Raw genomic sequence first — 57,671 nt, 5'->3', positions numbered from 1 at the left:
GTTAAAGCACACCAATAGTTTTCGTTGCTGTAAGTTGTTGCATGTTCCAGATCAATATATTCCCGCCATTCTGAATGGGGGTTTTCAATGAGTGCTTTTACTGAAATGCCATCCATTTCTTCAGGAATTCTCGCACCGGCAAAATCAAGAAACGTGGGTAAAAAATCGCGCAATTCCACAACTTGTTTCAGGTATTCGCCACCCTTGAGCTGCCCTGGTAAAGATTCGGGCCATTTTAGTACAAAGGGAATATTTGACGAGCCCTCGTAGGCGTAAGTTTTGCGCCAGTGATTATGGTCGCCAAGCATATCGCCGTGGTCTGAGGTAAAACAAATAATGGCATCATCGTACATTCCTTTACTTTTTAAAGCCGCCACTATTTTTCCAACCATGTCATCAATAAAAGTAATGTTTGCATAGTAATGTTTTCGGCTGTTTATGGCATGCTCTTGCCCGAAATTGCCATATGCAGCATCTTTGCCGCCAGCTTCATTTTCAAACTTTTTGGCCCAACTACCATAGTACGGCGCACGAATTTTAACATTTTCATATTGATTGAGAAAGCGTTGCGGCGGGTCGTACGGGCTGTGTGGCCTGGCAAAAGAAACCTTCAGAAAAAGGGGTTTATCCAGGTTATAATTATTGATTAAGTCAACTGCCATTTGCCCCGTCCAGTAGGTTGGGTGCAGGTTTTCGTTAAGTTTGTACACTCCGGCACGATGCTCATTCCAGCCAATTCCTGTTTCGTCGGGATTTTTTCCGGGCGCCTGCAGTTTAAACCAATCGCGGTAATCACTCACATAGCCATCTTGTTCAACACGGCCACTCTCGTCGGTTAATGTTCCGTGAAAACCATGCAACGCTTTTTGCGGATACCAATGCATTTTACCAATACCAAAAGTATAGTAACCTGCCTGGCGAAGCATGCGTGGCATTTCGTATTTATACCTGCGCGCTACCCTGCCGTAACCCAGCATGCCGTGGTTCCAGGGAGCCATTCCGGTAAGCAAACCGGCACGGGCAGGCGTACAACTGGGCACCGACGAATAAGCATTTACAAAAGTTACTCCTGCAGCGGCAATATCATCAATATTTGGCGTAATTACTGCACTATTGCCCATACACCCCAAAGCATCAGCGCGCTGCTGATCGGTCATTATAAAAATAATGTGTGGTTGTTTGCCTTTTTCTGCCGCCAACAATAACATTGGCAATAGCAGCAGCAGGATGGTAAAGATATGTTTCATCAGATTAGATTTAAAAAACAAATCTAACGATAAATCATAAAAATATCGAAACAAACAGAATCCTTATTAATATTTTTAAAAAGATTCTATTTGTCGTAATTGAACCTTTTTAAGTGATGTCCCATTCGGTCGCGTTTGGTTTTCATGTAACGTTGATTGTATTCGTTTGGCGGTATTTCCATCGAAACAATTTCAGTCACCTCAAGACCGTAACCCTCTAAGCCAACCCGTTTTACCGGATTATTGGTTAGCAAGCGCATTTTGGTAACCCCCAGGTTACTCAGAATTTGTGCACCTACTCCATAATCGCGTTCATCGGCTTTAAAACCAAGGTGCAGATTGGCATCAACAGTATCCAGGCCCTGGTCCTGAAGTTTATAGGCAGCAATTTTATTTAATAAGCCAATTCCACGGCCTTCCTGCATCATGTAAACAATCACTCCTTTTCCGGCCTCCTCTATCATTTCCATCGATTTGTGCAACTGATCGCCGCACTCGCACCGCATCGATCCGAAAATATCTCCGGTCATGCACGATGAATGAACACGCGCCAGAATGGGTTCATTTGGTTCCCATTCTCCTTTTATCAGGGCAACATGCTCTGCTCCGTTTGATTTTTGCCGGAAAGGAACCACCCTGAAATCTCCGTAATGAGTAGGTAGTTCAACCTCTTCCCCCCGTTCAATCAGGCTTTCGCTCTGAAAAAGAAAAGAAATAAGGTCTTTTATGGTAACAATTTTAAGTTTATATTCCTGAGCAAATTCGTACAACTCTGGCAAGCGCGCCATTGTTCCGTCTTCGTTCATTATCTCCACCAAAACACCCGATGGCTTTAATCCTGCCAGGCGGGCTAAATCAACCGCTGCCTCCGTATGTCCGGTTCGACGCAAAACACCGCGTTCCATTGCTTTTAACGGGAAAATATGTCCCGGTCTGCCCAGCTGTTCCGGTCGTGTTTTTTCGTCAACCAACATTTTTATGGTAATGGCGCGGTCGCTGGCCGAAATTCCTGTAGACACCTCAGGATGGATGGCATCAACAGAAACAGTAAATGCAGTTTCGTTTGAAGATGTATTTTTTCCAACCATCAACTCAAGGTCCAGTTCAGCACAACGCTCTTCTGTTAATGCAACACAAATAAGGCCACGGGCCTTTAATGCCATAAAATTGACGATTTCGGTGGTAATCAACTCTGAGGCTATAATTAAATCACCTTCATTCTCACGATCCTCATCATCAACAACAATTACCATCTCGCCTTTCTGAATAGCAGCAATGGCTTCCGGAATTGTGTTAAGTTTAATCTCTGTCATATCTGCCTGTTTAAATCAGCCGCAAAATTACAAAGTTTTCTTAAACGCGTTTATGACTTTTGCTTATCCTTTGCATGAAATAACATTAACAACACTAATTGTTAACGACAAAAAACTTTTTGGAGCTAATATTTCCCTTATTATCGCTTACAAGAACCGTATGCCAGCCGGGTTCCGGTCTTATTTCAAGTTGGTGAATACTCCTTGTTGTTCCGCAAAATTTTTCATCAAGATACCAGAAAACTTCTGCATCTTTTGTGCGATGGGCTAATTCAATAATAAGCTTTCCGTTTGTGCCATCGAGCTCAACAGGAATAAAAACACGATTCCACTCGCGTGGATAAATAAACTCAAGCTGTTGCTGATTTTCTTCACAACCAGCCAGCAGTGGCGGCAGTGAGGAATACAACACATTTACCTGTTTGTAGTAGTATTCCATTGCCGGAGGTAAAACAAACCAGTTTTTATGGGTCATTTCAGAAACCGGATAACACGCCGAATTTACCCGATGCGTACCTGCACTGTTTAAATGTATTTTATGGTGCCAGCTGCACAGTCTGGCCTTATTTCCTGTAGGCACCTGAACCCATTTTGTATTTTCGCAAAATTCGCCGGGTAAGAAGCCACTTTCGCTGCACACTTCAAGGCTATCCATTTCATCGGCAGGTATGCCAAACCATTCCGAATCGGGCAATGTGGCAAAAACATCGAACATTACCGGTGCTGCGGCGGAAACACCGGTCAAGCCTGCCCTGCCTTCACCATCGGCATTACCCACCCAAACAGCAACAACATAATCGCTTGTTACACCAACCGCCCAGGCATCGCGAAAGCCAAAGCTGGTACCTGTTTTCCAGGCAATAAGTTTGCGGCGTGCAAAATGCTCCCAGCCGCTTTCCGATTCCGGACGCTGAACATTTAACAGAGCCTCAAATGTAGAATAAACCGAAGCTGCCCTAAGTTCTGCTTGCTCAAGCTCTCTTCTTTCTGCTGTTTCCGTTTCTTCGTTCCAACGTAAAGGAGAAAATGGATCAGACAGATATAGTCCATCGTTTTGGTTGTAGGTCTGCAACACTCCGGCCAGCGATGTATACATTCCCGCCAAATCCCAGAGTGTTATTTCTGCTCCGCCTAAAATCAGCGATAATCCATAATAATCGGGCTGATGCGAAAGTGTTGACATTCCTGTCTTTTTTAAAAATGAATAGAAGGCCGGAACGCCATAATCGCGCAACATATGAACTGCCGGAATATTTAATGACCTGGCCAAAGCCTCCTGTGCTGGCACCGCTCCATTGTAGCGGCGATCAAAATTCATGGGGGTAAAACCACCAAAACGAATAGGAATATCGGGAATGAGCATGGTTGGCAGCAGCAAGCCTTCATCCAGCATTTTTGCATATAAAAGAGGCTTAAGAATACTGCCTGTACTTCGTGGCGCCTGAATAACATCTACCTGTGCTGCATGGTTTTCTGCTTCGTTTTTTGGCACATTCCCCACATAGGCCTTTACTTTTTTTGATGACACTTCTGCCACCAAAACCGCCATGTTATTTATATGATTTTGTTTCAGTTTCTGCTGATGCCGCACCACTATAGCATTTGTATGTTTTTGCAGCTCAAAATCTATGGTCGATTTTAGTCGTTGCCCCACCTTTTCGTGCTTTGCCTTTTCGGTTAAATGAAAAGCAAAATTTGGCAAAGCATTAACCTTTTCAGGCAATGGCTCGGTAATAGCCAAATCAAAAGTTAAGCTATCAATAATCTCTGATTTTAACAGTTTTTGCAAAAGGTAATTTCGTTTGTTTTTTAACTGAATATCAGCGCGCCCCGGGTAAATCAGGGCGGGGGCATTAGGTAATACAGCCAGTGTTGCCGATTCGGCCCACGACAGCTGGTGGTTTTCTCTTCCGAAATACCGCCAAGAGGCCGCATCAATCCCAACAACATTTCCACCAAAAGGTGCATGCGAAGCATACATTGTCAATATTTCAGTTTTCGAATACCGCAACTCGGTATGCAAGGCCCAAAACATTTCTACCACTTTATTTTTTAGGTTTCGTTTTTTGTTGCCGCGGGCAAGTCGGCACAACTGCATGGTTATGGTACTTCCGCCGCTAACAATTTTGCCTGCTTTACTATTTTGCAGCATGGCCCGCACCAGAGCTATTGGATTTATACCGGGATGGCGGTAAAAGTAACGATCCTCGAATTGCAACAAACACGTTTTGTATTTTAATGAAACGCTGTCAACCGCAGGGAATCGCCATTGTTCGTCGGCTGCAATGCGGGCACCCAGCAAATTTCCGTTGTCGCTTTCTAAAACCGTTGAATAAGAAGCATTAAACAAGGGTCGTGGAACAAAAACTTCGCCGGCAATAAAAAAAAGGACTAAGCCTACTGCTGAAATAAGAAGAATACTTTTTATCCCTGATTTTCTGCTATTCGAATTCTTATTCATTACCAAAACACACAATTACTATTTTTTTGAACGCTCATTGACAATCGTCCTACTCACCCATTACCAAGTATCTACTTCACTTCAATTATTTGCCCGCCGAGTTTTGCGCGCACCGAATTATCGTACATGGCTTCGCAACTTACAGGTGCCTTGTAAAACTGCCCTTTGTAAGCCGCATTTAAATAAAACACGAAGGTCTTTTCTTCGTTGGCAGCCAAATCAAAATAGGTATAAATCCGATCGTCGCGAATGTCCTGGTAATCAAAACCGGCATTTTTATCAGACATGCCACCAAGGCGTTTATTTAGTATCTCCCAGCCTGATGGAATAAGCGTTGCAAGAACCATTTCTTTATAATCAACCCGCCTGCCCGGATGTTTAACCGTAAGCTCCATTTTAAAATCCGTTCCTTGCTTTATTGCTTGCGGCAGTATTGGCTTACCCGCAGTGTCGAGGTATTTAACGTTTAGCATTAAATTACTGGCGGAAGAAAGTGAATCTATTCCTGAAGGTATACCTTTTGACATCAACCGCACAAAGGTAGCGGCAGCACCTTCATTCGTAAACTGAAGTTCTGCCTCCCTTGAGTCTGAGTTCCCTACAGGAATTGTAACAACCGGAACTTTTGTTTGTATCCGGTGTTTTTCACCTGCTGCCACCAAATCGAATTTGGTATCGCTATCTGCCGTATAATATTTTTCGGCAAAGCGAGCTGCCGACATCAGGCACCACGCGGCAGTTTGGGTACTTAACCAGCTTTCGGCATTTATTTCTTCCGAAATATGTTTAAGCATTTCAAAAGCATTCTCTTTATCGTCAAGCAATAAAAGCGACTCCAAAAACATAGCCTTGTCGCGTAACGACGAGCCATAAGTTCCACTAAACTCCGAATAGTGTTTTACTTCTGTACCAATACCGTTAACCAACTGTTCCGCGGCTTCCTTTTTCCCGGCTAACACATAAGCTGAAGCCAGTCGCCAGCTCACCTCTACCGGTTTATTGTCTTTCTCGCGCAAGCGGTTCATTGCTCCAATATCGGGGTTACCGGCCAAAGCCAGTGTGTAAAGCCGGTAGGCTTGTGTTAAATCGTAATTACGTAACTGTTGATACCTGGCAAAATACTGATTCCCTTTCCAGTTGCGTGCTTCTGCACGTTGAAATCGCAACCAGCGGTCTTTCATGCCATGTGGTAGTTTATAGCCGGTTCTTTCTGCCATTAACAAAAAGTGCCCCACGTAAATGCCAACCCAATTATTCACGTATTCCGATCCCGGCCAGTAACTAAAACCACCGCTTGCCAACTGGTAGGCCTGAAGTTTCTCAAGAGCCAGGCGTACATTATTTTCCGTTTCTAATTTTTGGGCAGCGCTAAGTTCGGTTATGTCTGCCAAAAACAGCTGCGGAAACACAGTAGAAGTTACCTGCTCGGCACAACCATGCGGATACTGAATCAGGTAATCGAGGTGTTTGGCAAGATTAAGCGGGGGAAAACCCGATACCTCAACCCAGTTTTCGTTTGTGCCTGCGGTTCCCGGACACTGAATGCTCGTTTGCCAGGTTTCGCCACCGTTAATCAATTTTGACTGCTGAACAAGCACAGGCAGGTTGGGATTCCGAACGTCTATTTCAATTTCATAACGGGCCTCTTCTCCTCCTGATTTGGCTTCAACTACAATCTTCCCAATTCCAATATTGTCTTTTACTTTTAGTTTAAAAAAGCTCATTTTTTCACCCGGTTTCTGAAAATACAACTCATTCGTTCCGGCTCCAACCAGTTCAAATAAATTGTTTGTTGAAAGCGAAATGCTAACATTTTTCACCACATCTTTCATTGCAAAAACTTCTACCGGCAACTCAAACTCCTCGTTAGGCGCCAACTTCCGCGGAGCTGTAGCCAGCAACATCAGACCTTTTCGCACAGGCACCGATAATTCATTCGCACCGTATGCTCCCTTATTTCCGGCAACAACCATAATGCGAACTGCTCCCACATAATTTGGCATTGCAAACCGGTGTTTTTGTTTTTTGCCGGCGGCAAGAGTAAACGGGCCTGCAGTTTGCACCACCGGTTTAAACCGATTGGCTTCCTTTTTCTCAGTATCTACCATACTGTCATCGCCGCCAACGGCAAAAGCTTTTTCCAGCCGAGCACCGTAAGCACCTGCCACGTAATCGTAAATATCCCAGGTTTTTACGCCAAGTGCTTCGCGCTGATAAAAAGAGTAATGCGGATTTGGTGTTTTAAAGTTGGTAAGCCCCAGCAAACCCTCGTCAACAATGGCCAGCGTATAGGTCATTTGTTTTCCGTGTTCTTCTGTTATTTCAACTGTAAATTCCGTTTCCGGCTCAATTTCTGATGCCGTTTTTATTTGCGGACGAAGAATAGTTTCATCATCGTCGACACCAATCGGGATAATACCGTAAAGACGCAGTGGCGCATCGTTTTCGTTGTTACCGTAGGGCTGCAAAAGGCTTATATTCACATAAAAATTAGGCGCCATATTTTTATTGGCGGTAAGGGTAAAACGGGTTTGTTTATCAGTGGTTTCTACCCAAAACATATCCAATACTCCAGTGCCGTTTTCAAGGCTAACCAAGGCTTTTCCTGCTTTTGATGACGGAATACTGACTTCGATTTTTTCGCCAACCTTGTATCGGTCTTTATCGGTACTTATATTCAACATGGTAGCGCCCTGCTCCATTCCTTCCGAGCGCCATCCTCCCCATTCCGACATGTAGAAGGTAGTGCCGGCTGCATGTCCTGAGCTGGTATTTTTTACCCACAAAAAATACCGGCCATTGTCTTGCCAGTTATTGTATTTTACATTAAGCTTAATTTTTGATGCGTGCGCTGCATTATTAATATTCCAGCTTTTAACCGGCTGATAATAACTGCCCGACACATAATGCGCTAAATTTTCGGAACCTGATTCCCACCACCAACGCCAGTTAATTTTGTATAACCGAACCTCCAGATCGGCGCCCGAAACCGGGTTCCCTTTTCCATCAACGGTTACAATTTCAGGCAGATAATCGGTATCGGTTTTGTACCAGTTATCTTCCGATTCGTGCATGCGCACCCCAACATACGATTTAAAAGGTGAATATTTGGCGCTTGTAAGAGCAGTGCTAAAATCACCGCCATTTTCAAATACCCGCGAAGTAAACCAGGCGTTCAACATTCCGGGGGCGTCCTCCAGTCCCTCTAAATTAAAGGGGATGATAGCCTCACCACTTTCATCAAGTTTGCCGTCAAAAATAATTTGCTCTTGCTTCGAAAAACGTGTGGCGGGGTCGTTAAAACTATATTGTTTGAAATTTTCAAATTCCGTTTTTGTTTTCGCCAACACAACTTCCACTTTGGCTTTTAAAGCATTGGCCGGGCTACCGTGTAACCAGGTGGCAGCCATTGGCAACTTCGTATCTTTTACCTCCAGAGTTTTATCGTCGGGCAAATCCAGTTCAATTTTCAACCGGTTGGGTTTTATACTTTCAATTTTTATCCTTTTTGAGAATCTGCTGTTACCCACCTGCACTTCAGCACGCCAGTTTCCGGTTGGCGCATCGCTTGTGGTTGTAGTTGTTAAGCTATAAAAACCATTTTCATTACTGGTAACTACCCGCCTGTTAACCTGTTGGTCTTTTGGATTATAAAGACTAAATATTACCGGATGATTTTCGGATTGAACTGCTTTTGTCTCTAAAATAAAATTCAAAAACAAGGTGTCTCCGGGGCGCCAAACATCGCGCTCGCCATAAATAAAACCTTTCATTCCGCCGGTTATTACCTGCCCCGAAACGTTAAAGTTACTCACCGATAAAGCAGTACCGTCATCAAGCCGGAGGTAACCAAACTGCTCCCCTTTTTGAGCCACCAGTAAAAATGGTTTTTTACTCAAATCTACCTCAGCAAAACCACGCGCATCGGTTTTAATCGTTTCAATAATTTGCTGCTGAAAATTGAATAATTTTAATTCAACATCGCCAAGCGGTTCGGTGGACAATATGTTGGAGACTGCAAATTTCAGGTGTTGGTTTTTACCTTCTTTGGCCACTATACCTAATTGCGATACCATAATGTTTCTGCTCACAAAACGGCCGGAGTTGTAGTACGACACATGACATGGATTATCGCGTTCGCGCCAATCGTAGCCACTCGGATAATAATAACCGCCATACCAACCCGGCGAATCCCATTCTGTTTTGTAGGCCTCGTTTTCGTTCAAAGCAATTTCTGAAAGCGTTCCATCGGGATTTTCGTCGGAACAGCTGCAAAGCGAATATTCTTTTCTGAAACGCAGTTCTACGCGGTAAATGGCTCCCTGTTCAACAGTCAGCAACTTCGTGAGGTCAATTTTAAAGGTATTCCATTTGCTGTAGTTTATGGGTTCAGCAGAGTGAAGATCAACCTTTCCCTGGTAAACCATCCTGCCAACCTGTTTCAGGTTATTCTGTCCATCAATGCGGTTATTTTGAAAAAACTGGTGCACATTATTTTTATAGACCTGAATTACGCGAACATCAACCGCATTTAAACTGATGGCTTCAAACGGAAACACCATTGATTCGTTTCGTGGAACAATAACGCCTTTTCCCAGCAGGCGCACCTGTGGTTCGGCATTGGTAAATTGCAGCAAAAAATTAGTCGGCGTAGTTAATCGGGCGTAGTTACTGCTTTTTATACCGGCATGTACACTTAAGCTTAATTCTCCCGATGCCCTTTTACCGGTCCAGGCTTTTAACAGGTTTCCATCCAGCTCCAGTTTTATTTCCGGGTTATTTTCCAGTTCAATTAGTCCTTCCAAATCCTGGCCTTTTAACAAGGGATCTGAAAAACGAATTTCAACACATTGCTCCGGTTGTTGCACAACGGAAGCATCTAAAACCTTAAAGTCGCTCAATGCCGGAACTTCCAGTTTTTTTTGCCCGGAAAGGTCTACCCCAAGGGCTTTACCGTCCCAGTGCACCAAAAGTTCTGCCGGTTCATCAGCTTTCCGCACAATGCTATCGATAGTAAAAAAATGTTTACGTCCGTCGGCATCATGAATCCAGTTTATTGGTAACTCATCACCCTCGCAACTTGCGCTTACCAAAGCCTCAACGGGTGCTGCATCCGCAATATCGGCAGTTAAAACACAGGCTTTTAGCTGCATCAGGTTCGTGCCAACATCATCGTAATTTGACAATCCATCAACCGTAACAGAAAAACTCTGCTCAACCGTTGAAAAGCTAAAGGGCATAACCTGAAGTTGCTTGTCAAGTGTTAAAAGTTTTCCCAAGGCAAAAGTGACTTCATAAGTCATTCCCGGCAGCAAAGGCTCGTTGGGTCTGAACTCTATAATCCGGTCGCTAACCCGAACTGTCTTCCCCTGTACCTTCGGACTAAAACGAAACAAGTCTTCCGGAATACTAACCTCTTGAAGTGGTTGCGCAAGGTAAATACTTATGGTTGTTCGGGTTGATACTACTCCACTGGTAAAAGCCTGCACATAATGCGTAAAAGTCGCATCTGTACCACTGATCTTTTTTTCATTTTTTTTACAGGAAACTGTAAAAACAAGCAGAAAAAATATGGGGAAAATAAACTTTTTCACTGTCTGTGTTTTTATGATTTTATATATGACGTTAAAAGTAAGAAATTAGTACCCATGATCGTGCCATAATCAAATTATGTTTCATAATTTTATTCACCGGTTTGAACACTAAATAACAGAAGCAGATGAAAAAAATAATGATACTTTTTGCCCACCCCGCCTACCATAAATCGCGCATTAATAAAACACTGATTAATGCCATTAAAGATTTGGATGGGGTTACCATTAATAATTTGTACGAAAAGTATCCTGATTTTTTTATTGATATTCCTGTTGAACAAGAACTTTTGGCTGAACATGACATTATCATCTGGCAACATCCGTTTTACTGGTACAGTGCTCCGGCATTGGTTAAAGAATGGATGGATCTGGTACTTCAGCACGGTTTTGCCTACGGCACTCAGGGACGCGCATTGGAGGGCAAATGGGCCTTATCAAGTATTTCCACCGGTGGTAGAAAAGAGGTTTACTGCACTGAAGGCAAAAACCATTATACCATAAACGAGTTTTTAGCCCCTTTTCATCAATCGGTAAATTTATGTCGAATGCAGTATCTGCCGCCTTTTGTTGTGCACGGATCGCACACCCTGGCACAAGACCAACTGAAAACCTGTGCAGCCAACTATCGTTCGCTTATTCTTTTGTTACGCGATAGTAAAATAAATCCTGCTATTTTTGAAAATATTGAATACATCAACGAAATTATAAAGCAAGATGCATAATCATGAATTCTTTTTAAACGCCTTAATTTACCTAGGAGCAGCCGTTGTTTCTGTCCCCATTGCTAAAAAACTGGGGTTAGGTTCTGTTTTAGGCTACCTGCTTGCCGGTATCATTATTGGCCCTTTTGTGTTAAGACTGGTAGGAAACGAGGCCGACGAGGTAATGCACTTTGCTGAATTTGGAGTGGTATTGATGCTTTTCATCATCGGTCTTGAACTGGAGCCCAGGCTGTTATGGAAAATGCGACGATCGATATTCGGTCTCGGAGGCCTGCAGGTACTAATTACCGCCGGTTTAATTACCGCCATTGCCCTCCTGCTTAACTTTCAACTCAACCGGGCCATGGCCATTGGCCTTATTCTGGCCCTCTCGTCAACGGCAATTGTTTTACAAACCTTAAGCGAAAAAGGATTAATGCGTAATATCGCGGGCCGTTCAGCTTTCTCGGTGCTTCTTTTTCAGGATATGGCTGTTATTCCCATACTGGCCTTAATACCTATAATTGCTACCCTTGGTGCACCTGCCGATCTTTCTGATACGGCACTGAATAATATTGGAGAAGTGGCTCAGATGCCGGGGTGGTTGCAACTGCTCATTATAATTGGAGCTATAACCGCAATGGTAATTATCGGACGTTTTGCTGCCCGTCATATTTTTCGACTGGTGGCAGAAACCGGCCTGCACGAAGTTTTTGTTGCCCTTGCCCTGCTTATGGTTATTGGCATAGCACTGGGCATGGATGCCATTGGCCTGTCGCCGGCATTGGGTACTTTTATTGCCGGTGTGGTATTGGCCGACAGCGAATACCGCCACGAACTGGAAACAACCATCGACCCCTTTAAAGGTTTACTGCTTGGCTTGTTTTTTATCTCCGTTGGAGCAAGCATAAACTTCAATTTGCTCATTGAAGATCCTTGGATAATCGTTCTTTTTGTTTTACTGCTTATTTTTGTAAAGTTTGTGGTATTGCTGATTTTAGGCCGTATGTTCCGCCTGAAAAAAGGGTTCGAATTCCTTTTTGCTTTTCTGTTGGCCCAGGCCAGCGAATTTGCCTTTGTGCTCATCTCATTTTCGAAACAAAACAAACTTTTCGACGACGAAACCTCGGGAATGTTATTATTGGTAGTCACCCTGTCGATGGCCGTGTCGCCATTACTGCTTATTTTTAACGACAAAGCTGTAAGCCCTATTCTGGCGCGCTGGCACAACAAACTGGAATACGATGAAATTGAAGAAGAGGAAAACCCGGTTATACTGGCAGGTTTTGGCCGTTTCGGACTTACCGTAGGCCGAATTTTATTAGCCAACGGATTTAAGGTTACTATTCTCGACAATAACCCATCCAATGTTGAAACACTTCGCAAATATGGTTTCAAATTGTATTTTGGCGATATAACCCGCCCCACTATGCTCGAAAAAGCCGGCATTGAAAAAGCCCGTTTGCTAATATTAAGTATGGCCGAACACGAAAATGCATTAAAAGTAGCCGAAACCGTCAGAAAAAAATACCCGCATGTTAAAATACTGGCACGCGCAAGAGATATCTTTCATGTATTTGAATACCTGAATTTGAATATCAGCAAAGTGCAACGCGAAACATTTCATTCGGCTGCCGAACTCAGCAACACGGCACTGGTGGAATTGGGCTTTTCGAAATACGAAGCCTACCGGGCCACCCGAACATTTAAACACCACGAAGACCAGGTTACCGAAGAGCTGTATCGCCACTGGCTGGAAGACCAGGGCAAATTCATTCAGGAAACCCGCCGATTTGAAGAACAGGTAAAAGAAACCTTACAGGCTGAAAAAAACTATTCAATTCATGACTCTGATTGTGCATGGGATGTGGATTCGTTGAAAGATGAAGCTAAAAAGCAATCATAGCGAGACGATAATTCAGAATTTTATGGATTTAGAAAACATCAAGGTCCCTAATTTTTAATCCTAGCCTTTGCTGAACATTAGCCATGACATAAAATAAAAACGTTGTGCCTTCGCGTCTTCGTGTTAAAAAAAAATAGCCCTTTCGAACCAAAAATTGAAACGTTCGACAAACTAAATTAGACTATTTCTAAATTGACCACTTTTCACAAAAACTGATTTTTTGACACATACAGATTCAAATTAATATATAGATTTGCAATCTGCAAATAGCAAAAAGTTACAGTTACGGATTCTACAGTTCAACATACGGGTTTTGTTAAAGAGGTGAGGCCCACATCTTTGATTGTAAACATTGTGAGTCAATCAGCCTGCTCAACGTGCCATGCCAAAGGAGCATGCACTGTTTCTGATTACCAGGACAAAGAGATTGAGGTAACAGAATACAAGCTTAATTATAAGGTTGGCGACGAAGTAACCATTCTTTTTAAACAATCAAAAGGATTTACCGCATTGATATGGGGTTACGTCATCCCGTTTTTTGTTGTTCTGGGTACATTAATAGTAGCCCTTGAAATAACCGGGGATGAACTAAAAGCCGGAATCCTGTCATTAATCATACTGATTCCATACTATATAACATTATATTTTTTTCGTCATTTATTAAAAAAAGTACTGAAATTCGAACTCGAAGAAAACGCTTAATAAAATGAGTATCACCGTTGTATATACCATTGTCACATTAGCAGTAATTGGTGCTGCAGCTGCAGTAATCCTGTACTTTGTGGCACAGAAATTCAAAGTTCATGAAGATCCCCGGATTGACGAAGTAGATGAAGCGCTTCCGGGAGCCAATTGTGGCGGCTGCGGTTATGCCGGCTGCCGGGCCTTTGCCGAGGCCTGCGTAAAAGCCAGCGACCTGGGCGACCTGAACTGCCCGGTTGGCGGCAACGACACCATGAATGAAGTGGCTTCTATACTTGGTTTAGAAGCCGTAAAAAAAGACCCACGGGTGGCCTATATCCGTTGTAACGGCACCTGCAACAACCGGCCCAAAACCAGTAGCTTCGATGGGGCTACTACTTGTGCCATAGCCTCGTCGGTATACAGTGGCGAAACCAATTGCCAGTATGGTTGCCTGGGCTTTGGCGACTGTTTTGATGCCTGCGATTTTGATGCCATTGTGATGCATCCTGAAACCGGCATCCCGGAAATAATTGATGACAAATGTGTGGCCTGCGGAGCCTGCGTTGATGCCTGCCCCAAATCGCTGATTGAGTTACGCAAAAAAATGCCGAAAAACCGAAAAGTGGTGGTATCCTGCCGCAACCAGGACAAAGGCGGTGTGGCCCGAAAAGCTTGTAGCGTTGCCTGTATTGGTTGCAGCAAGTGTTTGAAAGAGTGCCCGTTTGATGCCATTACCATTGAAAACAACCTGGCCTATATAGACTCCGACAAATGTAAACTGTGTAGAAAATGCGTTGCAGTTTGTCCGACAGGAGCAATCATAGAGGAAAACTTTCCTCCACGGAAAGTGAAACCGGAAGTAAAAAAAGAAACTGAACCAGTAAAATAATCAGGGATGTTAAAAACGTTCAAAATTGGCGGGGTACATCCTCCCGAAAATAAATTATCGAGCGATAAAACGATTGAAGCACTGCCGCTTCCGAAAACCGTTTTTATACCTGTTGCCCAACACATTGGCGCACCTTCGGCACCTGTGGTAAAAAAAGGCGACACCGTTAAAGTAGGACAGGTAATTGCACAAAGCAGTAGTTTTGTTTCTACCAATATCCACTCATCAGTATCAGGAAAAGTAACCAAAGTTGATTTTTCAGCCGATAGTTCGGGCTATCCTAAACAGGGTATTTTTATTGCTGTTGATGGAGACGAATGGTTGGATGAAATTGACCGCTCGGAAGACCTGGTAAAAGAAATTTCGCTTGATGGGCCGGAAATCGTAAAAAAAATCCAGGAAGCCGGTATCGTTGGCCTTGGAGGAGCAACTTTCCCAACCCATGTAAAGCTGGTGCCACCAAAAGGCATGAAAGCTGAAGTGCTTTTAATTAATGGTGTGGAGTGCGAACCCTACCTTACTTCAGACCATCGCCTGATGCTTGAAAAAGCCGACGAAATTTTGGTGGGTATACAACTGCTGATGAAAGCTATGAATGTTGAAAAAGCAGTTATCGGTATTGAAAACAATAAACCCGATGCCATAAAATTACTGGGCGAAAAATGCAAAAACTATAAAGGCATTGGCATTCAGGCGCTAAAGGTACAATACCCTCAAGGTGGCGAAAAACAGCTGATTAATGCGGTTACCGGAAAAGAAGTTCCATCGGGTGGTCTACCTATTGCCGTTGGCGCTGTGGTAAGCAATGTGGGAACCGCTTTTGCCGTTTACGAAGCTATTCAGAAAAACAAACCGTTGTTTGAACGCGTGGTAACTGTTACGGGTAAAGGTGTTGAAAAACCATCGAATTTTATGGTTCGTATTGGCACAGCCACCTCAGAGCTGATCGAAGCAGCAGGCGGACTTCCGGAAAATACCGGAAAAATTATTAGTGGCGGACCAATGATGGGACGTGCCATTGCTTCGTTAGATGTTCCGGTAACAAAAGGAACCTCGGGCCTGCTTTTAATGCCTGCCGAAGAAAGTAAACGGGAAGAAATTCAGCCCTGCATACGCTGCTCGCGCTGTACTTCGGTTTGCCCAATGGGACTTGAACCCTACCTGCTGATGACATTGGGAGAGAAACAAATTTTCGATCGGGCCGAAAGCGAACGGATAATGGATTGTATCGAGTGTGGATCGTGCAGCTACACCTGCCCCTCGAACCGTCCGCTGCTCGACTATATTCGTTTTGGGAAAGGAAAAGTTGGCGCCATAATGCGCTCGCGTAAAAAATAAAACAAACAACCGATTGTCATCTTGCACCATATTGCGGATGACATCAATAGAAAAGAATAAAACAAACAACTGAATAATGAGTAAATTATTAACAGTTTCACCATCACCGCACGTTCACTCGAACGATTCAACCCAAAAAATTATGCTTCGGGTTGTTTATGCGATGATTCCGGCCATGGCCTGGGGTATTTATCTGTTTGGTTTTGATGCCATTCGTGTGGGATTAATTTCCACCATCTCCTGTGTGGGCATCGAATACCTCATTCAGAAATATGTGATGAAGGTAAAACCAAGTATTACAGATGGCTCGGCTTTAATAACCGGTATTCTGCTGGCTTTTAACGTTCCGGCAAACATTCCGTGGTGGATAATTGTGATTGGCGCCATTGCCGCAATGGGCATTGGTAAACTTTCTTTTGGAGGCCTGGGAGCCAACATTTTTAACCCCGCATTGGTAGGAAGGGTATTTTTGCTCATCTCTTTTCCGGTGCAAATGACCTCGTGGCCAAGCACCCGAATGATGGATGGTGTTGATGCCGTTTCGGCAGCTACCCCGCTAGGTTTAATAAAAGAGGGCATTAAAAACGGCATTCCTGTTGCTCAGCTCGAAGGATTACCAAAACTCTCGGAAATGGCCATCGGGTTTAACAGCGGTTCGCTTGGCGAAGTATCAGCCTTGCTGCTGGTAATTGGCGGTTTATATATGCTTTGGAAAAAGGTAATAACCTGGCAAACTCCCGTTTCCATTTTGCTTACGGTTGTACTTGTATCCGGAATTTTCTGGGTAATTGATCCGGAGCTCTATGTTAATCCGTTTATCCATTTATTTACCGGCGGTTTAATGCTTGGGGCTGTATTTATGGCTACCGATATGGTTAGCTCACCAATGACAGGTAAAGGACAGCTAATTTACGGCTTTGGTATCGGACTGATTACCATTGCCATTCGAATGTTTGGAGCCTACCCCGAAGGAATTTCATTTGCAATTCTGATAATGAATGCGTTTGTGCCATTAATTAATATGTATGTAAAACCTAAACGATTTGGAGGAAACTAAAATGGCAAAACGAGAATCGAGTTTTATAAATATGGTGACTACCCTGGTTTTGGTAACCGGAATAGCAGCAGCAGCATTAGGTTTTGTTTACGATTTTACAAAAGGCCCTATTGAAGCAGCCAAACTAAAAGCACAAACCGAAGCAATAAAGAATGTATTGCCCGAATTTGACGAGCTTGGAGAAACAAAAACAATTACACCGGCCGAAGGAGCCGATGCCCTGGAGTTTTTTCCAGCATATAAAAATGGCGAACTGGTAGGTACAGCAATAAAAACATATACAAAAAGCGGCTTCAGCGGATTTATTTCCATTATGGCCGGTATTGATAAGGATGGAAATTTCTCGGGCTACTCGGTATTGGAACACGCCGAAACTCCCGGACTTGGTTCTAAAATGGATGTTTGGTTTAACAATCCCGAAAAACCAAAACAATACGTAATTGGTAAAAACCCGGGGAGCACCAACTTTACCGTTTCAAAAGACGGTGGCGAAATTGATGCCATTACTGCATCAACCATAACATCTCGCGCATTTTTGGAAGCGCTAACGCTGGCGTATGATTCTTATAAAAACAACGAAAAGTAAGAGGCAATGAGTCAATTAAAAAATTTCTCGAAGGGATTTATAAAAGAGAACCCGGTTTTTGTTTTACTACTGGGAATGTGCCCCACACTTGGGGTAACCTCTTCAGCCATAAACGGATTGGGTATGGGACTGGCAACAACCTTTGTTTTGCTGATGTCGAACATGGTGGTTTCGATGGTAAAGAGTGCCATTCCCGACAAGGTTCGTATTCCGGCATTTATTGTAATTATCGCCACTTTTGTAACCATTGTTCAGCTAACCATGCAAGCCTACCTGCCTTCGCTGTTTAAAAGCCTTGGTTTGTTTATTCCGCTTATTGTGGTAAACTGCCTGGTTTTGGGCCGTGCCGAAGCATTTGCCTCAAAAAACAACCTGGTATCATCAGTAATCGATGGGCTGGGAATGGGACTTGGATTTACATTTGCGCTGGTAACGCTTGGCGGAATTCGCGAAATATTGGGAAGCGGTAAAATTTTCAATATTACCATTTACCCCGAAAACTACGTAACACTCGTATTTGTACTATCGCCCGGAGCATTTATTGTTTTGGGATACCTGATTGCAGCATTAAACAAGATTAAGAAAAATTAGGAGGACGTAAAATGAATTATCTGGTAATTGTAATAGGCGCCATACTTGTAAACAACATTGTTTTAATGCAGTTTTTGGGAATCTGCCCGTTTTTGGGGGTTTCCAAAAAAGTATCAACCGGGATTGGAATGACCGGTGCCGTAGCCTTTGTAATGATTTTGGCCACCATTGTAACCTATCTGATTCAGCATTATGTGCTCGAAAAATTCGGGTTGGGATTTTTACAAACCATCGCGTTTATCCTGATTATTGCATCGCTGGTGCAAATGGTTGAAATTATTCTGAAAAAAGTAAGTCCCCCGCTGTACCAGGCCCTGGGAATATTTTTGCCTCTTATTACTACTAACTGTGCCATTCTGGGTGTTGCTATCCTTACCGTACAAAACGAGTTTAACCTGCTTGAGGGAGTAATCTTTTCGACCTCGCATGCCATTGGTTTTGGCCTGGCGCTGATCCTGTTTGCAGGTATTCGCGAACACCTCGATTTACAGGATGTTCCGAAAGGTTTAAAAGGAACACCCATAGCTTTAATTGCAGCAGGAATATTGGCAATGGCATTTATGGGATTCTCTGGATTAGTGTAAGTTAGTAAAAGATTAACCCAACATTAATGATTTATCATTTTTGTTGAAGTGGTTAAAACAAACACATATAGCTTACATTTATTTGTTAAATTTGCTATGTGCAGATAGCAAAACAAACTATCTCAAAAATTTAAAACTGTAAACATTGGATTTTTTTCAACAGATACATAAATCTTTACTTCAGGGATCGGAAGAGACCATCCAACGAGAGCTGATGAACAGTATCGACTGGAATCAACGGCTAATTTGTATAAAAGGATTCAGAAGTGTTGGAAAAACGACTTTTTTGCTCGATTACATAAAAAAGCACCATCCCGAAAGCAACGAGGTTTTATACCTTAACTTAAATAATTTCTATTTCACAAAGCGTAAAATCAGCTCTTTTGCTGATGAGTTTGCCAAACGTGGAGGTAAAATTCTTATTCTCGATCAGATACAAAAATACCCTGACTGGTCGGCAGATTTACGCAAATGTATGGACGAGATTCCTGAGCTGAAAATCGTATTTACATCCTCGCCGGTTTTACGTGTTACCGAAGGCAACCCCGACCTGGAAGGAATTGCAAGCATTTACCACCTCGAAGGATTGTCATTTCGCGAATACCTGAATCATCAAACAGGAAAAAGATTCAGGACATATACTTTTGAAGAGCTTCTGAAAGACCACATAAAAATTGCCAAAGAAATTGTTGCAGAAATAAAGCCGCTGGCCTTTTTCGACGATTATTTAAAACACGGGTATTTCCCTTACTATATGGATGCCCCTAATTTTTACATCGACAAGCTTCTGAAAAACATTAACCTGGCACTTGAAATTGATGTACCTTATACCAACCAGATTGAATTTAAATACCTGCCCAAACTTCGAAAACTGTTGCACATAATTGCTTCTGAAACACCATTTACACCAAATGTAAGTAAACTGGCTACATCGGTTGAAACATCGCGTGCAACCATAATGAACTACCTAAAATACCTGAAAAACGCCAAACTTATTAACCTCCTGTACGAAAATGGAGGTAGCGACGATGACCAGATGAAAAAGCCGGATAAGGTATACATGCAAAATACCAACTTGCTTAACGCAATTGCCCCAAATAACAACGATAAAATAACCGTTAGGCAAACATTTTTTTACAACCAGGTTGGTTACGTTTGCAAACTGTCGAAATCGCCGGTAGCCGACTTTTGCATTAACGGGAAATACAAGTTTAATGTTGGTGGCCGAAAACTCGAACCTCAAAAAGGAATTTATGCGGCTTCAGATGTAATTGAAATTGGCGAAGGCAACAAAATCCCGTTATGGCTTTTTGGATTCCTGTATTAAAGAATCGGGAATAAAATATAAAAGAATTTGAAACAGTTACGAATATCAATTGTAAACTAAAATAAATTAAAGACGAATCAAGATGGCAAAACAAAAAAAAATGGTTACATGTGACGGTAACTACGCAGCAGCGTATATGAGTTACATGTTTAGCGAAGTCGCCTGTATTTATCCAATTACTCCGTCGTCAACAATGGCTGAGTATGTTGATGAATGGGCAGCTTTTGGAAAGAAGAATATGTTTGGACGCCCGGTACGCCTGGCCGAAATGCAAAGTGAAGCCGGTGCAGCAGGAGCTGTTCACGGAGCATTACAATCAGGAGCATTAACATCAACTTACACTGCATCGCAGGGCTTGTTGTTAATGATTCCGAATATGTACAAAATTGCTGGTGAGTTGCTACCAACAGTATTCCACGTAAGTGCACGTGCACTTGCAGGTCATGCATTATCAATTTTTGGCGACCACAGCGATGTTTATGCTGCACGCCAAACAGGTTTTGCAATGTTGGCAGCCGGATCGGTACAGGAAGAAATGGATTTAGCTGGTGTAGCCCATTTGGCAACCATTAAATCGCGTGTTCCTTTCCTTGCTTTCTTCGATGGATTCCGTACTTCGCACGAAGTGCAAAAAATTGAAGCTATTGAAATGGAAGATATTGTTCCGATGTTAGACCAGGAAGCTCTTCAGGAATTCCGTAACCGTGCGCTTAACCCTGAAAACCCGGTTACCCGCGGTACGGCACAAAACCCTGATATTTTCTTCCAGGCAAAAGAATCGGCTAATAAATTTTACGATGCAGTTCCTGATATCGTTGCCGATTACATGGATCAAATCAGCGAATTAACCGGTAGAAAATACCGCCCGTTTACATACTACGGTGCACAAGATGCTGAAAACGTAATCATTGCAATGGGTTCTGTTACTGAAACCATTAAAGAAACGATTGATTACTTAAACGCTCAGGGTAAAAAAGTTGGTTTAATTTCGGTACACCTGTTCCGTCCGTTCTCGGCAAAACACTTTGTTGAGGCATTACCCGAATCAGTAAAACGTATTGCTGTTCTCGACCGCGCTAAAGAACCTGGAGCTGCTGGTGAGCCATTATACCTTGATATCCGCTCGCACTTCTACGGACAAGAAAATGCCCCTCTTATTGTTGGTGGCCGTTTTGGTTTAGGTTCAAAAGATACTACTCCGGCTCAAATTGTTTCCGTTTACGAAAACCTGGAAATGAACGAGCCTAAAAACCAGTTTACTGTAGGTATTGTTGATGATGTAACTTTTACATCGCTACCGATGAAAGAAGAAATCGACATGACTCCAAAAGGAACATACCAGGCTAAATTTTATGGTTTGGGTTCTGACGGTACTGTTGGTGCAAATAAAAACTCAATTAAAATTATTGGTGACTCAACCGACAAATCATGTCAGGGTTATTTCCAGTACGACTCGAAAAAATCAGGCGGTTTCACTTGTTCGCACCTGCGTTTTGGCGATGCTCCTATTCGTTCGACTTACCTGGTAACAACTCCCGACTTTGTTGCTTGCCACGTACCTGCATACTTCAACCTTTACGATGTTCTTAAAGGATTGAAAAAAGGTGGTTCTTTCTTGCTGAACTCGATTTGGGACGAAGAAGAAACCAAAAAGCAATTGCCTGATGCCATGAAGAAGTATTTGGCTGATAACGAAATCAATTTCTACATCATTAACGGTACTAAACTGGGTGAAGAGATTGGTTTGGGAACACGTACCAACACCATCATGCAATCGGCATTCTTTAAAATTACCGAAGTAATTCCTTACGAGATGGCTGTTGAAAAGATGAAAGCAGCAATTGTTAAATCGTATGGTAACAAAGGTGAACACATTGTAAACATGAACTATGCAGCGGTTGATGCCGGTGGTAAAAACGTAGTAAAAGTTGAAGTGCCAGCAGAATGGACAAACATTGTGGTTGCTGAAGAAAACGACGAATCAAAACGTCCGGAATACATTGCTAAAGTTGTTGACGTAATTAACGCACAAAAAGGTGACGACCTACCTGTTTCAACTTTTGTTGGCTCGGAAGATGGTCAGTTCCCACTTGGAACAGCTGCTTTTGAAAAACGTGGTATTGCTGTAAATGTTCCTGAATGGCAAGCTGATAACTGTATTCAGTGTAACCAGTGTGCTTATGTTTGTCCTCATGCGGCTATTCGTCCGTTCCTGATGACAGAAGAGGAAGTTGAAGCTGCTCCGGAAGGAACAGAAACCAAAACAGCTACTCCTTCAAAAGTATTTGGTGGATTGAATTTCCGTATTCAGGTATCGCCTCTTGACTGTACCGGTTGTGGAAACTGTGCCGACGTTTGTCCTTCAAAAGTAAAATCGCTTGTAATGAAACCACTTGGATCGCAACAAGCTGAAGTTGAGCGTTGGAACTATATGGACGAGAAAGTTACCGTTAAAGAAACTGTTGTTGACAAAACAAAATCAGTTAAAAACTCACAATTCGCTCAACCATTATTCGAGTTCTCGGGAGCTTGTGCCGGTTGTGGTGAAACTCCATACGTAAAATTAATTACGCAGCTTTACGGCGAGCGTATGATGATTGCCAACGCAACAGGTTGTTCTTCAATCTACGGTGGTTCGGCTCCATCTACTCCTTACTGTAAACACAAAGAATCGGGTCACGGTCCGGCATGGGCAAACTCGTTATTTGAAGACAATGCCGAATATGGTTTTGGTTTTTCGGAAGGTGTAAGTGCACAGCGTAACCGCATTGCCGACATCATGACTGCTGCCCTTTCAAACGGTGCTTCTGATGCTGAAAAAGAAGTATTTGGCGAATGGCTGGAGAAAAAAGACAATGCTGATGGTTCGGTAGTAGCATCGAAAAAAGTACTTGACGTAATTGAAGGTAGCGACAGCGAATATGCCACTGAACTTAAAAAACTGAAGCAATACCTGATTAAAAAGTCAATTTGGGTATTTGGTGGAGACGGTTGGGCTTACGACATTGGTTACGGTGGTTTAGACCACGTAATGGCCAGCGGCGAAGATGTAAACGTATTGGTAATGGATACCGAAGTTTATTCAAACACTGGTGGACAATCGAGTAAAGCAACACCTGTTGGTGCAGTAGCTAAATTTGCTGCATCGGGTAAAAAGGTACGTAAAAAAGACCTTGGTGCCATGATGATGAGCTACGGTTATGTTTACGTTGCACAGGTTGCAATGGGCGCCAACCAATCGCAATATTTCAAAGCATTAAAAGAAGCAGAAGCCTACCCAGGTCCATCATTAATTATTGCTTACTCTCCATGTATTAACCACGGGTTACGTGCCAGCATGGGACGTACCCAGGAAGAGGAGAAAAAAGCAGTAGAAGCAGGATACTGGCAATTGTTCCGCTACAATCCGCTATTGGAAGACGAAGGTAAAAACCCATTCCAGTTGGATTCTAAAGCACCGGATTGGAGCAAATTCCAGGACTTCCTGAACGGCGAGGTTCGTTATACTTCACTGAAGAAATCGTTCCCTGCTGAAGCTGATGAATTATTCTCGGCTGCTGAAGATAACGCAAAATGGCGTTACGCATCATACACACGTATGGCAGCTATGGATTATTCAAAACCTGAAGGCGAAGAATAAGAACACGACTATTCTTAGATATTTTGAAAAGCTGCATCGTTGGATGCGGCTTTTCTTTTGCCCTTTTTTCTGCACAAAATCGGCTAGCCCGGCTTATCCAAAATCTTTATCACGTTTTGTTCTAACCGGAACCGGGTTGAATAATTATGAAAGGTTAAAGCACTAACTTCTTCCATTAGTTAGACTAAACCGCTATGCACTGGAAGTACGTAGGTTTAAGATTGAATGAAATTCAAAAGAAATATAATAAAGACATGAGTACAAAGTACGAGAGAAGAAAGCACCACATTTTGTATTCTTTCTCAATACTCGATACTTTCAGAAATAAAAAAAGCCACTCCGAAGAGCAGCTTTTACTATGGTAGTTTCAGGTAATTTACAATTTCTCGGCAGGAGGCATTTCCAGCAATTTATCTGCCATGGCATTAGCCAGTTTAATGAGCTCTTCCTGGGTTTGAATTTTCATATTGCCTTTTTCCTCAATAGGTTCGTACACCATTTCCCATTTAATTTTTTCGGCAAAAGTTTTCAGGTTTTTCACACCACCACCATTCCACGAGTAGTTACCAAAAATACCCAGGTAATGGTTTTTAGGTGCCATATGCTCAACCGTAGTCAGCAGGGTTTCAACATTCGGAAACATAGCATTGTTATACGCCGCGCTTCCTACAATAAATCCTTTGTATTTAAAGATATCGTTGATAATGTACGACGAGTGTGTTTTTGATGCATCGTAAACACGAATATTTTTAATTCCGCGAACAGCAATCTGACGAGCTATGGTCTCTGCCATTTTTTTGGTATTTCCATACATCGATCCGTAAACAATAACCACTCCCCGATCCAGATCGTAAGAGCTCCATTTGTTGTAACGTTTTAAAATCCAGTCTAAATCGCTTCGCCAAATCGGGCCATGTGTTGCGGCAATCATTTTAATATCAATTCCGGCCAGTTTTTTTATGGCACGTTGTGTATGCGGGCAGTATTTTCCAACAATATTGGTAAAGTAACGCATAACTTCCACTTCGTAGAAATCAAGGTTTATCTCATCATCAAAAATCCCGCCGTCCATTGTTCCGTAGCTGCCAAAAGCATCGCCCGCAAAAAGTATTTTGTTGGTTTCTTCGTAGGTAACCATTGTTTCAGGCCAATGCACCATTGGAATCATCTGAAATTGCAGTTTGTGTTTACCCAAATCCAGCACATGGTCGTCGTGCACAATAAGCACATTCTCCGGATTCATATAAAAAGCCTCCACAAACCCAAATGTTTTTTTATTTCCTACAAGTGTAATATTCGGATAACGATGTACAATAGCTTTTAAAGCGCCCGAATGATCGGGTTCCATGTGGTTTATAATCAGGTAATCCACTTCCCTGTCGCCAATAATTTCTTCAATGGCATCCAGGTAATCATCAATAAAAGCACGCTCAACTGTATCAACCAATGCAATCTTTTCATCAACAATCAGGTAGCTGTTATACGAAACTCCATGCGGTATTGGCCATATATTCTCGAAGAGATGCGTACGACGGTCGTTAAATCCTAAATAATAAATATCTTCTGCAAGATTTACTTGTAGCATAATTTTCAGTTTTAAATCAATTTTTCGAAACTCCCACAAAATTAGTGAATTTGTGGTCATTGCAGCCAAAATTAGTTCTCTGCTCCCTTATTTAGAACTTGGGTTAAGTGAATGTTAGGAGAATAGCCGTATTGGTGGTATTTCACGGTAAAGTTGCAGTGGGCCTTCCGCTTTTGTAATTAATAGTTTTTAACGGCACATTGGTTTTCAATAGCTTGTTTCGACTCATTCTTTTTTCACCTATTTGAAAGAATTTTATCTTTGAAGCCTAATTCGAAATTTAAGCTATGTCGATAGAACAGAAAAGCCGTGCTATGACCTTTCCGCGAATCGGGAAATATATTATTATATTTTTTGCCATTGCCTTTATTATTGTTGGGGCAAGAGGCTATCAGCTATACCGTTATGTTTTTAATGTGAATGTAAACAGCGATTATGTTTTGATGATTGACGAAGGAGACAACCTGAAAACGATAAGCGAAAAGCTACAGAACGACCAGGTGCTTTTAAACTTTAAAGCTTTTAAATGGGTGGCCAAAAAGAAAAAGTATGCCGATTATATTCGTCCGGGGCGTTATGAAATTGAAAAAGGGATGACCACTAACCAACTGGTAAACATGCTGCGCAGCGGGGCACAAGCGCCGGTAAACATTACCTTTAATAATGTGCGTTTTAAGGAAGAGCTGGCCGGAAAAGTTAGCAAATACATAAAAGCCGATTCGCTCTCCATACTTCAATTGTTTTCCGATGAACAACAAATTACCGATTGGGGCTTTACATCCGAAAATTTCAGGGCTATGTTTATTCCCAATACCTACGAAATGTACTGGACAACCTCGGCTACCGAATTTGCCGAACGGATGAAAATAGAATACGACCGTTTTTGGAACGACACCCGGTCAAAACAGGCAGCAAAAATGGAGCTTACTCCTCAGCAAGTGGTTACCCTGGCTTCCATTGTTCAGTCGGAAACCATAAAACCCGACGAATTAAAAACCGTTGCAGGGCTTTATGTTAACCGTTTGCGCAAAAACATTGCCTTGCAGGCCGATCCAACCGTAAAATATGCGCTGGGCGATTACTCGATAAAACGCGTGTTAAACAAACACCTCGAAATTGATTCGCCATACAACACCTACAAGTTTGCAGGTTTGCCTCCGGGGCCTATTTGTTTTCCTGAAATTACTTCAATTGACGCTGTGTTAAATTACGAAGAACACAACTACGTTTATATGTGCGCTAAAGAAGATTTTTCGGGCTATCATAATTTTGCACGCACCCTAAGCCAGCACAACCGAAATGCAAAAAAATACCGTGATGCGCTAAACGAAAGAAAGATCTTCAAATAGAAAAATTAATCAAACAGCTTCTTTTTAAAAAAAACTCCCCTACTTTTTACGAACCTCTCTCCCTTGCAATAGAGGTAATCATCTATCTTTGCTCGTCGTAACAGTAAGAAACTACACGCAAATAAACATGAATAAACTACTTACTATGCTGCTTGCGATGGCGGTTTTTGCCTCGCAGGCCCAAAACAAAGACTGGGAAGATCCAACGGTAATTGCCAAAAACAAAATGCCGGCGCGAGCCACTTCTTACTCTTTTTCAAGTTCCGATGATGCCTTAAACGGAGATCGCGAAAATTCACAAATGATTTCTTTAAACGGAACATGGAAATTTAATTTCTCGGAAAGTGAGCACGATCGCCCAAAAGAATTCTATAAAGAAGATGTTTCATCATGGGACGATATCGAGGTTCCTTCGTGCTGGGAAATGAAAGGTTACAATTATCCCATTTACAAAAATTCGGGCTTTAATTTTCAACCTGATCCTCCATTTGTGCCTCGCGACAACCAGGTGGGTTCGTATGTAAGAACCTTTTCCATTCCGGAGGATTGGAACGATCAGCGAATCATTCTACATTTTGGAGGGGTCGCTTCGGCCATGTACGTTTGGGTGAATGAAAAGATGGTAGGTTATAGCCAGGACAGTCGTTTGCCTGCAGAATTTGACATTACCGATTTTGTAACAACAGGTGAAAACAAGTTAGCAGTTGAAGTTTATCGTTGGTGCGACGGTTTTTATATGGAAGACCAGGACCACTGGCGTATGAGTGGTTTGCACCGCGAAGTTATGCTGCTGGCACAACCTAAAATAGCCATCGAAGACTTTTTTGTTCGCACACGTTTAGATGCCACTTATCAAAATGCCTTGTTGCAAATTAGGCCAAAAGTAACCCGCGCACCACAAAAAGATTTGGAAGGCTGGACCCTGGAGGCTGAACTTTTTTGTGCTGATAACAAACCGGTTTTAGCAGCCCCGCTAAAAAAAGAAGTAAGCAAAATTGTATACGAACATTACCCGCAACGCGACAACGTATATTTCGGGTTAATGGAAGAGAAAATAGTTAGCCCAAAACTTTGGTCGGCAGAAAAGCCAAACCTTTACACGCTTGTTTTGAATTTGAAAGATGCTGAAGGAAACCTGGTTGAAGCGCGTTCAACAAAAGTAGGTTTCCGCGAGGTGGAGATTAAAAACGGAGAATTACTGGTTAACGGCGAATCGATAAAATTGTATGGAGTAAATCGTCACGATCATCATCATACCGAAGGCAAAACGCTTAGCAGGGCAGATCTGGAACAAGATGTTTTGCTGATGAAACAATTTAACTTTAATGCAGTTCGTACCAGCCACTACCCCAACGATCCGTATTTTTACGACATGTGCGACAAGCATGGCTTGTATGTAATGGATGAAGCCAATATTGAAACGCATGGATTGAATGGTTATTTAAGTAATCAGCCCGAGTGGCACATGGCATTTCAAGACCGTGTTGTCCGGATGGTTGAACGCGATAAAAACCACCCTTCCATTATTTCGTGGTCATTGGGCAACGAATCGGGCTGCGGCCCTAACCATGCAGCCGCAGCAGGCTGGGTAAAAGATTACGACCCTACGCGTTTTGTACACTACGAAGGCGCACAGGGAAGCCCGGAGCACCCCGACTACCTGAAACTGGGAACACCGGAATACAACAAACAATGGAGAAGAGGCAACCCTACCGATCCGGCCTATGTGGATGTGATCAGCCGTATGTATGCGAACCTTGAAGACCTTGAAGCATTGGCCAAAAGCCCCTACATTAGCCGTCCAATTGTTGAATGCGAATATGCCCACGCCATGGGTAATTCGCTGGGTAATTTTCAGGAATACTGGGACCTGATGCACGCATACCCTAACCTGATTGGTGGGTACATTTGGGACTGGATTGACCAGGGACTACTGGTAAAAGATGAAAATGGCAACGAATATTATGCCTACGGCGGCGACCACAGCGACGAACCTAACGACAACAACTTCTGCATCAACGGTGTAATTGCATCAGACCGCACACCAAAACCGCAAACCTGGGAAGCCAAATACGTTATGCAGCCCATACAATTCTCAGCTGTCGATTTAGAGAATTTCAAAGTACGCCTTTTAAGTCGCTTCAACTTCACCAACCTCAATGAATACAATTTTCTGTGGACCTTAAGTGAAGATGCCACCCAAATACAATCGGGTTCGTTAAGCGGGTTCTCACTTAATCCGGGCGAGAGCAAGGTGTTTGAAATTCCGGTAAAAGAATTTGAAACCAAAACCAATGCTGAATACTGGTTACGATTGAGTGTTCAATTAAAAGAAAACCAAAGTTGGGCGCAAGCCGGACATGAGGTGGCTAAGCAGCAATTTAAATTACCGTTTGAAACTGCGGGTCGTCTTAAAAAGCAGACAAAACTTGCCCCTCCTGTTTTTAACACAAGCAACAATTCTATTGTAATCAGCGGAAAAGGTTTTGAGGTGGAAGTAAGCAAAACGAGTGGTTTAATTACCAGCTATAAAAAAGGAGAAGAAACCATAATCACCTCAGCATTAACTCCAAATTTTTGGCGTCCCTTAAGCGATAACGACGAACGTGGCTGGAAAGCGGAAAAACTGATTGGCATCTGGGAAAATCTTCCTTCAAAATTACAACTCAAAAATTTTGATGCCGATGCTACCAAGTCAGTTGTTCATTCCGAACTGGCTTATGATGGTTTACGCTTAAATATAACCTACACCTTTTCTCCGGAAGGAGAAGTTTTAGTTGATTTTGATTTAAAAATACCTGAGGAAATGCCCGAGCCTATTCGCGTGGGAATGAGCATGGGAGTTTCAACCGAGCTGCAACAAATGGCATTTTATGGCAAAGGACCTTTTGAAAACTACAGCGACAGAAACCGCGCTGCCGAAGTAAACATTTACGCCGGGAAGGTTGATGAGTTTTACTATAACTACGTTAAACCTCAGGAAAGCAGCAACCACACCTGCGTGCGCTGGCTGGCACTGGGCAATTCGGCCAAAAACGGGATGATGATTACAGGAGAGAGGCCGCTTCAAACATCGGTATGGCCATACACTGCTGAAAATATTCGTGAGGCGCAACACCCAACCGAATTAACAAAAGCAGATCGTTTAACCGTAAACATCAGTTATAAAATGGCTGGCGTGGGCGGCAACGACTCATGGTCCATAAATGCCCGCCCAATTAACAAATACCGTTTACTGGAAAAAGAATACAGTTTTGCATTTAAACTCATTCCGTTTACCAATGCACGAAATTTGAATGACATTTATCGTTACTCAAAATAATATTTAAACAAAAAAGCAAAGACCAAAAGAGCGTTTTACAAAACAAGCGCACTTTTGGTCTTTGTTGTAGCTAAAAGTAAACAACCTATAATATCAATTCCACAGCTGCACTGGCTTTATTGGCTTTTTCTCTGGCCTTTTGTGTTGAATTTGCACGTGCCAGACAAACCCCCATCCGGCGTTCGCCTTTTACTTCCGGTTTCCCAAACAAACGCATTTGAGTATCCGGCTCACTTAAAACTTCAGCCAGGTTTGAAAACGATACTTGTTTCGATTCTCCTTTTACCATGATAACGCTACTTGCCGATGGACCATGAAACTTAATGTTTGGTATTGGTAAGCCAAGCACTGCCCGAACATGTAGGGCAAATTCGCTCAAATCCTGCGAAATCATGGTTACCATTCCGGTATCGTGCGGACGTGGCGATAACTCGCTAAAATATACCTCATCATTCTTCACAAAAAACTCAACACCAAACAAGCCCCGGCCTCCCAGCGCTTTAACAACTGCTTTGGCAATTCTTTGTGCTTCGTGTAAGGCAACTTCAGACATTGCCTGTGGCTGCCACGACTCCTGATAATCGCCGCCCTCCTGTCGGTGACCAATGGGTTCACAAAACGAAATGCCCCCCACATGGCTAATTGTTAACAAGGTAATTTCGTAGTCAAAATCAATAAAACCTTCCACAATTACCCGGTCGCTTTTTCCTCGTGCTCCCTCGATGGCATAATTCCATGCAAAATCAATATCCGACTCATTTTTCACCACACTCTGCCCTTTTCCCGACGAACTCATTATGGGTTTAACAACACATGGAAATCCAATTTTATATACCGCCGTGGTAAACTCTTTCTTGTTCCCGGCAAATTTATATGGTGAAGTTGACAATCCCAGTTCTTCGGCTGCCAGCGTTCTAATCCCTTCGCGATTCATAGTTAACCGTGTGGCAGTAGCTGTAGGAATAACGTTAAAACCATCCTTTTCCAGTTCAATTAAAGTATCGGTTGCTATCGCCTCTACTTCAGGAATAATGTAATCAGGCTTTTCTGTTCTTACTATCTCAGCAAGCTTTTCACCATCCAGCATCGATGCTACATAAAACCGGTCTGCCACCTGCATGGCTGGCGCATTTTTATAACTGTCAACCGCAATCACTTCTACACCGTAACGCTGAAACTCGATGACTACTTCTTTTCCTAATTCACCGGAACCCAACAAAATCACTTTTGTTGCTGTTGGCGAAAATTTTGTACCTAACACTACCTTTTTGCTCATCCCTGTTTTTTTTTGATGCGGCAAAAATAAACTTATTTACTGTTTCGCATTTATTGTCCTTTTCAACAAGTTATTTTCTAACGATTTCTTGAAACTGAAAAAAAGTTGTATGCCACAAAATTCATTCAACCATTTTGAACAAAGCATAAAGCTCAAGAGTTATTTCTCTATAAAACACTAATAATGAAAGCAATAAAAAAAGATCAAATTATGCAGGAAGTTTTCGACCTCTACGATGATTATGCCCATAACCGTATCGACCGCAGAAAATTTGTTGAACGCCTTTCGGCCTATGCAGTGGGTGGGTTAACCGTTTCGTCGCTCATGAGTTTTATCATGCCCAACTACCAGGAAAAAATTCAGGTGAAGGAAACAGACCAGCGCCTAAAAACCGAAACAATCAAATACAGCTCGCCCAAAGGTGGCGGAAAAATTAGCGGACAATTATCGCGGCCTGCGGGTAACACAAAAAAACTTCCCGGAGTGGTGGTTGTTCACGAAAATCGCGGATTAAATCCACATATTGCCGATGTTGGCAGGCGCGCTGCACTTGCAGGATTTATTTCCTTGTCGCCCGATGCCCTTTCGCCACTTGGGGGTTACCCCGGAAACGATGATGATGGACGCACAATGCAACGCCAACGCGACAGAGATGAAATGCTTGAAGATTTTATTGTGGCCTTTAACCATTTAAAATCACATCCGGAATGCGATGGTAATATTGGTGTGGTTGGCTTTTGTTTTGGCGGCTGGATTTCAAACATGATGGCAGTTCGGGTTGCCGGGTTAAAAGCAGCTGTTCCGTTTTACGGTGGACAACCCACCGAAGAAGAAACGAAAAAAATTAATGCACCACTGCTCCTGCACTTTGCCGAACTGGAAAAACGCGTAAACGAGGGCTGGCCGGCCTATGAGGCTGCTTTAAAAAAGTACGAAAAGCAATACACCGCCCACATGTATGCGGGTGCAAATCATGGCTTTCATAACGACACCACTCCGCGCTATGACGAGGCCGCTGCAAAACTGGCATGGAGCAGAACCATCGACTTTTTTAAAGAAAAACTGAGCTGATATTTCGCTTTCAACAGGACAGTTAATTTTGGGTTTGCTGCAATTTTTGTTTCTTAGCAAAAAACAACGACATGACATCTTATAAAACCTTTGAAACAGAGCGCCTGATTTTAAGACCATGCGTTGAACAGGATGCAAAGTTTATCTACCGCTTGCTGAACACTCCAAAGTGGTTGGAGTTTATTGGCAACCGAAATGTTAATTCAGAAAAGGAAGCTACAAAATATATTCAGGACAAAATGTCTCCTCAACTGCAAAAACTTGGTTTTGGCAATTATGTGGTGCAACGCAAAAGCGACAATTCGAAACTCGGCACCTGTGGTATTTTCGACCGAGAAGGTATGGAAGGCTTGGATATTGGCTTTGCCTTTTTGCCCGAATACGAGAAAAAAGGATATGCATATGAAGCCGCCCGCCGTTTATTACAAGCTGCTTTTGAAGATTTTAACCTGAAAACAGTAAAAGCCATTACCACCCAAAACAATGGAAACTCGCAAAAGCTACTCGAAAAATTGGGCATGCAAAATATGGGAAGCGCTTTTCTGGATGGCGACCCCGAAGAGCTTTATTTGTACGAACTGAACCAAAAGCAATACCACCAGCAAGGTATGCAAGCACTTCTTTTAAATGAATTTGTTTTAGCCGAAGGTGCCATAAACGAACGCATCCGGCGCTCGAGCCTGTCTCTACATCCAATTCTGGCAAATGCACCGCTTATTTATGGCGAAACAAAAGAGCCCATGTCCGAAATATACAGGGGCTATATAAACATTGCCCAAAAAGCAAAAACGCCCATTTGCGTTTACACCCCTAGCTGGCGAGCCAATGCCGAAAGGGTTAAACAAGCAAAAGTTTTAGAAAGCATAAACCGCGATGCCTGTAAATTTATGCAAAACATTAAAAATGAATTCATAGGATTCGAGCATCAGGTAAAAATTGGTGGTTTGTTTGGCCCCAAAAACGATTGCTACAAACCAGAAGAAGCCTTATCGGCTGAAGAAGCAGAGCAATTTCATGCCTGGCAAATAAACGAGTTGGCCCAAAGTGGAATTGATTTTCTTGTACCGGAAACTGTACCTGCACTTTCAGAAGCATTAGGCATTGCACGTTGTGCAGCTAAAACCGGCATTCCGTATATGATTGGTTTTGTAATCGGTAGAAATGGAAAAATACTTGATGGAACTACGCTTAACAAGGCCATTGAAAGCATTGACGGGCAGGTAGAAGTACCACCCATTGGTTATGCCATAAACTGCGCACATCCCTCGTTCTTTAATCCTGAGCAGCTCGATTCCGAATCATTAAGTCGGATTATTGCCTACAATGCCAACGCTTCATCGCTCGATCATTGCGATTTGGATAATGCCGACTGCCTGCACACTGACAACCTGGAAGAATGGGGTGAAATTATGCTTACTCTAAACAAAAAATATGGGATAAATATTTTGGGAGGCTGCTGCGGCACTAACGATGCACACATTCAATACCTTATCGACAATTATTAAACAAATGATTTTGTACTAAACTTTTTTTAGCGACACTGCGCTTCATCACTATTCGCTTAAAAGTATTCTTTTATTTTTACGATTGAAAAAAATCACCAACTATGAAGAACTTTATTTTTACCGCCCTAGCGGTTCTACTGGCAATGGGGGCTACAGCACAAAATTTAAACAAAGAAAATATTCAGGAAATCAGGTCGTCGTTAAAAATGGATGCCTATACCAAAAGCATGCAAAATGCGCTTTCGGCCAACGACATTAACAAACTGGCTAAAAACCTTGAAAATATTAACGAAGATGACCATCATTTTACCTATCGTGTAAAAGTTAAGGGAATAACAAACCAAAAAAGCTCGGGTCGATGCTGGTTGTTTACTTCTTTAAATATGTTTCGACCAAAGGCCATGGAAGTATTTAATGTTAACTCGTTTGAATTTTCTGAAAACTACCTTTATTTCTGGGATTTGTTTGAGAAATCAAACCTTTTTCTAAACAACATGATTGAGTCGGCCGATAAACCCATTGACGACCGTCTGGTGCAGTGGTATTTTCGCTCTCCAATCGACGACGGTGGCATGTGGAGTAGTTTTGCCAACCTGGTAGATAAATACGGAATGATTCCGAGAGAAGCCATGACAGAAACGCACTCGAGCGAAAACACCCGCTACATGGTTAAGTTTATTAACCTGAAACTAAAAGAAAACGGCTTGCGCTTGCGCGAAGCAGCAGCAAAGGGAGTTCAACCGGAAGCCCTTCAGCAAATGCGCACCGAAATGATGAAGGAAGTATACCGCATGCTGGTTCTTAACCTGGGTGTACCACCTACCAAATTTAGCTGGCGTTACGAGGATAAAGACAAAAATCTGTCGGCCTACCAAACGTATACACCGCTGGAATTTAAAGAAAAGGTACTGGGCGACATTCAGGTAAAAGACTATGTAATGTTAATGAACGACCCAACCCGCCCTTTTAACGTACATTACGAGATTGACAACTACAGAAATGTTGAAGAAGGTGTAAACTGGCACTACATAAACCTGACAAACGATAAGATAAAAGCGATGGCCATCGAGTCGATAAAAAATAACGAAGCACTTTATGCATCATGCGATGTGGGGCAACAACTCGACCGTAATTATGGCATTCTTGATGTGGACAACTTCGACTACGAATCGGTATACGGGGTTACTTTTAACATGAATAAAGCCGAGCGCATTCAAACAAAATCCAGTGGCTCGTCGCACGGAATGGCGCTAATTGCTGTAGACTTAAACAACGAGGGCCAGCCGGTTAAATGGCAGTTTGAAAACAGCTGGGGAGAAAGTGCCGGGCATAAAGGCTACCTTACTTTTACCGATGAATGGTTTAACGAATACATGTTCCGGATTGTGGTGCATAAAAAATTTGTAACACCCGATGTTTTAGAGCTATATAAAACAGAAACGACCCTGCTGCCACCGTGGGACTGGATGTTTTAATCAGATAAAATAAAGCCCGGTTTTCGAATGAAAGCCGGGCTTTGTTTTGTTGTAAAAACAGTTTTAATAACGAGCTACTCCTCCTCCAACTCCACATATAGTTGCGTCGCCTCTATTTTTGTAACAACAATCTTTTCATCCTTATCAATAAATCCGGATACGGCAACTGCATCATATATATCTCCATCAACAATAATTTTGCCTCCGGGACGCAAAACCGTTTGTGCAGTTCCCGATTTACCTTTCAGGTCAAACAGTTTAGTTTCAACACTTACGTACCCTTCATGCACATCTTGCACTGTTTTTAAGGCAAAGTTTTTAAACAGGCCATGCTCTGCTGTAAACATTTTTTTACCCAGGTAAAGTGCCAGCATAAAACCACCAAATAAACCAAGAACAACGGTTGTAATTGCCGTTCCTACTCCCCGAAGTTCCACTCCCTCAAAATCAAAATTAACATTATCGATAAGGCTTAACAACAAGCCTAAAAACACCAGCGTAATTCCGGCAGCCCCGGCAATACCAAAGCCCGGAATCACAAATATTTCAACGGCAATAAGAATTAAGCCAACAATAAAAACGGCAATTTCCCAGTGTTCGGCCAGCCCTTCAAGATAGAGTGGCATAAAGTAAAGTACAGCTGCTAAAATGGCAATACCCAGCGGGAAGCCAATTCCTGGCGATTGCATCTCGAAATAAATGCCACCAACGATGGCCATAATCAGTAAACCCGAAATCATGGGGTGTACCAAAAAACCAATTATTTTTTCAATCCATGTAGGCTGATATTCTGTTACTTCGTAATCGTCAATACCAACCTGGTAAAGGACCTCCTTTAAGGTTTCGGCGGTGCCCTCGCAAAAACCGTTGGCGATAGCCTCTGCTGGTGTAAAAGTCAGCACCTGCCCCGAGTCGGAAACCCCTTCTACATAAATCCGCTCATCTACCATTGCTTCAGCAATTTTCGGATCGCGAAACCAGCTCACCAAAGTATCGCCTGAAGCGGTAACTACAGTATCTTTTCCGTGTGCTTCAGCGGTGGCACGCATGGTTGAGCGCATGTAGCTCTGGTACTTATCGGGCATGGCTTCGCCGGTCTGATTAACAACGGTTGCTGCCCCAATGCTGCCACCCGGACGCATGTAAATACCGTCGCAGGCAATTGAAATTAATGCTCCTGCTGAAGCAGCATTGTTATCGATAAAAACATACACCGGAATATCGCTTTGTAAAATTCGCGTTCGGATAGAATCAGCATCAACTACCGTTCCGCCATAAGTATTCATATGAATTAAAAACACATCGGCCTGTAACGAGTCGGCAGCTTCAAAAGCCTGGCTCACCTGGCGTCGCGTGGCTGGAGTAATTTCCGATTTAATATTTAAAAGATATACTTTCTTTTTATTAGCTTCCTGCGCCAGTGCGGCCAGTGAAGAAATTAACAATAACAATATCCAGAAATTTTTCAGCTTCATACTCATCAATTTAGTCCGCTCCAAATTACAAAAAACTAACGACAAACAGGGTAAAAAAACGCAGGTACCATAGCCTTATTCGCTGCCCAAACAGCAGAACCGCTCTATCCGGGTTAAAGAATATTAAATTCGTGAACCTACAAAATAGCTACTCGACTTAATTTGTTAAATTTGCAGCCTAATTTCAAGTAATAACAATGGAACTTAATACATTAACAGCGATTTCGCCTGTTGACGGCAGGTACAGTAACAAAGTAGAAGGACTGGGAAAATATTTTAGCGAATTTGCACTGATAAAATACCGCTTGCTTACCGAAGTGGAATATTTTATTGCACTTTGCGAACTGCCACTTCCCCAACTTGCCGATATTCCACAGCAAAAACTGGATCAGCTTCGTGAGCTGCACAAAAATTTTTCGATTGCGGATGCACAACGCATAAAGGATATTGAAAGTGTAACCAACCACGATGTTAAAGCTGTTGAGTATTTTATTAAAGAAGAATTTGACAAACTGGAATTGGGCAAATACAAAGAGTTTATTCATTTTGCCCTTACCTCGCAGGATGCCAACAATACCGCCATTCCAAAATCGATACAAGATGCTTTGGAGTTTGAGTACCACCCGGTTTTGCAGGAGCTAATTGAAAAATTACTAACCCTGGCAAACGAGTGGAAAGACATACCGATGCTGGCAAAAACACATGGACAGCCTGCTTCGCCAACCAAGGTTGGGAAAGAAATAAAAGTATTTATCGAGCGAATTATGGTGCAGTTGGTTCAGTTAAAATCGATTGCCATTGATGCTAAATTTGGTGGTGCAACAGGTAATTTTAATGCCCACCACGTTGCCTACCCCGATATTAACTGGGAAGCCTTTGCCAATAAATTTCTGAAAGATTACCTGGGACTGAATCGTTCGCAATTCACTACCCAAATTTCGCACTACGATAACCACAGTGCCATTTTTGATGGCTTAAAACGGATTAACAATATTATTCTTGATTTAGATCGCGACATCTGGACTTACATTTCGATGGGTTATTTCAAGCAAAAAATTAAAAAGGGCGAAGTAGGCTCGTCGGCCATGCCGCACAAAGTTAATCCTATTGATTTTGAAAACTCGGAAGGCAACATAGGAATTGCCAATGCCGGATTTGAGCAACTGGCACAAAAACTGCCGGTTTCGCGTTTGCAGCGCGACCTAACCGACTCAACCGTTACCCGTTTTATCGGTGTTCCGTTTGGGCATACCATTATTGCCATTAAATCAACCATTAAAGGTTTGAACAAATTGCTGATTAACACCGAGGCCATCGAAAAAGACCTGGAAGACAACTGGGCAGTGGTTGCCGAAGCTATTCAAACCATTTTACGTCGCGAGCTTTATCCAAATCCATACGAGGCCTTAAAAGACCTTACACGTAAAAACGAAGCAATTAACAAAGAAACGATACACAATTTTGTTGATGGTTTAGACGTTAGTGAAGAGGTAAAAGCAGAACTTAAAGCAATTACACCACAAAATTATACGGGAATATTCTAAAAACAGGAAATCACCTGAGTCGGCAAGCCATCTTCGGTCTTCCGTCTTCGGTCTTCCGTCTTTTTTCTCATGAAAGACTTTTTAAAACTCATGAAACGATTTGTTCCGCCCTACCGGTGGAAAATCGTCATGAACATTATTTACAATATTTTGGGTGCATTGTTTGGAACCTTTTCGTTTGCCATGCTTATTCCGGCACTCGATATTTTATTTAAAACCAAAGAGTTAGTAGCCAACAAAGTTGAATGGGCCTTAACTGCAGATTCCATTACCCACAATGTAAATTATTACATCAGTACATTTATCGCCCGGCATGGCGAACAGGATGCTTTGCTGCTAATTGGTTTAATTTTAGTTATTGCCACCCTTTTTAAGGTGGGTTTTACCTACCTGGCCGATTTTGTGTTAATTGCCTTGCGTAACGGGGTAGTCTTTGATATTCGATCGCTTATTTATAAGAAAATAATTGGCTTGCCACTGGGCTATTTCTCCGAAGAACGAAAAGGCGATATTATGGCCCGCATTACCAGCGACGTGCAGGAGGTGGAGAACTCCATTGCCAATTCGCTTGGCATGATGATAAAAAACCCAATTCTGATTATTGTATTCCTGAGTGTAATGATTTACATGAGCTGGTCGCTTACCTTGTTTGTGTTTATTATGTTGCCGGTTACCGGTTTAATTATCGGACGTATTGGCCGCAGCCTGAAACGCGTGTCAACCAAAGGCCAAAATAAACTGGGCGAAATTCTTTCTATTATTGAAGAAGACCTTTCGGGTTTACGCATCATTAAATCGTTTAATGCAGAAGAAAAGGCAATCAGACGCTTTCAAAACGAAAACCAGAATTACCGGTTAATTATGAACCGCCTGATGTGGCGACGCCACCTGGCACACCCGGCCAGCGAATTTCTGGGTACCATTGTTATTGTTATTGTTTTGTGGTATGGCGGTCGTATAATTCTTGGCGGAAACGACTCGTCGCTCTCCGCCTCGGAGTTTATTGGCTACATGGTATTTTTCTACGGTATTATTAATCCGGCCAAAGCATTTTCTACCGCACTTTACAGCGTTGAAAAAGGCCTGGCATCGATGCAACGAATTGACCATGTACTGGCTGCCGAACTAACAATTGTTGACAAAGCAGATGCAAAAGACATTGATTCGTTTAACCAAAACATTGTTTACCAGGATGTTAGTTTTGCATACGATAAAGCCAAAGTACTATCAAATGTTACCCTTACTATTCCGAAAGGAACAACGGTAGCACTGGTTGGATCGTCAGGAAGCGGAAAAACAACCATGGTAGATCTTTTGCCACGTTTTTGGGACATTAGCGCGGGCTCGATTCTGGTAGACGGAACCGATATTCGCGATCTGAAACTGAAGTCGCTGCGCAACCTGATTGGCAATGTTAACCAGGAACCCATTCTTTTTAACGACACCATACGAAACAACATCGCTTTTGGAGTTGAAAATGCCAGTGAAGAAGCCATTATACAGGCGGCAAAGATTGCTAATGCCCACGAGTTTATTCTGGCTACCGAAAATGGTTACGACACAAAAATTGGCGACCGTGGCGACAAATTATCAGGTGGACAAAAACAACGCCTGTCAATTGCCAGGGCCATTTTACGAAACCCACCCATTTTGATACTTGATGAAGCTACATCAGCATTGGATACTGAATCGGAGAAACTGGTTCAGGAAGCATTGGAAAACCTGATGAAAAACAGAACGTCGTTGGTAATTGCCCATCGCCTTTCAACCATAAAACATGCCGATTTAATCTGTGTACTTCATGAAGGGAAAATAGTGGAAAGCGGAACTCACCAGGAATTGATGGAATTAAACGGACGGTATAAGAAACTGCACGGCATGCAAATGTTTTAAGCCTGGCGCTTATGCATTAAAACATCTACAAGGTGAATGGTTTTTATGGGCAGTTTTTGTTTATCAATGTAGGCCTGCATATTCATCAGGCACGATGCTTCGGTTGAAACAATATACTCGGCTCCTGTTTGAAGTGCATGTTCCACCTTCTGCTCGGTCATTGCAGTAGAAATATGATGAAATTTGGCTGCAAAAGTACCACCAAAGCCGCAACAGGTATCCAGCTCATCCATTTCAATTAATTCCAGTCCCCGTACTTCTTTCAGCAGTTTTCGGGGTTCTTCGTTAATTCCGTATTCGCGCAAGCCTGCACACGAATCGTGAAAAGTTACTTTGTGATTAAAAACAGCACCAACATTGGTAACCTTCAAGTGATTTACCATAAAATCGGAGAACTCAAAAACGCGTTTTCTTATTTTATTGGTTTTATGTAACAGCTCCTCTTCTTCTTCAAACAATTTATGGTAATAATTTCGGATAAAACCGGTGCATGAAGCAGAAGGTGCTACCACAATATTTGCCATCTCGAAATCGGCAAGAAATTTTGAGGCCACTGTTTTGGCTTCTTTCCAATAGCCACTGTTAAAGGCCGGTTGCCCACAACAGGTTTGTTTCGGATTGTATTTTACATCACAACCCGTCTTTTTTAGCAGATTTACAAAGTTCAGGGCCGTATCGGGGTAAAACTGATCGATAAAACAAGGTATAAATACATCGATTTGCATGGACTCTAATTTGTGGTTAAAATAACACTATTCAATTGAATTATCCGATTTTGCCAAAAGAATAAAATAAAAAAGGCCTTACTTACGTAAGACCTTTGTGCTTTCAGCACGGGAGGAGAGACTCGAACTCCCGACACCTGGTTTTGGAGACCAGTGCTCTGCCAACTGAGCTACACCCGTGTTTCATTTTGCGAGTGCAAATATAGTAATTCAATTCAAATTACCTAAAACACTCCAATAAATTATTGCAAATATCCAGCTCTTTGCACTCTGCCCAAAAAATAAAGATGCAAATACTATAATGTGAAATAATTTCTTCGAAAAGACAAAAAGGCGTTTACATTTCTGTAAACGCCTTCTTTTCTGGTGAACCTGAAGGGACTCGAACCCCTAACCTCCTGATCCGTAGTCAGGTGCTCTATCCAATTAAGCTACAGGTCCAGAACGTGTTTGCTTTAAAAGCGGTGCAAATATAACGCTTATTTGATTAAAAACAAGCCTTAGCTGTATTTTTATCTGATTTCTTTTTATTCCCTTTATTCTTCACTTTTAATCCGTGTCTACATTCTTTGCTTATCAAGAATATTTTTCCATTTTATCCTCGATAGCTACATCCGTTTCAAAATTAACCTGAAGTTTTATATTGCTTAGCATCTTTTGTGTACCCGCTTTGGCACAAGCCTGGTGGATACTTTCCATCAGGGCTGGAAATTCATTATAAGAGTATTCCACAACCGTTTCGAAAGGACATACTTTATAACGAAAACCGCTCTTTTCGATGGCTTCAATAGCTTTATCTACCAAAGCATATTTATCCTTTCCTTCAGCTTCCGGCAACACCTGGATTGCCATATTTATCTTATTCGTTCTCCAATTCATCGTTATCCTGATTTTTTTTCTGATGGATCAATTGAATAATTTCGCCCCGCGACAAAATTTTAACATTGGTAATAACCATATCTTCACGCAAAAAGCCACCATACTGGTTACATTCTGAAATTACATTCTGAAAAACATTTTTAATTTCAGCTTTAATAGGCAACATTACCAGTGCTGATGAAAAACCTTCCATAAAATCCATCGATTCAAACTCGCCTTCATGCTTATTTAACTCAAATATTAATTCATCTTTAAGCAATTTTTGCTGTGTTTCTGTAAGCATTTCGTGTTCGCTCACCGATAAAAACACCACAAAGTAGCGTAGTTTCTGACCTTTTCCTCCCAGCCCGGTTGAAATGAATACCTGCTGTTCATCAAGCAACGAGCTATGCATTAGCATCCGGCTCTCCTGTAAGGCCAGCGTACCCCATTGTTTTAGGTCGCCGTCTACCTCTTCAACAAACTTTTCAAGTGTTCGATAGGCTTTTACATCATCGTACACAGCAATAGCCGTTAAAATCTCTTTTTTCCGTTCTTCATCCACCTCTTTATTAAAAAGCTCTTCCCGCGCCTCAAAACACTCTTCCGAGATATCTTTCTCTCGAAGCGTTTTGGTAAATTCAAAGTATTTCATCTGAATACCAACATCAATCCGCTCTTCCAGAATACTAAAATTCTCTGGCAAGTCATCCAAGGCTTTCTGAATGTTATTATAAAACTTATCTTCCTCCATATTTTCCTCCTTCTTCCGAACAAAAATAGCTACTTGTTGTAACTATGTAAAGAACAAATATATTTTATTTTTTATCATTGGAATTTAAATATCTTTGTACGCTTATTTTTATTTAAATTAAATTCAGAAAACAGGAACCGTGAAGTTAAGCGAGGCAAAAAATAATGAGCCTGTAGTTATTACTAAGGTTTTGGGACACGGATCGTTTCGGAAACGAATTACCGAAATGGGATTTATTAGGGGAAATGAGGTTAGGGCCTTGAAGAATGCTCCTTTTAATGGCCCCACTGAATATAAAATTCTGAATTACAATATTACACTGCGAAAATCGGAAGCAGAACAGATTGAGGTTATTCCGGCCGAAGAGTTTAAAAAAATACCTCCGGGCATTTTTGAAGGCACCATCGACCGAAATATCGATTTGGTAAACCAGTCGGAACGAACCCGGACAATTAACGTTGCGCTGGTTGGTAATCCAAACTGTGGAAAAACTACCCTTTTTAACTTTATCTCCGGCTCGAAAGAAAAAGTTGGCAACTACAGTGGGGTAACGGTTGACATTCATAAGGCAACCTTTAAATCGGGCAAATACACCTTCAATTTCTACGACCTTCCCGGCACTTACAGTCTAACAGCCTATTCGAAAGAAGAAATATTTGTACGTAAATTTATTTACGAGCAAACACCCGACATTGTAATTAATGTTCTGGACAGCACTAACCTCGAGCGAAGTTTGTTTTTAACTACGCAGTTAATCGACATGGATTTGCGTTGTATAATGGCATTAAACATGTTTGATGAACTGGAAAAAAACAAACTAAAACTCGACATCGACGAACTTGCCAAACTGGTTGGTATTCCGCTTATTCCAACGGTAAGTTCGAAAGGCCTGGGACTGGATAACCTGATTGATAAAGTTATCGAGGTATTTGAGGGCAAAGATACAATCTCGAGACACATTCATATCAATTACGGCAAAGACCTGGAGGAATCCATTAAAATTATTCGTCAGAAAATTAAAGAAGACAAACCAATAACCGATAAGATTTCTTCGCGGTTTTTGGCTATCAAACTCATCGAAAAAGATAACCAGGTAATTGAATTGCTATCGAAATATTCGAACTTTGAAGAAATACAGCGGGTTACCTTAAAAGAAATAAAAAAGATTGAGCTGTTGGAGAATGACGATAGCGAAACCGTTATTGCCAATGCAAAATACAGCTTTATTGCCGGTGCTTTACGCGAAACCTACAGCAATAAACAAAAGCAGAAAAAAACTACTTCTGAAAAAATAGACAGTGTTTTAACCAACAGATACCTGGGATTTCCAATTTTTACGGCATTGCTGTTTTTTATTTTCTGGACTACTTTTAAACTAGGTGCCTATCCGATGGACTGGATTGACATGGGCATTGTAGCCCTTGGAAACTTTGTGGGACAGATAATTCCGAACGGAATGCTTAACGATTTGTTGGTTGATGGAATAATAGGTGGAGCAGGAAGTGTATTGGTGTTTTTGCCAAATATTCTTATTCTTTTCTTTTTTATATCGCTACTTGAAGGTTCGGGCTACATGGCACGTGCCGCTTTTATAATGGACAACATTATGCACCGGTTTGGGCTGCATGGGCGCTCATTTATTCCAATGATTATGGGATTTGGATGCAATGTTCCGGCGATTTTGGCCACCCGTTCAATGCGTAACCGTGGCGACCGTCTTCTTACCATGCTTATTATTCCTTTTATGTCGTGCAGTGCACGTTTACCGGTATATATTCTCATTATTTCAGCCTTCTTTCAAAAATATGAAGCATGGGTATTGATTGGCATTTATGCCGTGGGTATTTTATTTGCATTTATTACTGCACAGGTACTTAACAAAACAGTGTTTAAAAATAAAGAAACTCCTTTTGTAATGGAGCTTCCTACATATCGTCTGCCAACTTTCAGAAATGTGGTGTACCATATGTGGGACAAAACCAAACATTATTTAAAAAAGATTGGCACCATTATTTTATTGGGTGTTATTATCGTTTGGGCGCTGGAGTATTTTCCGCGAACAACAAAACAAACAGCACAGTTTGAGCAGGAAATTGAACGGATAAAGATATCTGAATTAACCTCAGCTGAACGAGAAGCTGAAATAGCAGACCTGAATCATGCACTCGAATCAGACCGTTTGGTAAACTCATACCTTGGCCGCACCGGCAAATTTATCGAACCCCTTATGCGTCCGTTAGGATTTGACTGGAAAATGAGTATTTCAATTGTTGCCGGTTTACCAGCCAAAGAAATAGTGGTAAGTACAATGGGAGTTTTATACCAAACACAGGATGGAGAAGACACCATAAACCTGCAACGAAAGCTTCAAAACGAAACATTCCAAACAGGAAATAAAGTTGGGCAACCGGTATTTACAACACCTGCAGCGCTCGCATTTATTATATTTATTCTCCTTTATTTTCCTTGTATCGGTGTGGTAGCCACCATTAAAAATGAATCTGGCACGTGGAAATGGGCTGCATTTACCATTTTTTATACCACAGGTTTAGCCTGGCTTGCTGCTTTTGCCACTTACAATATTGGTCAATTATTTTTATAGCATGTTTCAGGAAATTCTGACATACCTGATTGTTGCTGTGGCCTTAATTTGGGCTGCATTAAAGATTTATCGTCGCTTTTTTAAACCTGCGAAAAAAAGTGGGAAAGTTGATTTCAGCAAAGACAAAATAGTGATGGCACACAACTGTTCAGAATGTAGCGCCAACAATTGTGCATTACGCGACATGCCCAAAAAGGTTATTGAAAAGAATATTGAACAGTGTAATTCAATGGCTGTTAAATCAGAGCGCTTTAAGTCCTGAAATTATTTCCTCCGGATTTTTATCATTAAAAACAAAGCTACCTGCAACAAGAACATTCGCACCAGCATCAATTAGCTTTTTCCCGGTTTCGAAGTTTACTCCTCCGTCAATTTCAATTTTACAATTCGGGTTTTTGCTATCAATTAGCGCGCGCAACTGGCTCACCTTTTTGTAGGTATTCTCTATAAACTGCTGACCGCCAAAACCGGGATTAACCGACATCAATAAAACCATATCCAAATCCTCGATTATATCCTCTAATACAGCCACCGGTGTATGAGGATTCAGACTTACACTTGCCTCCATACCAAACGATTTAATCAACTGAATAGTACGGTGTAAATGCGGACAAGCCTCGTAATGCACGGTTAAAATTGACGCTCCGGCTTTAAAAAATGGTTCAATAAAATGATCCGGATTTACGATCATCAGGTGCACATCCAAAGGTTTTTGGGCAATTTTATTTACATGTTGTATCACCGGAAGGCCGAATGAAATATTTGGGACAAAAACACCATCCATTACATCAAAGTGAATCAGGTCTGCCTCACTTCGGTTAATCATTTCAATGTCCTTTCCTAAATGGTTAAAATCAGCTGATAGAATTGAGGGTGCTACTAACGCGCTCATAAAAGTTTAATTTATTTACCCAGGTACGACTTTAATAACCTGTTTCGGTACTGGTTTTTGAGTTTTTTTATTGCCTTTTCTTTGATCTGCCGAACGCGCTCGCGGGTGAGTCCGAATGCGTCACCAATTTCTTCTAATGTATGTGGCTGGTAACCCTTTAATCCAAAATAATACCTCAGAATTTCGGCTTCACGCTCTCCAAGTGTCGATAATGACCGCTCTATTTCGTGCCGTAACGAACCATCCATCAGGTCGCCATCCGGATCAGGTGAATCCTCGTTGAGCATCACGTCATATAGATTGTTCCCTTCTTCCTCACGCAAAGGTGCGTCCATTGAAACATGCACGCTCGAAAAATTCAACGCATCTTCAATCAGGTCGGGCTTAGACTCCATCAGTTCGGCAACCTCGTCAATAGTTGGTTCGCGCTGAAACTCCTGCTCCAGTTTATTAAAGGCTTTATTTATTTTATTAATCGAACCAATTTTGTTGAGGGGTAAACGCACAATCCGGGCTTGCTCTGCCAAAGCTTGCAGGATAGATTGACGAATCCACCAAACGGCGTAAGAGATAAACTTAAAACCTCGCGTTTCATCAAAACGTTCAGCAGCTTTTATTAAGCCTAAATTTCCTTCATTTATGAGGTCAGGCAAAGTGAGGCCCTGGTTTTGGTATTGTTTTGAAACGGAAACAACGAATCTTAAATTCGCTTTTATGAGTGTTTCTAAAGCTTCACGATCTCCTTTTTTAATGCGTTTGGCCAGCTCTACTTCTTTTTCCGCCGACAACAACTCAACCTTGCCAATTTCATGCAGGTACTTATCCAGCGAGAGGGTGTCGCGGTTGGTTACCTGTTTGGTAATTTTTAGTTGTCTCATAATATTTTCATGTTAACATTAAGTGCCGAAAGTAATACTTTCTATTATAATATTACTTTCCGGGGCTAAAAGTAATACTCTATTTTAATTAATCTATGGTTTATTTTTGTTCATCAGTTATTAAAACACTAAAAATTGCCTTTCAGTTCATTCATTTTCTGCTATTTAGAATGACTGCGCGAGTAGAAAAGTTTTAAAATCATCGTAATTTCCTGACATTTGCTCACTTTTCTTTTTCCCTTTCATAAAAGCAGCCAGCTTTTCGGGCAATATTACTTTCCCTTTACCAATCACATTTTCAACGGTTTCAGTGAATTTTGCCGGATGAGCAGTTTCTAAAAAAACGCCCACTTCATTTTCCGTCAAATAATCCGTTAACGACTGATATCCACATGCTCCGTGAGGATCGCACAAATAATCTGATTCTGAATAAACCTGCGAAATTATTGTTCTAATCTCCTTATCAGAATAACGATAGCCTTTAATCTTACCGGCAATTACCGAATGCTCTTTTTTATACAGATCAAGAATTCGGGCGAAGTTGCTTGGAGCGCCAACATCCATGGCGTTGGCAATGGTTTCTACTGATGGACGCGGCTTGTATTCGCCGGTTTTAAGGTATTCAAAAACAACATCGTTTTCGTTGTTGGCAGCAATAAATTGCTTGACCGGCAAACCCATTTCCGCTGCAATTAATCCTGCGGTAAGGTTTCCAAAATTTCCACTGGGTACCGAAATCACTAGTTCTTTATTATCCAGCTTTCCTTTTTCTTTTAGCCTGGCGTATGCATTAAAATAATAAAATGCCTGCGGCAGAAAACGCGCAACATTAATTGAATTGGCAGAGGTTAAAACCAGTTGTTTATTCAGTTCTTCATCAAGAAAAGCAGTTTTAACCAGGTGTTGGCAATCATCAAAAGTCCCTTCAACCTCGAGGGCTGTAATATTTTGCCCGAGAGTTGTAAACTGTGATTCCTGGATGTTGCTGACTTTTCCTTTTGGGTAGAGCACATATACATGTATTCCATCAACACCCAAAAAGCCATTTGCCACAGCACTTCCGGTATCTCCGGAAGTTGCAACCAGTACATTTACCAGTTTTTCCTGTTTCCCCAGAAAATAATTTAGCAAACGAGCCATAAAGCGCGCGCCTACATCCTTAAAAGCTAGCGTTGGACCATGAAACAATTCAAGCGAATAAATCGATTCTGTTACCTCAACTACCGGGCAATCAAACTGCAGGGTGTCGTATACAATTTCTTTGAGTTTTGCTTCTGCTATATCTTCTCCAAAAAATTTTGTGGCAACCTCAAAAGCAATTTCCTGAAACGACAAGTGCTGAATTTCAGCAAAAAAGGCAGGTTCAAACTTTTTTATCTGCTCGGGCATAAACAGACCGTTATCGGCAGCAAGTCCTTTTACAACTGCTTCTTTTAACGATACATCCGAGGTATTTCTATTGGTACTGTAGTATTTCATTGTAAGACACAAAATTAGAGTTTTGCTTAAAACGCCCGATTATGGCAGCACGAAAAACATGACATATATCAGAAACTTAACAAGTAAAGAATAGTTTCAGTGCGCTAAAAATGCTATTTATTTTTTCAAGAACAAGCGAATAAACTCATCTCCCTGCAGCGTTCCGTGCATTCCTTTTCGGGTGTCGAACTCATCGTACACCTCAACCGCATCGGCTTGCATTCCGGGTTGATAAATGGTAAATGGTACCGCATCGCGGGTATGCGTTTTTAATGCACATGGCGTTGGATGATCGGGCAGAATGGCAATTGCAACGTTTTCCTCCATTTTTGCGGTTTCTTCAATAATATATTTCACCACTCGCTGATCGAGGTATTCAATCGTTTTTGTTTTCAGCTCCACATCGCCCTCGTGTCCGGCTTCGTCGCTCGCCTCGATGTGCAGATACACAAAATCATTTTCTTTTAAGGCCTCAACAGCAGCCTGCGCTTTTCCTTCGTAGTTGGTATCGTAAAGTCCGGTTGCACCTTCCACATGAATTACTTTCATTCCGGCATAAACTCCTATTCCATGAATGAGATCGACGGCAGAAATTACGGCAGCGCTGGCAATTCCATACATTTCTTTTAGCGTTGGCATGGCGGGTTTGTAGCCCGGCGACCAGGGCCAGATGCTGTTACCCGGATCTTTTCCGGCCGCTTTTCGCTTCAGGTTTACCGGATGATTTTCAAGCAATTCCTGCGATTTTAGAATTAAATCGGTAATCAATTCAGCCGTTTCTTTGGCAGCCTCTGTTTTTGTTTGAGGCAGGCACGAGGCAAAAGATGTTCCGGGCACATCGTGCGGAGGAGTACAGGCAAAATCCTTCACCCCCCGTTTTATTACTAAAAGATGCCGGTACGAAACTCCTGGATAGAATTTTACTTTATCATTCCCCAGTTTTTCATCGAGAAACTCTATGAGTTCGGCAGCCTCGTCGTTGGAGATATGCCCTGCCGAGTGATTTTTAATTTTCTCATCTTCAATACAAATGAGGTTACAGCGTAAACCCAAATCGCCGGGTTGTAATTCAACGCCCATACTTGCCGCTTCCAATACGCCCCGTCCTTCAAAAACCTTTTCAACATCGTAACCCAAAACGGCCATGTTTGCAATTTCGCTTCCCGGATGCATCGACTCGGGTACTGTTTTTAACAAACCCGACTGGCCATTTTTTGCCAACCAGTCGATATGTGGTTTATTGGCCATTTGTAGCGGAGTTTTACCGCCGTATGCTGCTATCGGCTCGTCGGACATACCGTCGCCAAGAATTATTATGTGTTTCATTTTGTTCAGAAAATAGTAGAAGATCCACTCCATGATGAGAGCCATTGGTAAATGATCTTCAATGTTTTTTATTCGTATTTATATGAATGCTTTTAACAGCATTTTTGTTCTATATATTCGACACTTTAATTAAATCGGCAAAAACACCGGCGGCAGTTACTGAAGCCCCTGCCCCATAGCCTTTAATCAGCATCGGAAATTCGTGGTAACGCTCGGTGGTATACATCACCAGGTTATTGCTTCCTTCCAAATCATAAAACGGATGTGTTGCATCCACTTCCTGCAAACCGGCTTCTGCCTTCCCATTTTCGAAGCGGGCAACAAAACGCCATTTTTTATTTTCAGCTTCCAGTCTTTTTCGTTCTGTTTCAAATTTTTCATCCAAATTCGAAACACCGGCCCAAAATTCATCGATGCTTCCTGCAAACAACTCTTCCGGAACAAATCGGTTAATGGCAATGTCATCCATTTCAATTCGGTAACCTGATTCCCTGGCCAGTATCAGAATTTTACGGGCCACATCAACGCCGCTCAAATCAACACGTGGGTCAGGTTCAGAGTAACCTTCTTCCTTCGCCATTTGTATGGTTTTACTCAACGGAATAGTTTCCGAAATGGTATTGAAAATATAGTTAAGCGTGCCTGAAAGAACGGCTTCAATCCGTAATACCTTGTCGCCCGAATTTACCAGATCGTTCAAGGTATTGATAATGGGTAAACCGGCCCCCACGTTGGTTTCAAACAGGAACTTCACGCCTTTCTTTTTCGCTATTTTTTTAAGCTCGGCATAATTGTCGAATTCCGACGATGCGGCAACTTTATTAGCTGTTACAATTGAGATATTCGAACTTAGCACATCTTTATAAAGGGCTGCAACAGCATCCGAAGCGGTGCAATCAACAAAAACCGAATTGTAAATATTCATTTTCTTAATCTCTTCAACAAAGCCTTGAAGTGACGATTGCTGCTCTGACGCATCGAGTTGAGCCATAAATGTTTCAATATCAATTCCATCACGATCAAACAGCATTTTCTTGGAATTAGCTATCCCCGTTAGCTTTAAGCGCAAATGTTTCTCCTTTAGAAGTCGTTGCTGTTGCTGCTTTACCTGGTCGAGCAAATTACCGCCCACAGTACCAATTCCCATTAAAAAGATATTCAACTCCACATTCTCCGACAGGAAGAACGATTCGTGCACCACATTCAACGTTTTTCGCAAGTCATCGTTTTTAACTACCCACGAAATATTTAACTCCGAAGCTCCCTGGGCAATAGCAATAATATTTACACCACTTTTGCCCATAGTAGAAAAAAGCTTGCCGGCAATACCTGTGGTATGTTTCATATTTTCGCCAACAATAGCCACTACCGAAACTCCTTTTTCGAGTTCTATTTTATTGACCTGGCCACCAACTATTTCTTTTTCAAATTCTTCACGAATAGCAGCTTCTGCCAAATCGAGGGCCTTTTCTTCAATGGCCACGCTTATGGAGTTTTCTGAGGAAGCTTGCGAAATAAGGATAACATTGACATTTACTTTTGCCAATGCTGTAAACAACCGCATGGAAATTCCGGTTACTCCAACCATACCAATACCCTGAAGCGTTACAAGGGTTATTCCCGAGATAGACGAAATACCTTTAATGGGACGATCAAAACCATTTTTAACCCCTTTTACGATTTTGGTTCCCGGATTTTCAGGATCAAAAGTGTTTTTAATTTGAATTGGAATTCCTTTTTGATAAACGGGAAGGATAGTAGGCGGGTAAATAACTTTGGCACCAAAATGCGAGAGCTCCATAGCTTCAGAATAAGTAAGCTCCGGAATAGTGTATGCTTTTCGAATTACCCGGGGATCGGCAGTCATAAAACCATTTACATCTGTCCATATTTCCAGTATTTCCACATCAAGCGCTGCAGCAATAATTGCCGCAGTAAAATCGGAACCTCCACGCCCAAGTGTTGTAAACTCACCTTTACTGTTTTTCGAAATAAACCCCGGAACAATTGCAACCCCCTTATGGTTCGCAAAGGCTTCGTTTATTAACTGCCTGGTAACGGCAAAATCAACTGTAGCTTTTCCGAAATTACTATCGGTTTGTATAAAGGCCGATGAATCTTTACGCTGACAGCCAATATATTCGGCAACAATGTGCGAAGAAATCCGTTCGCCCAAACCTACAATCCGATCAAGTGTTTTAGCTGTTAACTCGCCAACAAGTGTAATACCGGTAAGCAGTTTTTCCAGTTCATCAAGCAGTTCCTCAACAATGTATTTTATCGATCCTGAACCATTAAAAAGCTCGGTCAGTGTTTCTTCGTGTTTTTGTTTTATTTCCGTAAGTTCCGTATGAAAGTTTCCTGTACCAGAGGCAGCATTATGCGCTGCCGTAAGAATTTTATCGGTTACACCACCAAGGGCAGATACTACTACAATTACATCATCATTCTGGTTAAGTACAATGTCTTTTACACGTTTAATGTTTGCGGCCGAACCTACGGATGTTCCGCCAAACTTTAACACTTTCATACACGTTTTTTTATCAATTTATATTTGAAATGCTTACGGTAATACCATAAGCTGTCTTATAAAAAAACCGGATGAATCGACAGAATCAATTCACCCGGTATATTCTGTCTATATCAGTTTTTTTTATTCTGTGGTTGTGGTTCCGGTAATTGCCTCAATAATTTTCGTTTCCAATTCCTGAGCAAGCTCCGGATTGTCAACAATCAAATTACGCACTGTTTCGCGTCCCTGCCCTAGTTTTGTATCGCCATAGCTAAACCACGACCCACTTTTTTTAATAATGTTATACTGCACACCCAAATCGATTATTTCGCCTGACTTGGAAATTCCTTCGCCATACATAATATCAAATTCGGCTTTACGAAAAGGAGGGGCTACTTTATTTTTCACCACCTTAACGCGCACGTGGTTACCGTTAACTTCATCGCCATCTTTAATCTGGCCAATTCGACGAATATCCAAACGTACTGATGAATAGAACTTTAGCGCATTACCACCTGTTGTTGTTTCCGGGTTACCGAACATTACGCCAATTTTTTCGCGTAACTGGTTAATAAATATGCAACATGTTTTTGTTTTGTTGATATTGGCGGTAAGTTTACGTAATGCCTGCGACATTAAGCGCGCCTGCAAGCCCATTTTTGAATCACCCATTTCGCCTTCAAGTTCGGCTTTAGGCGTAAGTGCAGCAACCGAGTCGATAACCACAATATCCAGAGCTCCTGAACGAATCAGGTTATCAGCAATTTCCAGAGCTTGCTCACCATTATCGGGCTGCGAAATTAACAACTCTTCAATATCAACACCCAGTTTACGGGCATAATACGGATCGAAGGCATGCTCGGCATCAATTATTGCGGCAATACCACCGGCTTTCTGTGCCTCGGCAACCGCATGTATTGCCAGGGTTGTTTTTCCGGATGATTCAGGGCCGTAAATTTCAACAATCCGGCCTTTTGGGAAACCGCCAACTCCTAAAGCAACATCAAGAGCAATGGAGCCCGACGAAATAGCCGGAATATCTTCATCTCCCTGGTCGCCCATTCGCATAATAGAGCCTTTACCGTAGCTCTTTTCAATTTTATCCATGGTAAGCTGAAGTGCTTTCAGCTTTTCTTTGTTCATCTGACTTCTTTCTTCTTTAGTCATGTTCAGTTAGGTTAAAGATTTAAAGTTTCAATTATTTGGTTGGTGTGATCTTTTGTTTTTACTTTTTCAAAAATTTCAACAATTACACCTTCTTCATCAAGTACGAAGGTTTTACGCAAAACGCCCATGTATTCTTTGCCATACATTTTTTTAAGCCCCCAGGCTCCATAGGCCTGTAAAATTTCTTTTTCAGTATCGGCAATCAGGTTAAACTTAAAGCCAAATTTTTCAATGAATTTCTGGTGCGACTTTTCACTATCGGGGCTAACGCCTACCACATCAAAACCTTTCTTTAACCAGGCGTCGTAATTGTCGTTTAAATTACACGATTCGGCGGTGCATCCCGGGGTATTATCTTTTGGATAGAAATACAGAATTAGCTTTTTTCCGGCAAAATCCTTCAGGGAAATCTTCTCTCCGTTTTGATTTACACCTTCAAATTCAGGCGCCTTATCTCCAACTTTTAAATTAGCCATGTCCTCTAAATTATTCAATTGTACAAATATAGTTTAATAAATGATAAATCTCAGTTACAATGTTCATCTTAGCCCCCACTTCAGTATAATTTAATCTCCAACAAAATACATTTTTTGTAAATTTACGTGCAGAAAAAACAACAGGTTTTACTATGACATATACAAAGGCTATTGCACCAATAACAATATTGTTCATTTTTTTGTTTTCAGCTGGTTTTGTTTCAGCAATTAATCAGGAAAATCCGCTTGCGCAAGCCATACGGTTATTTGATAACGGCAAGTTCGAAGAGGCCGAAATAATTCTAAAAAAATTATTAGACGAAAAACCTGACCACCTGATGGTTAATTATTATTACGGCGCCTGCCGAACCGAAAATGGCCATTACGATACCAATGAAATTATTTATTTATTAAACGGCAGCCTTGGCGAATCGCCACTAAAAACCGATTACTACATTGCGGTACAATACCATGCAAAAAACAGATGGGATGATGCGCTAAAATATTACAAGCTTTTTGGCAGCAAAGCCGATGCTGCAATACAAAATGAAGTTCAGCTGAAGGAAAAAATACAACTCTGTACAAACAAAATTAATCCTTTTGCTCCTGCCGAGGATCGCGAAGAGGAAACAGCAAGCGAAACAGACATACTCCCCACGGCAGTGCCACGCGAAACCCAAGCCGAAAATTTTTCTCCGGTTATTGACGAAAAGCTTGTTACCGGCGAATTACTGAGCCAGCCCGACTCTGTCGCTTTAAGCGATTCGATTAGCTCTGATTCATTGTTAACAGCTGATTTAAATACAAACAGTGTTGCTCCTACCGTAGAAAACGGCATAATAATACCGGCAAAATTGGCTGAACCCATTAATTTTGTAGTAAACACTGAAATTACTTATCCCGACACAACGTTTTTTAAAACACCAAAAGGATTAAAAGTATATCTTGAAGGACAAGAAAAACAAAAGCACCTGGAACAAACTATAAATGAAACGGATGAGCTTCGCAAAAAATACGGGGCGAGTAACTCGTACAGCGAAAAACAATTATTGGGAAAACAGATTCTTGATGCCGAAACTACTATTTACCAGTTACGCGAAGAAACAGCTGCATTGTTACTTGAAGCCCAGCAAGAGGAAAACTCGTACTGGCAAAATGCCACAAGCGACGAAAAACATTCTTTCAGAATGGAGGTTAATGATTTTTATGAACTTTTCGAGCAACAAAAGTCTTCTGCAAAACCAGACACCGTACTGCTTATAAGCCCGTCAGTTCTTCCTGCAGAAGCTGTTATTCCGACTGAAAACAATACGGAAAACACCAGCGATCTTGTGTACAAAATTCAGTTAGGCGCATACAGTCGCGGATTACCTGCCTATGTAAAACGATTATTCGACAAGTTATCTTATATTCGTAAAATAGAGCATTACACCGACGAAAAAGGCATTGTTGTATATACCACCGGAAACCTTACCAATTATAACGATGCCTTAAAAATGCAAGAGCAGGTGCGACAAGAAGGTGTAGAAGATGCCTTTGTAGTACCTTATTTTAACGGAAAAAGAATAACTTTGAGTGAAGCAAAAGAAATTGAGAACGACAAATGACGCAGAAAGAGACAAAAAAAATTCCGAGGGGGGATTTCACAGAAGAAGTTGTTGAAGAGAATTTCCTGACATTGCATAACGATGATGTGCATACCTTTGACTATGTTATTGATGCTTTAATCGCCATTTGCGACCACGGTTACGAACAGGCCACGCAATGTACCTTTCTTGTTCATTACAAGGGAAAATGCGATGTAAAAAAAGGTTCGTTTGAAGCACTAAAACCAATGAAAGACGCACTGATTGAACGCAAATTAAACGCAACCATAGATTAATGATATGAGCATTCTTGCCATTATTTTACTTATTCTGTTAGGGCTGGTACTGCTCCTCATCGAATTTGCAGTAATACCCGGAGTGACAATTGCCGGAATAGGAGGATTTTTATTGCTGGGAGGAGCTGTTTACGTAGCATTTGCAGAATACGGAACGCTTCCGGGATTTATCACGCTGGCCCTTGTACTAATTCTGGCACCGGCGCTGGTTTATTACTTTTTCAAATCGCGCACCGGAAAGAAGATGATTTTGGAAAAAAATATTTCTGGAAAAGTAGATCTTATTAACCGCGAAAAGGTTTTTGTTGGAGATACCGGTAAAGCTATTGGCAGATTGGCACCTATGGGCAAGGTAAAAGTTAATGGAGAAATCATTGAAGCACAATCAACAGGAGCATTTATCGACCACAACACCGAAATAAAAGTTTTAAAAATAGAATCGAATAAAATTATTGTTGAACCTTTAAATAAATAAAAAATGGTAGAAGCAGCAGGCACCTGGGGATTAATTGTTGGATCAATTGTATTACTATTTATTATCCTTTATTTTATCCCTATCGGATTATGGTTTTCGGCCCTGGTATCGGGAGTTCGAATCTCGCTTATTCAGCTCTTTTTAATGCGTTTCAGAAAAGTACCTCCGGGTATTATTGTTCGGGCTTTAATTGAAGGAACCAAAGCTGATGTTCCCTTGAGTCGTGATGCACTGGAAGCGCACTATCTTGCCGGAGGACACGTTGCCAACGTTGTACATGCTCTTGTTTCGGCATCAAAAGCCAATATTGAACTGCCATTTAATATGGCAACGGCAATCGACCTTGCCGGTCGCGATGTTTTTGAGGCTGTGCAAATGTCGGTAAACCCGAAAGTAATTAACACACCGCCGGTAACTGCAGTAGCCAAAGATGGTATTCAGCTAATTGCCAAGGCGCGGGTTACTGTAAGAGCAAGCATTAAACAACTGGTTGGTGGTGCAGGCGAAGAAACGGTACTCGCCCGTGTAGGTGAAGGAATTGTATCTTCAATAGGATCATCGCACTCGCACAAAGCCGTGTTGGAAAATCCCGATTTTATTTCGCGGGTAGTTTTAGAAAAAGGGCTTGACGCAGGAACAGCATTTGAAATTCTCTCAATTGATATCGCTGATATCGACATTGGCAAAAACATTGGGGCAGTACTTCAGATCGATCAGGCTGAAGCAGATAAGAACATTGCCCAGGCAAAAGCAGAAGAACGCCGTGCGATGGCCATTGCGCTGGAGCAGGAGATGATTGCAAAGGCACAGGAAGCCCGAGCCAAAGTTATTGAAGCTGAAGTGCAGGTACCACTTGCTATTTCAGAAGCTTTTAGAACCGGCAACCTGGGCGTAATGGATTACATGAAATACAAAAACATTATGGCCGACACTTCCATGCGAGAATCAATTGCTGATGAAGATGGAAAAAGCAAGGAAAACGAATAAAGCTTAACGTACAATCTACTAAAAGCCCGTTATCAAAAGTAACAGGCTTTTTTTTGCCAGAATCTGGTTTGTTAAGACTATCTTAAAACATGCTACAAAACATACCTTTTAACATTAGATTAACGCCCAAAATCAAAAACCACCCTATCTTCGCAGCATAAGTTTTAATTCATAAGTTTAGGTTTGATTAGTTTTATTGGTTTAGTTAGTGAAAAGGATGGGTGTTGACCCGTCCTTTTTTTATT

At 41.8% G+C, this 57,671-nt stretch carries 41 protein-coding genes and 2 tRNA genes (1 of these 43 running past the window's edge); 24 read left to right on the top strand and 19 right to left on the bottom strand.

Annotated features, from left to right (window positions below; all coding sequences use genetic code 11):
- From QZ574_RS14190 to QZ574_RS14175, 4 genes are all read right to left on the bottom strand, one after another.
- On the bottom strand, positions 1 to 1,247 hold the 5' portion of the coding sequence (locus QZ574_RS14190) for an arylsulfatase (RefSeq protein WP_297090637.1). 295 nt of this gene lie to the left of the window's left edge; 1,247 of the gene's 1,542 nt are visible here — the first part of the coding sequence; it begins with the start codon at positions 1,245 to 1,247; its stop codon lies beyond the left edge, outside the window.
- 86 nt (positions 1,248 to 1,333) lie between these two features.
- On the bottom strand, positions 1,334 to 2,560 hold the full coding sequence (locus QZ574_RS14185; protein WP_297090635.1) for a bifunctional 3,4-dihydroxy-2-butanone-4-phosphate synthase/GTP cyclohydrolase II: 1,227 nt from the start codon (positions 2,558 to 2,560) through the stop codon (positions 1,334 to 1,336).
- 94 nt (positions 2,561 to 2,654) lie between these two features.
- Positions 2,655 to 5,021 (bottom strand): penicillin-binding protein 1C, encoded by a 2,367-nt coding sequence (gene pbpC, locus QZ574_RS14180; RefSeq protein ID WP_297090633.1) that lies wholly within the window; start codon positions 5,019 to 5,021, stop codon positions 2,655 to 2,657.
- A 71-nt stretch (positions 5,022 to 5,092) separates the two neighbouring features.
- Entirely contained in the window at positions 5,093 to 10,615 is a 5,523-nt protein-coding gene (locus QZ574_RS14175) for an Ig-like domain-containing alpha-2-macroglobulin family protein (protein ID WP_297090631.1), read from the bottom strand.
- A 125-nt stretch (positions 10,616 to 10,740) separates the two neighbouring features.
- Here QZ574_RS14175 and QZ574_RS14170 point away from each other — a divergent pair, with 125 nt between their 5' ends.
- The 11 genes from QZ574_RS14170 (at position 10,741) to nifJ (ending at position 23,918) form a co-directional block, all read left to right on the top strand.
- Positions 10,741 to 11,337 carry an NAD(P)H-dependent oxidoreductase gene (locus QZ574_RS14170; RefSeq protein ID WP_297090628.1) on the top strand — a complete coding sequence of 199 codons (597 nt, stop codon included), beginning with the start codon at positions 10,741 to 10,743 and terminating at the stop codon, positions 11,335 to 11,337.
- The gene (locus QZ574_RS14165; protein ID WP_297090625.1) at positions 11,330 to 13,222 is read left to right on the top strand and encodes a monovalent cation:proton antiporter-2 (CPA2) family protein; all 1,893 of its coding nucleotides are present in this window, start codon (positions 11,330 to 11,332) and stop codon (positions 13,220 to 13,222) included. The genes QZ574_RS14170 and QZ574_RS14165 overlap by 8 nt, the downstream gene beginning before the upstream one ends.
- Positions 13,223 to 13,546: 324 nt before the next feature.
- A complete protein-coding gene (locus QZ574_RS14160; protein WP_297090623.1) occupies positions 13,547 to 13,924 on the top strand; it encodes a SoxR reducing system RseC family protein in 378 nt (125 codons plus the stop codon).
- 4 nt (positions 13,925 to 13,928) lie between these two features.
- The gene (locus tag QZ574_RS14155; protein ID WP_297090621.1) at positions 13,929 to 14,795 is read left to right on the top strand and encodes a Fe-S cluster domain-containing protein; all 867 of its coding nucleotides are present in this window, start codon (positions 13,929 to 13,931) and stop codon (positions 14,793 to 14,795) included.
- Between the two features lie 6 nt (positions 14,796 to 14,801).
- Positions 14,802 to 16,133, top strand: a complete 1,332-nt coding sequence (gene rsxC / locus QZ574_RS14150; protein ID WP_297090619.1) for an electron transport complex subunit RsxC — start codon at positions 14,802 to 14,804, stop codon at positions 16,131 to 16,133.
- A gap of 76 nt (positions 16,134 to 16,209) precedes the next feature.
- Entirely contained in the window at positions 16,210 to 17,190 is a 981-nt protein-coding gene (locus tag QZ574_RS14145; protein WP_297090617.1) for an RnfABCDGE type electron transport complex subunit D, read from the top strand.
- A complete protein-coding gene (locus QZ574_RS14140) occupies positions 17,177 to 17,776 on the top strand; it encodes an RnfABCDGE type electron transport complex subunit G (RefSeq protein ID WP_297090615.1) in 600 nt (199 codons plus the stop codon). The genes QZ574_RS14145 and QZ574_RS14140 overlap by 14 nt, the downstream gene beginning before the upstream one ends.
- Positions 17,777 to 17,782: 6 nt before the next feature.
- Positions 17,783 to 18,367, top strand: coding sequence for an electron transport complex subunit E (locus tag QZ574_RS14135; RefSeq protein WP_297090613.1), 585 nt, complete (start codon positions 17,783 to 17,785; stop codon positions 18,365 to 18,367).
- A gap of 11 nt (positions 18,368 to 18,378) precedes the next feature.
- Entirely contained in the window at positions 18,379 to 18,951 is a 573-nt protein-coding gene (rsxA, locus tag QZ574_RS14130; RefSeq protein WP_297090612.1) for an electron transport complex subunit RsxA, read from the top strand.
- A 145-nt stretch (positions 18,952 to 19,096) separates the two neighbouring features.
- A complete protein-coding gene (locus tag QZ574_RS14125) occupies positions 19,097 to 20,278 on the top strand; it encodes an AAA family ATPase (RefSeq protein ID WP_297090610.1) in 1,182 nt (393 codons plus the stop codon).
- Between the two features lie 82 nt (positions 20,279 to 20,360).
- A complete protein-coding gene (nifJ, locus tag QZ574_RS14120; RefSeq protein WP_297090608.1) occupies positions 20,361 to 23,918 on the top strand; it encodes a pyruvate:ferredoxin (flavodoxin) oxidoreductase in 3,558 nt (1,185 codons plus the stop codon).
- Positions 23,919 to 24,294: 376 nt separating this feature from the next.
- On the opposite strand, the gene QZ574_RS14115 is transcribed toward nifJ, so the two are convergent.
- Complete coding sequence (locus tag QZ574_RS14115) at positions 24,295 to 25,503, bottom strand: FprA family A-type flavoprotein (protein ID WP_297090605.1); 1,209 nt, start codon at positions 25,501 to 25,503, stop codon at positions 24,295 to 24,297.
- Between the two features lie 287 nt (positions 25,504 to 25,790).
- On the opposite strand from QZ574_RS14115, the gene mltG reads away from it, so the two are divergent.
- Together mltG and QZ574_RS14105 are read left to right on the top strand one after the other, a co-directional pair.
- Positions 25,791 to 26,852, top strand: coding sequence for an endolytic transglycosylase MltG (mltG, locus tag QZ574_RS14110; protein WP_297090602.1), 1,062 nt, complete (start codon positions 25,791 to 25,793; stop codon positions 26,850 to 26,852).
- 127 nt (positions 26,853 to 26,979) lie between these two features.
- Positions 26,980 to 30,174 carry a glycoside hydrolase family 2 TIM barrel-domain containing protein gene (locus tag QZ574_RS14105; protein ID WP_297090600.1) on the top strand — a complete coding sequence of 1,065 codons (3,195 nt, stop codon included), beginning with the start codon at positions 26,980 to 26,982 and terminating at the stop codon, positions 30,172 to 30,174.
- 85 nt (positions 30,175 to 30,259) lie between these two features.
- On the opposite strand, the gene purT is transcribed toward QZ574_RS14105, so the two are convergent.
- Positions 30,260 to 31,450 (bottom strand): formate-dependent phosphoribosylglycinamide formyltransferase, encoded by a 1,191-nt coding sequence (purT, locus tag QZ574_RS14100; protein WP_297090599.1) that lies wholly within the window; start codon positions 31,448 to 31,450, stop codon positions 30,260 to 30,262.
- Positions 31,451 to 31,633: 183 nt separating this feature from the next.
- On the opposite strand from purT, the gene QZ574_RS14095 reads away from it, so the two are divergent.
- The 3 genes from QZ574_RS14095 to QZ574_RS14085 all read left to right on the top strand — a co-directional run bounded on the left by QZ574_RS14095 (position 31,634) and on the right by QZ574_RS14085 (position 35,501).
- Entirely contained in the window at positions 31,634 to 32,521 is an 888-nt protein-coding gene (locus QZ574_RS14095; RefSeq protein WP_297090597.1) for a dienelactone hydrolase family protein, read from the top strand.
- A 71-nt stretch (positions 32,522 to 32,592) separates the two neighbouring features.
- Positions 32,593 to 34,026, top strand: a complete 1,434-nt coding sequence (locus QZ574_RS14090; RefSeq protein WP_297090594.1) for a GNAT family N-acetyltransferase — start codon at positions 32,593 to 32,595, stop codon at positions 34,024 to 34,026.
- 101 nt (positions 34,027 to 34,127) lie between these two features.
- On the top strand, positions 34,128 to 35,501 hold the full coding sequence (locus tag QZ574_RS14085; protein ID WP_297090592.1) for a C1 family peptidase: 1,374 nt from the start codon (positions 34,128 to 34,130) through the stop codon (positions 35,499 to 35,501).
- Positions 35,502 to 35,575: 74 nt separating this feature from the next.
- On the opposite strand, the gene QZ574_RS14080 is transcribed toward QZ574_RS14085, so the two are convergent.
- The gene (locus QZ574_RS14080; protein WP_297090590.1) at positions 35,576 to 36,976 is read right to left on the bottom strand and encodes an NfeD family protein; all 1,401 of its coding nucleotides are present in this window, start codon (positions 36,974 to 36,976) and stop codon (positions 35,576 to 35,578) included.
- 197 nt (positions 36,977 to 37,173) lie between these two features.
- Between QZ574_RS14080 and purB the strand changes: the two genes are divergently transcribed.
- Positions 37,174 to 38,520: an adenylosuccinate lyase gene (gene purB, locus QZ574_RS14075; RefSeq protein ID WP_297090589.1), complete on the top strand. Its 1,347-nt coding sequence runs from the start codon at positions 37,174 to 37,176 to the stop codon at positions 38,518 to 38,520.
- A 90-nt stretch (positions 38,521 to 38,610) separates the two neighbouring features.
- The gene (locus QZ574_RS14070; RefSeq protein ID WP_297090587.1) at positions 38,611 to 40,413 is read left to right on the top strand and encodes an ABC transporter ATP-binding protein; all 1,803 of its coding nucleotides are present in this window, start codon (positions 38,611 to 38,613) and stop codon (positions 40,411 to 40,413) included.
- Here the strand turns inward: QZ574_RS14070 and QZ574_RS14065 are convergent.
- From QZ574_RS14065 to QZ574_RS14045, 5 genes are all read right to left on the bottom strand, one after another.
- Positions 40,410 to 41,138: a (Fe-S)-binding protein gene (locus tag QZ574_RS14065; RefSeq protein WP_297090585.1), complete on the bottom strand. Its 729-nt coding sequence runs from the start codon at positions 41,136 to 41,138 to the stop codon at positions 40,410 to 40,412. The genes QZ574_RS14070 and QZ574_RS14065 overlap by 4 nt on opposite strands.
- 107 nt (positions 41,139 to 41,245) lie before the next feature.
- Positions 41,246 to 41,318 (bottom strand) — tRNA-Trp (locus QZ574_RS14060).
- Positions 41,319 to 41,502: 184 nt separating this feature from the next.
- Positions 41,503 to 41,579 (bottom strand) — tRNA-Arg (locus QZ574_RS14055).
- Positions 41,580 to 41,714: 135 nt separating this feature from the next.
- Positions 41,715 to 42,017, bottom strand: a complete 303-nt coding sequence (locus QZ574_RS14050; protein ID WP_297090583.1) for a thiamine-binding protein — start codon at positions 42,015 to 42,017, stop codon at positions 41,715 to 41,717.
- Positions 41,998 to 42,750 (bottom strand): hypothetical protein, encoded by a 753-nt coding sequence (locus tag QZ574_RS14045; protein WP_297090581.1) that lies wholly within the window; start codon positions 42,748 to 42,750, stop codon positions 41,998 to 42,000. The genes QZ574_RS14050 and QZ574_RS14045 overlap by 20 nt, the downstream gene beginning before the upstream one ends.
- Positions 42,751 to 42,889: 139 nt before the next feature.
- Here QZ574_RS14045 and feoB point away from each other — a divergent pair, with 139 nt between their 5' ends.
- Complete coding sequence (gene feoB / locus QZ574_RS14040) at positions 42,890 to 45,352, top strand: ferrous iron transport protein B (protein WP_297090579.1); 2,463 nt, start codon at positions 42,890 to 42,892, stop codon at positions 45,350 to 45,352.
- A gap of 1 nt (position 45,353) precedes the next feature.
- A complete protein-coding gene (locus QZ574_RS14035; RefSeq protein ID WP_297090578.1) occupies positions 45,354 to 45,614 on the top strand; it encodes a hypothetical protein in 261 nt (86 codons plus the stop codon).
- Here the strand turns inward: QZ574_RS14035 and rpe are convergent.
- The 7 genes from rpe to bcp all read right to left on the bottom strand — a co-directional run bounded on the left by rpe (position 45,594) and on the right by bcp (position 54,082).
- On the bottom strand, positions 45,594 to 46,244 hold the full coding sequence (gene rpe, locus QZ574_RS14030; RefSeq protein ID WP_297090576.1) for a ribulose-phosphate 3-epimerase: 651 nt from the start codon (positions 46,242 to 46,244) through the stop codon (positions 45,594 to 45,596). The genes QZ574_RS14035 and rpe overlap by 21 nt on opposite strands.
- An 11-nt stretch (positions 46,245 to 46,255) precedes the next feature.
- The gene (locus QZ574_RS14025; RefSeq protein ID WP_297090574.1) at positions 46,256 to 47,122 is read right to left on the bottom strand and encodes an RNA polymerase sigma factor RpoD/SigA; all 867 of its coding nucleotides are present in this window, start codon (positions 47,120 to 47,122) and stop codon (positions 46,256 to 46,258) included.
- A gap of 165 nt (positions 47,123 to 47,287) precedes the next feature.
- Positions 47,288 to 48,601, bottom strand: coding sequence for a threonine synthase (gene thrC, locus QZ574_RS14020; RefSeq protein WP_297090572.1), 1,314 nt, complete (start codon positions 48,599 to 48,601; stop codon positions 47,288 to 47,290).
- A gap of 117 nt (positions 48,602 to 48,718) precedes the next feature.
- Positions 48,719 to 49,927 carry a cofactor-independent phosphoglycerate mutase gene (locus QZ574_RS14015; protein ID WP_297090570.1) on the bottom strand — a complete coding sequence of 403 codons (1,209 nt, stop codon included), beginning with the start codon at positions 49,925 to 49,927 and terminating at the stop codon, positions 48,719 to 48,721.
- Between the two features lie 109 nt (positions 49,928 to 50,036).
- Positions 50,037 to 52,457 carry a bifunctional aspartate kinase/homoserine dehydrogenase I gene (thrA, locus tag QZ574_RS14010; protein WP_297090568.1) on the bottom strand — a complete coding sequence of 807 codons (2,421 nt, stop codon included), beginning with the start codon at positions 52,455 to 52,457 and terminating at the stop codon, positions 50,037 to 50,039.
- A 123-nt stretch (positions 52,458 to 52,580) separates the two neighbouring features.
- Positions 52,581 to 53,606, bottom strand: coding sequence for a recombinase RecA (gene recA, locus QZ574_RS14005; RefSeq protein WP_297090566.1), 1,026 nt, complete (start codon positions 53,604 to 53,606; stop codon positions 52,581 to 52,583).
- Between the two features lie 11 nt (positions 53,607 to 53,617).
- Positions 53,618 to 54,082 (bottom strand): thioredoxin-dependent thiol peroxidase, encoded by a 465-nt coding sequence (bcp, locus tag QZ574_RS14000; protein WP_297090564.1) that lies wholly within the window; start codon positions 54,080 to 54,082, stop codon positions 53,618 to 53,620.
- A gap of 152 nt (positions 54,083 to 54,234) precedes the next feature.
- On the opposite strand from bcp, the gene QZ574_RS13995 reads away from it, so the two are divergent.
- From QZ574_RS13995 to floA, 4 genes are read left to right on the top strand one after another with little or no spacing between them, the layout of a single operon-like run.
- Positions 54,235 to 55,689 carry an SPOR domain-containing protein gene (locus tag QZ574_RS13995; RefSeq protein ID WP_297090561.1) on the top strand — a complete coding sequence of 485 codons (1,455 nt, stop codon included), beginning with the start codon at positions 54,235 to 54,237 and terminating at the stop codon, positions 55,687 to 55,689.
- Positions 55,686 to 55,964 (top strand): ATP-dependent Clp protease adaptor ClpS, encoded by a 279-nt coding sequence (locus QZ574_RS13990; RefSeq protein ID WP_297090559.1) that lies wholly within the window; start codon positions 55,686 to 55,688, stop codon positions 55,962 to 55,964. Before QZ574_RS13995 ends, QZ574_RS13990 begins: the two co-directional genes overlap by 4 nt.
- 4 nt (positions 55,965 to 55,968) lie before the next feature.
- Positions 55,969 to 56,439 carry an NfeD family protein gene (locus QZ574_RS13985; protein WP_297090557.1) on the top strand — a complete coding sequence of 157 codons (471 nt, stop codon included), beginning with the start codon at positions 55,969 to 55,971 and terminating at the stop codon, positions 56,437 to 56,439.
- A gap of 3 nt (positions 56,440 to 56,442) precedes the next feature.
- Positions 56,443 to 57,426: a flotillin-like protein FloA gene (floA, locus tag QZ574_RS13980; protein ID WP_297090555.1), complete on the top strand. Its 984-nt coding sequence runs from the start codon at positions 56,443 to 56,445 to the stop codon at positions 57,424 to 57,426.
- Positions 57,427 to 57,671 lie beyond the last annotated feature (245 nt).

This window comes from uncultured Draconibacterium sp. (assembly GCF_913063105.1).
Taxonomy (GTDB): domain Bacteria; phylum Bacteroidota; class Bacteroidia; order Bacteroidales; family Prolixibacteraceae; genus Draconibacterium.
Note: the sequence above shows the minus strand (reverse complement) of the source record. Positions and strands in the feature narration are given on the sequence as shown.

What these genes read in the sequence shown, in the direction of transcription:
- QZ574_RS14145 (WP_297090617.1), top strand. Translation starts at nt 16,210, where the DNA reads ATGAGTAAATTATTAACAGTTTCACCATCACCGCACGTTCACTCGAAC.
- QZ574_RS14050 (WP_297090583.1), bottom strand. Translation starts at nt 42,017, where the DNA reads ATGAATTGGAGAACGAATAAGATAAATATGGCAATCCAGGTGTTGCCG.
- pbpC (WP_297090633.1), bottom strand. Translation starts at nt 5,021, where the DNA reads ATGAATAAGAATTCGAATAGCAGAAAATCAGGGATAAAAAGTATTCTT.
- QZ574_RS14105 (WP_297090600.1), top strand. Translation starts at nt 26,980, where the DNA reads ATGAATAAACTACTTACTATGCTGCTTGCGATGGCGGTTTTTGCCTCG.
- thrC (WP_297090572.1), bottom strand. Translation starts at nt 48,601, where the DNA reads ATGAAATACTACAGTACCAATAGAAATACCTCGGATGTATCGTTAAAA.
- QZ574_RS13995 (WP_297090561.1), top strand. Translation starts at nt 54,235, where the DNA reads ATGACATATACAAAGGCTATTGCACCAATAACAATATTGTTCATTTTT.
- rpe (WP_297090576.1), bottom strand. Translation starts at nt 46,244, where the DNA reads ATGAGCGCGTTAGTAGCACCCTCAATTCTATCAGCTGATTTTAACCAT.
- QZ574_RS14070 (WP_297090587.1), top strand. Translation starts at nt 38,611, where the DNA reads ATGAAACGATTTGTTCCGCCCTACCGGTGGAAAATCGTCATGAACATT.
- thrA (WP_297090568.1), bottom strand. Translation starts at nt 52,457, where the DNA reads ATGAAAGTGTTAAAGTTTGGCGGAACATCCGTAGGTTCGGCCGCAAAC.
- QZ574_RS14135 (WP_297090613.1), top strand. Translation starts at nt 17,783, where the DNA reads ATGAGTCAATTAAAAAATTTCTCGAAGGGATTTATAAAAGAGAACCCG.
- QZ574_RS14155 (WP_297090621.1), top strand. Translation starts at nt 13,929, where the DNA reads ATGAGTATCACCGTTGTATATACCATTGTCACATTAGCAGTAATTGGT.
- QZ574_RS14080 (WP_297090590.1), bottom strand. Translation starts at nt 36,976, where the DNA reads ATGAAGCTGAAAAATTTCTGGATATTGTTATTGTTAATTTCTTCACTG.
- QZ574_RS14115 (WP_297090605.1), bottom strand. Translation starts at nt 25,503, where the DNA reads ATGCTACAAGTAAATCTTGCAGAAGATATTTATTATTTAGGATTTAAC.
- QZ574_RS13990 (WP_297090559.1), top strand. Translation starts at nt 55,686, where the DNA reads ATGACGCAGAAAGAGACAAAAAAAATTCCGAGGGGGGATTTCACAGAA.
- QZ574_RS13985 (WP_297090557.1), top strand. Translation starts at nt 55,969, where the DNA reads ATGAGCATTCTTGCCATTATTTTACTTATTCTGTTAGGGCTGGTACTG.
- nifJ (WP_297090608.1), top strand. Translation starts at nt 20,361, where the DNA reads ATGGCAAAACAAAAAAAAATGGTTACATGTGACGGTAACTACGCAGCA.
- purB (WP_297090589.1), top strand. Translation starts at nt 37,174, where the DNA reads ATGGAACTTAATACATTAACAGCGATTTCGCCTGTTGACGGCAGGTAC.
- recA (WP_297090566.1), bottom strand. Translation starts at nt 53,606, where the DNA reads ATGACTAAAGAAGAAAGAAGTCAGATGAACAAAGAAAAGCTGAAAGCA.
- QZ574_RS14045 (WP_297090581.1), bottom strand. Translation starts at nt 42,750, where the DNA reads ATGGAGGAAGATAAGTTTTATAATAACATTCAGAAAGCCTTGGATGAC.
- QZ574_RS14165 (WP_297090625.1), top strand. Translation starts at nt 11,330, where the DNA reads ATGCATAATCATGAATTCTTTTTAAACGCCTTAATTTACCTAGGAGCA.
- rsxC (WP_297090619.1), top strand. Translation starts at nt 14,802, where the DNA reads ATGTTAAAAACGTTCAAAATTGGCGGGGTACATCCTCCCGAAAATAAA.
- QZ574_RS14015 (WP_297090570.1), bottom strand. Translation starts at nt 49,927, where the DNA reads ATGAAACACATAATAATTCTTGGCGACGGTATGTCCGACGAGCCGATA.
- QZ574_RS14185 (WP_297090635.1), bottom strand. Translation starts at nt 2,560, where the DNA reads ATGACAGAGATTAAACTTAACACAATTCCGGAAGCCATTGCTGCTATT.
- QZ574_RS14170 (WP_297090628.1), top strand. Translation starts at nt 10,741, where the DNA reads ATGAAAAAAATAATGATACTTTTTGCCCACCCCGCCTACCATAAATCG.
- QZ574_RS14025 (WP_297090574.1), bottom strand. Translation starts at nt 47,122, where the DNA reads ATGAGACAACTAAAAATTACCAAACAGGTAACCAACCGCGACACCCTC.
- bcp (WP_297090564.1), bottom strand. Translation starts at nt 54,082, where the DNA reads ATGGCTAATTTAAAAGTTGGAGATAAGGCGCCTGAATTTGAAGGTGTA.
- purT (WP_297090599.1), bottom strand. Translation starts at nt 31,450, where the DNA reads ATGAGCAAAAAGGTAGTGTTAGGTACAAAATTTTCGCCAACAGCAACA.
- QZ574_RS14095 (WP_297090597.1), top strand. Translation starts at nt 31,634, where the DNA reads ATGAAAGCAATAAAAAAAGATCAAATTATGCAGGAAGTTTTCGACCTC.
- rsxA (WP_297090612.1), top strand. Translation starts at nt 18,379, where the DNA reads ATGAATTATCTGGTAATTGTAATAGGCGCCATACTTGTAAACAACATT.
- mltG (WP_297090602.1), top strand. Translation starts at nt 25,791, where the DNA reads ATGTCGATAGAACAGAAAAGCCGTGCTATGACCTTTCCGCGAATCGGG.
- QZ574_RS14090 (WP_297090594.1), top strand. Translation starts at nt 32,593, where the DNA reads ATGACATCTTATAAAACCTTTGAAACAGAGCGCCTGATTTTAAGACCA.
- QZ574_RS14035 (WP_297090578.1), top strand. Translation starts at nt 45,354, where the DNA reads ATGTTTCAGGAAATTCTGACATACCTGATTGTTGCTGTGGCCTTAATT.
- QZ574_RS14085 (WP_297090592.1), top strand. Translation starts at nt 34,128, where the DNA reads ATGAAGAACTTTATTTTTACCGCCCTAGCGGTTCTACTGGCAATGGGG.
- QZ574_RS14065 (WP_297090585.1), bottom strand. Translation starts at nt 41,138, where the DNA reads ATGCAAATCGATGTATTTATACCTTGTTTTATCGATCAGTTTTACCCC.
- floA (WP_297090555.1), top strand. Translation starts at nt 56,443, where the DNA reads ATGGTAGAAGCAGCAGGCACCTGGGGATTAATTGTTGGATCAATTGTA.